This window comes from Bradyrhizobium australafricanum (genome assembly GCF_020329495.1).
Classification (GTDB): domain Bacteria; phylum Pseudomonadota; class Alphaproteobacteria; order Rhizobiales; family Xanthobacteraceae; genus Bradyrhizobium; species Bradyrhizobium australafricanum.
Genome location: NZ_JAGKJL010000002.1, coordinates 230,686 through 288,356, shown reverse-complemented (window position 1 = coordinate 288,356; position 57,671 = coordinate 230,686). Strand labels below are relative to the sequence as shown.

Here is a 57,671-nt window from a genome sequence, read left to right as displayed (position 1 = left end):
GATGATCTGGATGGCAGACATCGCATCTTTCCCTTTCAAGACCGATCGGTCCATATATCGGCGCGCCGATCCCGCGGACGTACAGTGGACATCAAAGGTCATTCCAACAGTTGCTTATTTGATGAAGCGAGCGAGGAGCGCGTCAGCGGTGGCCTGCGACGTGGTACGTGCCGGAGCCGTCTTGGCGACCACGCGCAGCCCCCAAAGGAAACAGATCAGAATTCGGGCGGCACTCGAAGGCTCGACGCCATCGGCCAATCTGCCCGCGGTCTCCGCACGGGAAAATGCGTCCGCCACCCTGGTCTCCATGGTTTTGAAGAAGCTCGCGAAGCGGCGGCCAACCTCGGCATCCTGGCCAGCCAGCTCCATCGCCGTCGCCACCAACAGGCAGCCGCGCCGGCCATTGGCACCGCACGCGCGTTCAACGTAACCGGCAAGGTAGGCCCGCAGGCCATCGACCGGATCTCTGCAGGGATCGAGTTCGTCATCCATCCGGGTCAGGGCATCGGCAATGTAGCGATCGAGTGCGCGCAGGAACAGCGAGTGCTTGTCGCCGAAAGCGGCGTAAAGGCTGCCGCGCGACAGTTTTGTCGCACGCAGCAGGTCCGGGAGTGCCGTGGCGTGATAGCCGCGCGACCAGAACACATTCATCGCGCGTTCGATGGCGGCGTCCACGTCGAAACTTCGCGGGCGGCCACGGGGCGCCTGCATGGTGGTTTGGCGGCTCATTGTCGATATATAGACCAATCGGTCCTTAAATGTCAAGGGCCGCTTTGGATCATTAGCTCGGGTAGAGCGCAACGAAACCCATCGATTGCATCCGCACGCCGAGATGATGGGTTTCGCTGCGCTCTACCTATCCTACGTTACGCGTCGAGATGGCGGCATGAGTTACCCATTCGACACGACGGGCGGTGCAGCGCGCACCCGGCATTCCCTGCGCCCTCTTGTGTCGTGGCGAAACGATTTTGCAAAGCTCGGGCGAAACGCGCCGCGAGAACGCAGATGTTCGGTTGACACGTCGCGCAACACATCCAGCGTCGTCCTGGCGGAAGCCAGGACCCATTACCCCGAATGCGAGTCATGACGCGATGCGGTTGCCACAGCTCACCTCAACCACACAACCCTGTGGTCATGGGTCCTGGCTTCCGCCGGGACGACCGCGTGATTTTGGCGCAAGGATGCAATTGCAACTGAGTGGCGATTGCGCGTGGCGAACGACACTTGATGTTCACAGTTGGCCTGCTAAACCGCCGCCCATGAGCTCTTCAAACACCAGCGCCCCCTCCACAAAGACATCCGTCGCCGCGATCTCGATCCTCGCCAGCGGCAGCATGGCGGTGGCGAAGTTCGTGGTCGGCATCGCGATCGGATCGCTGGCGCTGATCTCGGAGGCGCTGCACTCGTCGATCGACCTGGTCGCCACCATCATCACCTGGGCGGTGGTGCGGGTGTCGGACCAGCCGGCCGACGCCGAGCATCATTACGGACACGGCAAGTTCGAGAGCGTCTCGGCGCTCGGCATCATCGCCCTGCTCTATGTGCTGGCCGGCGGCATCCTGGTGCAGGCCTACAGCCATCTGCGCGAGGGCGCGCCGCCGCCGTCGATCTCGGCCATTCCCTTTGTCGTTCTGGTCATCGATATCGGCGTCAATCTGTGGCGGGCCCGCGCGCTGCACCGCGCCGCGCGCGACACCAAGAGCCAGGCGCTGGCCGCCGATGCGCTGCATTTCGCCTCCGACGTGATGGGCTCGACCGCCGTCATCGTCGGCCTGGTGCTGGCCGGCTTCGGCTTCTGGTGGGGCGACGCCGCGGCGGCGATCGCGGTCGCGGTGATGATCGCCCTGCTTGGCCTGCGCATGGCGCGGGAGACGGTCGAGACCCTGCTCGACCGCGCGCCCGAAGGCGCGCTGGAAAAGGCCACCACCGCCATCAAGGCCGTGCCGGGAGTGGTCGATGTCGACCGGTTGCGCGTCCGCATGGTCGGCGCGACGCATTTCATCGATGCCATCGCCAAGGTGCCGCGCACCTACCCGATCGACCGCGTCGAGGACATCAAGCGCCGGGCGCAGGCGGCGGTGACCAAGACGTTCGGCGACGCCGACCTCACCTTCACCGCGGTGCCGGTGGCGCGCGACAATGAGAGCGTGCGCGAGCGCATCATGGTGATCGCGCGCAATTCCGGCCTCGCCATCCACCACGTCACGGTGCACGACATCGGCGGCAAGCTGATCGTCGGCATCGACCTCGAGGTCGACAGCGACATGGCGCTGCACGCAGCGCACGACATCGCCCACGGGCTCGAGCGCGCGATCCGCGAGGATTTCGGCGAGGACGTCGAGGTCGACACCCATATCGAGCCGCTCGAGCCGGAACTGCCGTGGGGAACCGACGCCGCGCCGGACCGCGTCGAAGCCATCAAGGCGGCGCTGACCGGCTTTGCCGATGGCGGCGCGATCCATGACATCCACAATGTGCGGGTCCGCAACACCGACGCCGGCGAGGTCGTCAACTTCCATTGCCGCGCGCAGCCTTCGATGAGTGTGATCAAGGTGCACGAAAGCGTCGACGAGATCGAACGCAAACTGCGTCGTGCGTTCCCCACCGTGAAGCGTGTGATCAGTCACGCAGAGCCGACGCGCGGGTAGTTCTACGGAGCCGTTCCTGTTTCGGACTCACTTTGCGCCGCATGATTCTTCCCGGGACAAGAATTTTTTCGCATTAACGAATCGTTGACTCTCGACAGTCCCGGAAATCTGGATTCAAATGATCATGATTCGGATGCATCGTGGGGAGCATCCGAACCGGGTAAAAAATCAGCTTAGAGCGGGGGTCTCAGGCATGGCGCGCGCGCATGCAGCGAACGCGTGCGTCCAATCCGATTCGATCAAGGGATTGGCGCAGTCGATCGCGAAACCGGCCTATCACAGGCTCCTGACGGCCGAGCCTGCACTGCGCCGCGCTGTCCCTACCCTCATCATCGCCTTCCTCATCACGATCTGCCTCGGCGCCTTCGTCCAGGTGATCGACCAGAACCGGCAGAAGCGCGGCGCGATGAAGCGCGACCTCGCCGCGCTGTCCGACATCCTCGCCGAACGTCTCGATCGCCTGACCTCGGTGCGGCGCGACCGGCTCGCCAACATCGAGCGGATGCAGGAACTGCTGCCGGACCTGATCCCGTCCTGGGGCATCGCCTACGGCCGCCACGTCATCATCACCAGCGCCGATCACCGCGTGCTGGCGCGCGTGCCGGTCGATGGCGCCGGCGAGAACGACCGCATCCTCGACATCGTCTCCACCGCGCAGCTGCTCGTCGCGCCCGGCCAGCAGGGCACGGTCAGCGACATGACACTGCCCGGCGGCACCGGCGCGCTGGCGATCTCGCAGCTCGTCAAGTCGCTGCCCGGCCAGGTCGTCGTCATCCAGGAGATGAACGAGCCAATCTGGGGATCGGACGCGGCGCTCTCGGTGACGCTGTCGGCGACCACGAGCTTCGTGGTGCTGATCCTCGGCTTCGCGTTCCACTGGCAATCGACCCGCGCCCGCGAGGGCGACCTGATCAACGACGCCGTGCGCGGCCGGATCGACACCGCGCTCAACCGCGGCCGCTGCGGATTGTGGGACTGGGACCTGTCGCGCGGCCGGATCTTCTGGTCGCAGTCGATGTTCACCCTGCTCGGCCTCGACACCCGCAACGACCTCCTCACCTTCGGCGAGGTCAACGCGCTGGTGAATTCGGACGACATCAACCTGTTCGACATCGCCGACCAGCTGATCTCGGGCAAGATCGATCACATCGACCAGAGCTTCCGCATGCGCCATGTGGGCGGCCACTGGATCTGGCTGCGGGTGCGCTGCGAGCTCAGCCATGCTGCCGCCGACGGCGGCCTGCACCTGATCGGCATCGCGGTCGACATCACCGAGCAGAAAAGCCTCGCCGAGAAGTCTGTGGAAGCCGATCTCAGACTGCGCGACGCGATCGAGACCATTCCCGAGGCTTTCGTGCTCTGGGATGCCGACGACCGCCTCGTGCTCTGCAACTCGCACTTCCAGCGGCTGCACAAGCTGCCCGATTCCGCCGTCAGCCCCGGCACCTCCTACGAGACCGTGATCGAGGTCGGCAGCATGCCGGAAGTGCGCACCCGCCTGCACGAGAGCGGCGTCCCGGCGCCCGGCGCCCGCACCTTCGAGGCCCAGCTTGACGACGGCAGCTGGCTGCACATCAGCGAGCGCCGCACCAAGGACGGCGGCTACGTCTCCGTCGGCACCGACATCACCCGCATCAAGGCGCACGAGCAGAAGCTGGTCGACAACGACCTGCGCCTGCGCGCCACCGTGATCGACCTGCAGCGCTCGCAAGCCGAGCTGGAACGGCAGGCCGTCGAGCTCGCCGACCTCGCCGAAAAATACTCGCAGGAAAAAACCCGCGCCGAGGACGCCAACGCGGCGAAGTCGAAATTCCTCGCCAATATGAGCCATGAGCTGCGCACCCCGCTCAACGCCATCATCGGCTTCTCCGAGATCATGGGCAGCGGCCTGTTCGGCACGCTCGGCTCGGACAAATACGCAGAGTACTGCCACGACATCCTGACGTCGGGGAAATACCTGCTCGAGGTCATCAACGACATCCTCGATATGTCGAAGATCGAGGCCGGCCGCATGAAGTTCGACATGGAGCCGCTCGATCTCTCCGGCATCCTCGCGGAGTCGCTGCGGGTGGTCTCCGGCCGCGCCGAGCACAAGGGATTGTCGCTGGAGTCGAATATCGAAAGCACGATCTCGGTCGTCGCCGACCGCCGCGCGGTCAAGCAGATCATCGTCAACCTGCTCTCCAATGCGGTGAAGTTCACGCCCGACCACGGCCGCGTGCTGGTGCGCGGCCAGATGCTGGATGACTCGATCGTGCTGTTGATCGCCGACAGCGGCATCGGCATCGCGCCGGAATCGTTGCGCCGGCTCGGCAAGCCGTTCGAGCAGGTCGAGAGCCAGCTCACCAAGAGCTACCAGGGCTCCGGTCTCGGACTTGCGATCGCGCGCTCGCTCACCAATCTGCACGGCGGCTCGATGCGGCTGCGCTCCAAGCTCGGCGTCGGCACCGTCGTGCGCGTCACGCTGCCGCGCGATCCGCGGTCCCTGCAGACGAAGCTGCCGGAAGCGGCCTGAGCCCTCACACTACTTCGCAAGCACCCCTTCCAGCAGCGCGGAATCACCGAGCACGGCCAGCGTCTCGCGAGGCGTGAGATGGCGGACTGCCTGGTCGAAGCTGTCGCTTGCCTCGATCCGCGCCCGCGCCACTGCGAGGTGAAGATCGATCTCGCCCGGACCGCCGCGCCACGCCGGCGGCAGCGACGAGAGATGACGATACAGCAGCCCGGAATCCTGTCGCAACGTCGCGAGCGCGGGGGCCGATGCGTGTGCCGGCGACGATGCGAGCTCATTGGCTCGGACCAGCACGCGCGGCGGCTTAGCTTCCTCCGGCGTCACGAACAGCGCGCGCATCGCGGGCCTTGCGGTCCAGGCCCCGATCGGAATCGCAAACAAGAGGCCGACGATCACTGGCGACATCCACAGCAGCAGCGGCAACGACACCGCCCAGGCGCTCATCGCCATCGCGACACCGCAGGCGGTCGGAACGCCGTACTTGCGATAGAGCTCCCGCCGCTCGACCGCGCCGTCGTCGCGCCGCTGCGTCTGCCAGCCGGCATCCCGGCCGAGCAGGATCTCGACGACCGCGATCGACTGGAACACCATCATGACCGGCGCGATCATCGCCGAGATCAGCACCTCGGCGATCACGCCTGTCAGCGCCCGGAAACCGCCGCCGAATTGGCGACGCACGTCCGACCGCGTCAGCAACAGGATGAAGCCGAGCAGCTTCGGCACGATCAGCAGCGCCATGGTGAGGCCAAATACCCAGGCGGCGAGCACCGGGTCCTGCGCCGGCCAGTTCGGGAACAGCGAAAAACCCTTCGGAAAATATTCGGGCCGAATGAAGCGCGCCTGCAACGAGATCAGGATTCCGAGCAGCAGGAACGACAGCCAGAGTGGCGCGGTGATGTAGGAGCCGATCCCGGTCATGAAATGCAGCCGCGAGATCCAGTGCAGCCGGCGCGTCCTCAGCACGGCGAGATGCTGCAGATTGCCCTGGCACCAGCGCCGGTCGCGCGCGGCAAAATCCAAGAGCGACGGCGGCACCTCCTCAAAACTGCCGCCGAGCATCGGCGCCATGTAGATGCCCCAGCCGGCGCGCCGCATCAGCGCCGCCTCGACAAAGTCGTGGCTCAGGATATGTCCGCCGAACGGCTTGCGTCCGGAGAGCTCGGGCAGCCCCGCCTGCTGTGCAAATGCCTCGATCCTGATGATGGCATTGTGTCCCCAGTAATTGCCCTCGGAGCCGTGCCACCACGCAACGCCGGCGGCGACCATCGGCCCATAGAGCCGGCCGGCAAACTGCTGCAGACGGCTGAACAGGCTGCGCGCGTTGACGATGACCGGCAGCGTCTGCAGCAGCGCCGCCTGCGGGTTGGTCTCCATCGCGTGCGCCATCCGCACCATGGTTTCGCCCGACATCAGGCTGTCGGCGTCGAGCACGATCATGAACCGATAGGCGCCGCCAAACCGCGTGATCCACTCGCCGACATTGCCGGACTTGCGCGCCGTATTGTCGGCGCGATGCCGGTAGAACAGCCGCTGCGCGCCGCAGGCCTCGCACAGTTCGACGAACGCCCGTTCCTCGGCGATCCAGATATCGGGATCGCGGGTGTCGCTGAGCACGAACCAGTCGAAGCTCTCGCCCTGCCCGGTCGCCGCGACGGACTCGTAGATGGCGCGCAGGCGCGCCATCAATTGATGCGGATTCTCGTTGTAGGTCGGGAGCAGGACCGCGGTCCGGCTCGCGAGTTGCGGCAAGGGACCATCGTCGCGGATCGGCAGGGCGTTGCCGTTGCGCCGAAGCAGGGCGAAGAAGCCGGCGAGCGCCGAAGCGAACGAAAACGCGATCCAGGCGAGCAGCGCGACGAACAGCACCAGCACCATGCCTTCCATGATCGTCACGCCGCCGACCTGGACCACCATGTACATCTCGTAGGCGCCGGCACCGGTCAGCGCCGCCGTCAGCATCAGGACGAACGCGCGACGCATCAACATGCCCGCACCGACCGACACCGGCTTGCTCACCGCATGCGGCGGCCGGCCGAGATCGGCCGCCGACATCGCAAGCGGGCTCTCTTGTGGCAGGAAGCCGTCGGCCGCCGCGGCGACGTCGGGATGAGGTGACGTGACTATGGCGCCCATCGATAGACCCAGATCTCGGAGAGCGGCTTGTCATCCTGCGCCAGATGCGCACGCAGCTCGACCGGGTCCTTCTTGACGGCGCATTGGAAGCTGAGCCGCCATCCGCCGGTATTCGGATTTGGCTGCGTGACGACATTCGTGATCTCGGACTTCTCGGCCGTCACGACGCCCTTGACGCTATTGGGATCGATCCCCTTCAGATTGTCCCCGAACAGGTCGAGCACGAACAGCTTGCTGTTCTCGCCATGGGCGCCGATGCCGCTGCGCGTGAAGCGCGCGAGCGAATGCGGCTTCGGCGCATCCGGCCCCCAATGCAGGCGATAGGTGAAATTGGTCTCGCTCTTGGCCTTGAGCGGCGCCTTCGGCCGCCAGAACGCGGCGATGTTGTCGTGGATCTCTTCCTTGGTCGGGATCTCGAACAGGATGACCGCGCCCTCGCCCCAGTCGCCGATCGGCTCGACCCACAAGCTCGGACGCTTCTCGAAGCGCGATTCGATGTCCTGATAGGCGAAGAAATTCTTCTCGCGCTGCATCAGACCGAAGCCATGCGGATTGACGTCCTGGAACGTGCTGATCTGGAGGTCGCGCGGATTGCTCAGCGGGCGCCACAGGCTCTCGCCCTTGCCGTTGTAGATCGCAAGCCCGTCCGAATCGTGCACGGACGGCCTAAAGTCGTCGACCTCGTTGCGATCGTTGGGCCCGAAGAAGAACATGCTCGTCATCGGCGCAAGGCCCACGTGCTCAAGATCGGCACGCGGATAGAGCGATGCCTCGACATCGAACACCGTGGTCGCTCCAGGCCTGATCGTGAAGCGGTAGCTTGCCGCGCAGCTCTTGCTGTCGAGCAAGGCGTGAATGACCAGCGAAGTTGCGTTGGGCACAGGACGCTCGAGCCAGAACGCCTTGAAGAACGGAAACTCCTCGCCCTTGGCTTCGCCGGTATCGATCGACAGGCCGCGCGCCGACAGGCCGTAGGTCTCGTCCTTGGCGACCGCGCGGAAATAGCTCGCGCCGAGGAAGACGCAGACCTCGTCATAGTAGTTCGGCTTGTTGATCGGCGCGTGGATGCGAAATCCGGCAAAGCCGAGGTCGGTCTCGGTGAAGTCAGGCACGGTCTCGCCGAACGAGAACATGTCCTTGCTGTACTTGACTTCGCTGACCTTGCCGTCGGCGACCTCGAAGATCTTGACCTTGTTCTTGTAGAAGAAGCCGCGGTGGAAGAACTGCGCTTCGAACGGCAGCTTCGCGCCGCGCCACAGCGCGCGCTCGGGCGTGAAGCGGATCGAGCGGTACTGGTCGTAGTTCAGGTCCGTCAGACCGTTCGGCAACTTCTCGTCCGGCGCCTCGAACGACTTGCCGGCGAGATTGCGCGCAAGCTCCCTGACCATGCCTGGGTTGAAGGGTGCGTCCGTCGCGCTCCCTGCGGCGGCGGCCTGGCGCTGTGGCAAGAACATGAGTGTCGGCAACACGGCCGATCCGTGGAGTAACTGGCGACGATTCAAAGCAGCTCCTGCTCGCTGACCGGGACGCCGCAATGCAACCGCCGAGCCGGCGCTGAGTTCCATCTTTGCTGCGAGCAAGCGAAGATTGTTCGCCGGCTGAACACCAGGACTTGCTTCAACGCAAGCACACAACGCGTGGTCGGTTGCTGCTGTGCCGGAACCGTGGCGAAAAGGCTGCGAGAGAATGCCGGGAGCTACGCGCTCTCGAGCGTCGGCGCGACCTCGCGTGCGACCTGCACCAGGGCTGCGATCAACGGCGTCATCGGATCGCGCTGCGGGATCACGAGGCCAATGCTGTAGTCCACGACCGGATCGACGATCGGAATGCTGCGCACGGCATCCGCAAGGCCGAGCGTCTCGGCGAGCTTGGCCGGCATCACGCTGGCCCAGCGGCCGGTCTTCACATGGGTGTAGAGCACGAGCAGTGAGTTCGACGTCAGCGTCGGCGTCGCCTCCGCGCCGACCGAGGTCAGCGCGCGATCGATGATGCGGCGGTTCTGCATGTCGGGCGTGAGCAGACAGAGCGGCACGGTGCCGACTTCCTTCCACGTCACCTGCTTGCGGTCGCCGAACATCGCATCCGGCGCCGTCAGCAAGCGATAGCTCTCGTTATAGAGCGGGATGGTGCGGACCTTGCCGATCGGCTCGTTCTCGATATAGGTCAGCCCGGCATCGACCTCGAGATTCTCGAGCAGGCCGAGCACATCGGCCGACGTGCACGACTGGATGCGGAACCGCACATCGGGATGGCGCGCCCGGAACGGCGTGGTCAGCGAGGCCACCATGCCGAGCGCGGTCGGGATCGCCGCGATCCGGATCTCGCCCGACAGCTTGTCCTTGAGGCTGTTGATCTCCTGCTTCATCGCGCGCGCATCGCCGACGATGCGCCGCGCCCAGTCCAGCGTCCGCTCCCCTTCCGGCGTGAAGCCCTGGAAGCGGGATCCGCGCTGCACCAGCATGACGCCGAGGATTTCCTCGAGCTGCTTGAGGCTGGTCGACATCGTCGGCTGGGTGACGCCGCAGGCCTCCGCAGCCCGGCCGAAATGCCGTTCCTTGGCCAGCGCCAGCAGAAGTTCCAGCTTGTCGATCAAGGTTCAGATCCCTTCGGAAAACGGCGCCCCAAGCGGCAGCCCGACACGTCCATAGGTAGCACGATCGGGGTGCGATCCCGAAATCCAAAGCGCCGCGGAAGTGCGTGATTCCAGAACATTATTACGAAACCGCATCGATCCATTCGGCGACGCTATTAATCGCGTTTCGCAATCGCCGCATGAGACAGCTTTATTGATGTTTCGAAGGATTCCAACTCTCATGTGCGAAGCAAAAAACTGATCGTGAGAAGCGCTGATGACGGTGGGATACGAACCTTGGGACAAGGCGCGCGGCGCTGAAATCATCGCCGAGCATGCCGGGCTCGAAGGCGCCACGCTGGTGATCCTGCACGCGCTGCAGGAGGCCTTCGGCTACGTGCCGGAGCCTGCGATCCCGATGGTGGCGGAGGCGCTCAACCTGTCGCGCGCCGAGGTGCACGGCGTCTTCACCTTCTACCATGATTTCCGGAAGCAACCTGCGGGCCGCCACGTCCTCAAGCTGTGCCGCGCCGAGGCCTGCCAGGCCGCCGGCGGCGATGCGCTGGCGGCGCGCGCGGAAGCCAAGCTCGGCGTTGCCCTGGGCAACACCACGGCGGATGACCGCGTGACGCTGGAGCCGATCTACTGCCTCGGGCTGTGCGCCACCGCGCCCTCGGCGATGCTCGATGGCCGCGTGGTCGGCCGGCTCGATGAAGCGCGCATCGACGCGCTGGTCGCGGAGGCACAGCGATGACGATGCGAATCTACGTCCCCCGCGATGCCGCGGCCGTCGCCGTCGGCGCCGACGATGTCGCCCTCGCCTTCGAGCGGGCCGCAGCGGCGCGTGGCGCAGCGATCGAGATCGTCAGGAACGGCTCGCGCGGGCTGTGCTGGCTGGAGCCGATGGTCGAGCTTGTGACCGCCCAGGGCCGCATCGGATTCGGCCCGGTGACGGCGGCAGACGTGCCATCACTGCTCGACGAGATGGCCGGCAGCGGCCAGCACGCGCTGCGGCTTGGTATCACGGACGAGATTCCCTGGCTGAAGCGCCAGACCCGGCTGACCTTCGCCCGCTGCGGCGTGATCGATCCGCGCTCGGTCGACGACTACCGCGCCCATCGCGGCTACAAGGGCCTGGAGCGGGCGCTGACGCTGACCTCCGACCAGATCCTCGCCGACGTCACGACGTCCGGTCTGCGCGGCCGCGGCGGCGCCGGCTTCCCGACTGGCATCAAGTGGAAGACCGTGGCGCAGGCCAGCGCCGACCGCAAATACATCGTCTGCAACGCCGACGAAGGCGACAGCGGCACCTTCGCCGACCGCATGATCATGGAAGGCGACCCCTTCGTCGTGATCGAGGGCATGACGATCGCAGGTGTCACGGTAGGCGCCACCAAGGGCTACATCTACATCCGCTCGGAATATCCGCACGCGGTCGAGGCGATGAACGCGGCGATCGTGGCCGCCCGCCGCGCCGGCTTGCTCGGCAAGCGCATCGGCGGCTCCGCCCATGAGTTCGATCTCGAGGTGCGGGTCGGCGCCGGCGCCTATGTCTGCGGCGAAGAGACCTCGTTGCTGGAAAGCCTCGAGGGCCGCCGCGGCATCGTGCGGGCCAAGCCGCCGCTGCCGGCGCATAAGGGGCTGTTCGGCCGCCCGAGCGTGATCAACAACGTGCTGTCGTTCGCGGCGATTCCCTTCATCCTCGACAACGGCGCCAAGGCCTACGCCGATTTCGGCATGGGCCGCTCGCGCGGAACGATGCCGATCCAGCTCGCCGGCAACATCAAATACGGCGGGCTGTTCGAGACCGCCTTCGGCGTCACGCTCGGCGAACTCGTCGACGAGATCGGCGGCGGCACCTTCACCGGGCGCGAGGTGCGCGCGGTTCAAGTCGGCGGCCCGCTCGGGGCCTACTTCCCGCGCGCGCTGTTCGACACGCCGTTCGACTATGAAGCGTTCGCCGCGCGCGACGGCCTGATCGGCCATGGCGGGATCGTGGTGTTCGACGACAGCGTCGACATGGCGAAGCAGGCCCGCTTTGCGATGGAATTCTGCGCCGTCGAATCCTGCGGCAAGTGCACGCCGTGCCGGATCGGCTCGACCCGCGGCGTCGAGACCATCAACAAGATCATCAATGGCGAGCGCGTGGCGGAAAACCTCGCTGTTGTCGAAGACCTCTGCAACACCATGAAATTCGGCTCGCTGTGCGCACTCGGCGGCTTCACGCCCTACCCCGTGATGAGCGCACTGAAACACTTCCGGGAAGATTTCGGCGGAGATCTAGGTCCCGCACCGGCCCACCTGCAGGCCGCGGAATAGCAAGGAAATCACGATGTCGCTGATCCAGGAAACCGATTTCGGCACGCCCAAATCCAAATCCGAGACGATGGTCACGCTGACCATCGACGGCAATCAGATCACGGTGCCCGAGGGCACCTCGATCATGCGCGCAGCGATGGAAGCCGGCACCCAGATTCCAAAGCTCTGCGCGACCGACATGGTCGACGCCTTCGGCTCCTGCCGGCTCTGCCTCGTCGAGATCGAGGGCCGCGCCGGCACGCCCGCCTCCTGCACGACGCCGGTCATGCCCGGCCTCGTCGTGCACACCCAGAGCGAGCGGCTGAAGAAGCTGCGCAAGGGCGTGATGGAGCTCTACATCTCCGACCACCCGCTGGACTGCCTGACCTGCGCCGCGAACGGCGACTGCGAATTGCAGGACATGGCGGGCGCCGTCGGCTTGCGTGACGTGCGCTACGGCTATGAAGGTCAGAACCACGTCTTCGCCGAATCGCACGGCTGCGAAAACGACAACTGGATGCCGAAGGACGAGTCCAATCCGTACTTCACCTACGATCCCTCGAAGTGCATCGTCTGCTCGCGCTGCGTCCGCGCCTGCGAGGAAGTACAAGGCACCTTCGCGCTGACGATCTCCGGCCGCGGCTTCGACAGCCGCGTCTCGCCCGGCATGAACGAGAGCTTCCTCGGCTCCGAATGCGTATCCTGCGGCGCCTGCGTGCAGGCCTGCCCGACCGCGACGCTGACCGAGAAATCCGTGATCGAGATCGGCCAGCCCGAGCACTCGGTCGTCACCACCTGCGCCTATTGCGGCGTCGGCTGCGCCTTCAAGGCCGAGATGCGCGGCGAGGAAGTGGTGCGCATGGTGCCGTGGAAGGACGGCAAGGCCAATCGCGGCCATTCCTGCGTGAAGGGCCGCTTCGCCTGGGGTTACACCACCCACAAGGAGCGCATCCTGAAGCCGATGATCCGCGAGCGGATCGAGGACCCCTGGCAGGAAGTGTCGTGGGACGAGGCCTTGAATTTCGCCGCCGCAAAATTCAAGGGCATCCAGCAGAAATACGGCCGCGACGCGGTCGGCGGCATCACCTCGTCACGCTGCACCAATGAAGAAACCTATCTGGTGCAGAAGCTGATCCGCGCCGGCTTCGGCAACAACAATGTCGACACCTGCGCCCGCGTCTGCCACTCGCCGACCGGCTACGGCCTGTCGCAAACTTTCGGGACTTCGGCCGGCACGCAGGACTTCGATTCGGTGGAGGACACCGACGTCGTGCTGATCATCGGCGCCAATCCGGCTTCCGCCCATCCGGTGTTCGCCTCGCGGCTGAAGAAGCGGCTGCGCCAGGGCGCCAGGCTGATCGTGATCGATCCGCGCCGCACCGAGATGGTGGAATCGCCGCATGTGAAGGCGCTGCATCTGCCGCTGATGCCCGGCACCAACGTCGCCGTGCTGACCGCGCTCGCCCATGTCATCGTCACCGAAGGGCTCGTCGATGAGGCCTTCGTACGCGAGCGCTGCGACTGGAGCGAGTTCGAGGACTGGGCCACCTTCGTCGCCCAGGAGAAGCACAGTCCGGAAGCCACCGCGATCATGACCGGCGTCGATCCGAAGGCGTTGCGCGAGGCGGCCCGAATCTATGCCACCGGCGGCAACGGCGCGATCTATTACGGGCTCGGCGTCACCGAGCACAGCCAGGGCTCGACCACGGTGATCGCGATCGCCAACCTCGCGATGGCGACCGGCAATATCGGCCGGCCCGGCGTCGGCGTGAATCCGCTGCGCGGCCAGAACAACGTGCAGGGCTCCTGCGACATGGGCTCGTTCCCGCACGAGCTGCCGGGCTACCGCCACATCGCCGGCGACACGGTGCGCGAGCAGTTCGAGGCGATGTGGAACGTCAAGCTCAACAACGAGCCGGGCCTGCGCATCCCGAACATGTTCGACGCCGCCATCGAAGGCAGCTTCATGGGGCTCTACGTGCAGGGCGAGGACATCCTGCAGTCCGACCCCAACACCAAGCATGTGGTGGCGGCGCTGTCGGCGATGGAATGCGTCATCGTCCACGATCTCTTCCTGAACGAGACCGCGAACTACGCTCACGTCTTCCTGCCCGGCTCGACCTTCCTCGAGAAGGACGGCACCTTCACCAATGCCGAACGCCGCATCCAGCGCGTCCGCAAGGTGATGACGCCGCTCAACGGCTATGCCGACTGGGAAGTGACGATCATGCTCGGCAAGGCGATGGGCTTCGAGATGAACTACGCCCATCCATCCGAGATCATGGACGAGATCGCCGCGCTGACGCCGACCTTCGCGGGCGTCTCCTATGCCAGGCTCGACGAGCTCGGCTCGGTGCAGTGGCCCTGCAACGAAAAGGCGCCGGAAGGCACCCCGGTGATGCATATCGGCGGCTTCGTGCGCGGCAAGGGCAAGTTCATCCTCACCGAATACATCGCGACCGACGAACGCACCGGCCCGCGCTATCCGCTGCTGCTCACGACGGGGCGCATCCTCAGCCAGTACAATGTCGGCGCGCAGACCCGCCGCACCGAGAACGTGGTGTGGCACGCCGAGGACCGGCTGGAGATCCATCCGCACGACGCCGAGCAGCGCGGCGTGCGCGACGGCGACTGGGTGCGGCTGGCGAGCCGCGCCGGCGAGACCACGCTGCGTGCCGAGATCACCGACCGCGTGGCGCCGGGCGTGGTCTACACCACGTTCCACCACCCTGACACCCAGGCCAACGTCATCACGACCGATTTCTCGGACTGGGCCACCAACTGTCCGGAGTACAAGGTCACCGCCGTGCAGATCTCGCCGTCGAACGGTCCGTCCGACTGGCAGAAGGCCTATGACGAGCAGGCGCGCCACTCCCGCCGCATTGCGCCGGTGGTGGAAGCCGCGGAGTAACGATGCGCGAGCCCGTCCACCAATCGAGGCGGAAAGTCTGGCGCGACGGCGTCTTCAGCGACGGCGCGCGCCTGATCCCGGAGGAGACGCCGCTCGCGCTGACCTACAATGGCGGTACCTACGCCGTGATGATGGGCTCGCCCGAGGACCTCGGCGATTTCGCCGTGGGCTTCAGCCTCAGCGAACGCATCGTGCAAGCAGCCGACGAGATCGAGACCCTCGACATCGTCGAGCTCGATGACGGCATCGAGCTTCGGATGTGGCTCAGGCCCGACAGGGCCGAGCGGATCGCGGAGCGGCGGCGCAACATCGCCGGACCGACCGGCTGCGGCCTGTGCGGGCTCGATTCCATCAGCGAGGCGGTTCGGCCGGCCGCGGTGGTGCGCGTGGGCCGCACCTTCTCGCCGCGCGAGATCATGGCGGCGGTGGCGGCGGTTGCGCCGCTGCAGGAGATCAACCACCAGACCCGCGCCGTGCACGCCGCGGCGTTCTGGACGGGCGCGCGCGGCATCGTGGCGCTGCGCGAGGATGTCGGCCGCCACAATGCGCTCGACAAGCTCGCCGGCGCGCTGGCTCGAGACAAGGTCGCCGCCAACGAAGGCATGGTGCTGCTCACCAGCCGCGTTTCGGTCGAAATGGTGCAGAAGACCGCCGCGATCGGCGCGCCGCTGATCGCTGCGGTGTCGGCGCCGACCGCGCTTGCGGTGCGGATGGCGGATGCCGCCGGCATCACGCTGGCCGCGATCGCTCGCGCCGATGGATTTGAAATCTTTACGCATCCGGAACGCGTCACAGGCGCGATGGCCGGCAAGGAGCCCGCTTATGTCGTCGTCGCCTGACAAACTGGTCTATATGGCGAACCAGATCGGAAAATTCTTCCAGAGCCAGGGGCGCGAGCGTGCCGTGCAGGGCATTTCCGAGCACATCTGGAAGTTCTGGGATCCGCGGATGCGCAAGCAGATCTTCGCCCATCTCGACGCCGGCGGCGCCGGCCTCGATGCCGACGTCCGCGATGCCTTGCAGAAGCTGAAGCAGCAGGCGTAGCTTTCTGGACCATCATTCCTAGAGGCTGTGAGCGCTCCGCACCGCCGTCATTGCGAGGAGCGATAGCGACGAAGCAATCCACCTCTCCGCTTGCGGAACCGTGGATTGCTTCGCTTCGCTCGCAATGACGTGGATCGAGCGGTGATTGTAGGCGCTACCGCCTCTACCCCACGATCGTGTTGAAGACGCGGCGCACCTCGCTCTGGGTCTCGCGCAGGCGGGCTTCCAGCGCGGAGAAATCGGGCGTGTCCCCGGCCCTCGCCATCACGCGCAGCAGGTCTTCGCCCGCGGTCTCCGGATTGAACTTGCCGGTGACGCAGAGCCGCAGGATCTGCGTCAGGTCATGATAGAGCCGCGCCGCGGAGCGCAGGATCTCGGCCTCGGACTGGCCGAGCAGGCCGAGCTTGGCGGCATTGTCGAGCACCTGCAGCGTGGAGACGCTGAGGATTTCCGGCTTCACCGCGGCATGCGCGAGCTGGAGATATTGCGCGATGAAATCGATGTCGACGAGCCCGCCGGCGGCGAGCTTGAGGTCCCAGACGTCGTCCTCGCCCTTCTCCAGCGCGATCGCGCGCCGCATGTCGGCAACGTCGGCCGCGGTCGACGCCGCATCGCGCGGCCGGGTCAGCACGCTGCGGATGATCGCCTCGATCTTCTCGCGGAACTCAGGCGACGACGAGATCACGCGGGCGCGCGTCAACGCCATGTGCTCCCAGGTCCAGGCCTCGCGCTCCTGGTAGTCGGAGAATGAATCGATCCGCGAGGCGACCGGGCCGGCGCGCCCCGACGGGCGCAGCCGCATGTCGACCTCATAGAGCACGCCGTAATTGGTCCGGGTCGTGAAGGCGCTGATCAGGCGCTGGGTGAAGCGGGCAAAATACTGCGCGCCATGCAGCGAGCGCTCGCCGTCGGAGTCCGGCGCCTCGCTGTCGAAATCGTACAGCAGGATCAAATCGAGGTCGGAGGACGCCGTCATCTCGCGGCTGCCGAGCCGGCCCATCGCGATGATCGCGGTCTCCTGCCCCTTGATCCGGCCATATTGCGCAGCGAACTGGTCGGTGACGAGGCCGTGCACGGTGTGAACGATACCCTCGGCCACATCGGCAAAGGCGGTGCTGGCGTGCTGCGCCGACACCGTGCCGGACAGGATCCGCGTGCCGATCAGGAACAGGCTCTCCTGGCCGAACAATCTCAGACGATCGAGGAAATCCTCATAGGACGAGGCATCCTGCAGCGTGGCGGCGAGCCGCTCCGACAGTTCCTTCTTGTCCGGCATCGCGCCGAAGAAGCGCGGATCGACCAGGCCGTCCATGATCTGCGGCTGCCGCGCCAGCATGTCGCCGAGCCGCGGCGCGGCGCCGAGGATCAGCGCCACCAGCGCGACGAAATCGCGGTTCTGGCTGAGCAGCGAGATCAGCCGCCCGCCCCGCTGCAGCGCGCCGAGGAAACGGTCAAACGCCGCCACCGCATCGTCAGGCTCCTCGGCATGCGCGAGGCCGTCGATCAGGCCGGGGATGAATTCCAGGAACGCAGCGCGCGTCGCCTCGACGCGCAGCGCGCGATAGTCGCCCTCGATCCATTGCTGCACGGTGCCGGCAACTGCAATGGGCTTCTTGAAGCCGAGATTGGCGAGATGTTCGATCAGGCGGGCGTCCTCAGGCCCGGCGCCGTAGTCGATATCCGGCAGCTTTGCGGTGCCGGTCGGATCGTCGCCCTCGAACAGCTTGCCATAGTGGTTCTGCACGATCTTGAGCTGGCCGAGCAGGTTTCTGGCGAAGGCCTCGCGATTTTCGTAGCCGAAGAAATGCGCAAAGCGCTCGACATCCTCAGGCGCTTCGGGCAGCGAATGGGTCTGCTCGTCGGCGATCATCTGCAGCCGGTGCTCGACCCGGCGCAGGAATTCATAGGCCGTCGTCAATTCGTCGCGCGCTTCAAAGGTGATCCAGTTGCTGTTGGCGAGCACATTGAGCGCCTCCAGCGTCGGCCGCACCCGCAACTCCGGATGGCGGCCGCCGGCGATCAGCTGCTGGGTCTGGGCGAAGAACTCGATCTCGCGGATGCCGCCGCGGCCGACCTTGACGTTATGGCCCTCGACCGAGATCTCGCTCTGGCCGCGATAGGTCTGCATCTGCCGCTTCATGTCGTGGACATCGGCAAGCGCGGCAAAATCCAGATGCTTGCGCCAGACGAACGGCGCGAGCTCGGCGATCAGCGCCTCGCCGGCCTTCGGATCGCCGGCGCAGGGCCGCGCCTTGATCATCGCGGCGCGCTCCCAGGTACGTCCCTCGCGCTCGTAATAATGCAAAGCCGCGTCGGTCGAGATCGCGACCTGGGTAGAAGCCGGGTCCGGGCGCAGCCTGAGATCGACCCGGAACACATAGCCGTCGCCCGAGCGCTGCTGCAGCATCCGCGCCATCGCCTGGGTGACGCGCACGAAGAACGGCTGCGGCTCGATGTCCTCGGCGAGCGAGGTGGCCGCGCGATCGAAGAACACGATCAGGTCGATGTCGCTGGAATAGTTCAGCTCGCCGGCCCCCATCTTGCCCATCGCGAGCACGATCAGGCCCGAGCCTGCTTCTGGGTGATCGGGATCGGCGGCGGTCATCCGGCCGCGGGCAACTTCCTGCCGGAACAAATATCGCAGCGCCGATTGCACCGAATTCACCGCGATGTCGGTCAGGGCCGTCGTCACCCGCATCACCGGCCAGACGCCGCCGATGTCGCACAGCGCGATCATCAGCGCGGCCTCCGCCTTCATGCGGCGAAGCAGAACCATCACGTCGGCCTCGCTGCCGGCGGCGAGCACCTCGCGCGACGTCGCCTCGATCAGGTTGGCCAGATGCGACTCCGGGTCGCATGACAGGATCCGGATCAGCCGCGCGGCGTCGGCACGCGCGAGCTCGAACAAATAGGGCGAGAACTCGGCGATGCCGCGCAGGATGTCGCGTGCGAACGGATGTTCAAGCAGCGCATTGAGCGCGGCCAATTGCGCCGGCTCGAGTTCGGCGAACCAGTCGGTCAGGCGCTGATCGGCGGATGTGGGCGCGGCGACACGCGGTCCGTCCGCGAACCGCGCGGCCAGACCATGTCGATCCGCGTTTCCCGGCGCGGCGGCATTCATGCCGCCTTCTGTGGCACATCCTGCGTTTGAGCCGCAAGCCTGTCACTGCCGCCCGCCCGCGCGGGCAGCACCAGGGTGGCGACCAGCCCCGGATGGGCATCGCCGAGCCTGAGCTCGCCGCCATGAAGCGTGGCGACCGCCGAGGCCAAGCTGAGGCCGAGACCGGAACCGGGTAAGGTCCGGCTCGCCTCGAGCCGGACGAACCGCTCGACCGCGTGCTTGCGGTCGGCCTCGGGAATGCCCGGACCGTGGTCGGTGACGCTGAGCAGGACCTGGTCGCCCTCGCGCCGCGCCTCGATCAGGATCTCCCGCGCATCCGCATTGAGCGGCTGCACGCTGACGTCGGGCTTGCCGTATTTGATGGCATTCTCGACCAGGTTGGCGACGGCCTGGCTGATCAATTCGCGGTTGCCGTGAATCGGCGCCGGCACGGTCTTCACCTGCAGCGTCATGCCGTCGTCCTCGGCCAGCGGCTCGTACAGTTCGTGGATGCCGTTGGCGACATCGGCACCGTCGAAATCGTCCATGTTGCCGCGCGCCTGGCCGGACTCGGCACGCGCAATCATCAACAGGGCGTTGAAGGTGCGGATCAGCCCGTCGGATTCCTCGATGGTCCGCTCCAGCGCCGCGCGATAGTCGGCCTCGCAGCCCGACCGCGCCAGCGCCTCCTCGGCGCGGTTGCGCAGCCGCGTCAGCGGCGTCTTGAGGTCATGGGCGATGTTGTCGGAGACCTCCTTCAGCCCCGTCATCAGCGCCTCGATGCGCTCGAGCATGGCATTGAGATTTTCCGCCAGGCGATCGAGCTCGTCGCCGCTGCGGCCGACCGGCAGCCGGCCGGACAGATCGCCCGCCATGATGCGCTTGGTGGTGCCGGTCATGGCGTCGATCCGGTGCAGCACGCGTCGGGCGACGAAGATGCCGCCGCCGATGCCGAGCACGACGACGACGAGGATCGACCATTGCGCGGCCTTGGCGACGATGCCGAACAGCCGCCGCCGCTCCTCGAGGTCACGCCCGACCAGCAGGCGGAAGCCGTTCTCCATCTCGGTGACCCGCACCAGCGCGCGGTGATCGGTCTTGTCCTGGTCGTCGAGCCGGCGATAGGCGGTCTCGGTCCAGCCCTGCACGCTCATCACGCCCGGTGCCAGCGCGCCGACATTGCCGGCGAGCATCTGCCCGTTCGGCGCCGTCACCAGATAGAGGTTGGCGCCCGGCCGCAGCGCGCGGTTGCCCATGGTGCCCAGCAGGCCGCGCAGGCCGCGGCGGTTGTAGATGTCGGTGATCTCGCTGATCTCGACGTTGACCGTCGTCGTGATCTGCTCGGTGATCAGCCGCCGCGTGTTCCAGGCGAAGTAAGCCAGCAGCGAGGCGGCGAACAGCGCGAACAGGAACAGGTAGACCAGCGTTAGCCGAAACGCCGTGGTCCGGATCAGTTTACCGAATGCCGTCACGGATCATATACCCCGCGCCGCGGATGGTATGCAGCAGCGGCCGCTCAAAACCCTTGTCGATCTTGGAGCGCAGCCGCGAGATGTGGACGTCGATGACGTTGGTCTGCGGATCGAAATGATAATCCCAGACATTCTCGAGCAGCATGGTGCGCGTCACCACCTGCCCGGCATGCTTCATGAGATATTCGAGCAGGCGGAACTCGCGCGGCTGCAAGGTCAGCTCGTCCTTGCCGCGGGCGACACGATGCGACAGCCGATCGAGCTCGAGGTCCCCGACCCGGTAGGTCGTCTCCTCGGCCGGGCCGACATTGCGCCGCGACAGCACCTCGACGCGCGCGAGCAGCTCGGCGAAGGAATAGGGTTTCGGCAGGTAGTCGTCGCCGCCGGCACGCAGGCCCTTGATGCGGTCATCGACCTGGCCGAGCGCCGAGAGGATCAGCACCGGCGTCCGGTTGCCCTTGTCGCGCAGGCTGCCGATCAGCGACAGGCCGTCACGCTTCGGCAGCATGCGATCCACAACCAGCACGTCGTAGTCGCCGGTCTCGGCCATCGACAGCCCTTCCTCGCCATCGGAGGCGAGATCGGCGATATAGCCGACTTCGCGGAATGCCTTGACCAGATAGTCGGCTGACTCACGGTCGTCTTCGATGATCAGGATGCGCATTTGCGGAGCGATTGCGGTCACGGGAATTGGCCCTCTGTCAGCATGACGCGGCCGGCCTGCACATGCAAGACGACCGCGTATATTCTCGATTGCTTGAAAAAAGTGGGCGGTGAAGCTGGGGGACCTCACCGCCCTGAGACCTTCCGACAGAGGGGGGCATATTCCATCGAAAGGCAACGTAGGGAGCGAGCAAGGGGCCCGCCCCCCGGAAAGCGCCGTCGGCGGGGGCGACTGATGCCGGCGACGCCTTCCAACTCATAGATAGTTATCCCTTCGCCAGCGGCACTGCCACAAAGCGCGACGAACCGCCGCTCTTCACGCGCATGAGAACGCTGTTCTTGCTGTCATTGCGCGCCGCGGTGATCGCATCCCGCACTTCACCGGCGGTGCCGACGGACTTGCCGGCGACCTCGAGGATCACGTCGCCTTCCTTGAAGCCCCGCTCGGCGGCAGCACTCTTGGGGTCGACTTCGGTCACGACCACGCCATCCTTGCCGGCGCCGGCCACGCTGTTGGCGGGCGCGACGGTGAGGCCGAGCTTCGGCACGTCGGTGCCGCGGGACGAATTGCCCTTGTCGCTCTTGTCGGTGTCAGCCTTGGCCTCCAGGTTGTTCGGCAGCTGGCCGAGCGTGAGGTTGACGGTCTTGTCCTGACCCTTGTGCAGCACGTTCAGCTTCACGGCGTTGCCGGGCGCGAGGCCACCGATGGTGCGGGCGAGCTCGCGCGCATCCTTCACCGGCTCGCCATTGACGGCGGTGATGACGTCACCGGACTCGATGCCGGCCTTGGCCGCGGGGCCGTTGGCCTGCGGTTCGGCAACCAGCGCGCCTTCGGCCTTCTTCATGCCGAGGCTGTCGGCGATGTCGGAGGTCACCGGCTGGATCTGGACGCCGATCCAGCCACGGCTGACCGCGCCCTTGTCCTTCAGCTGGGCGACGACGCTCTTGACGGTCTGGGCCGGGATCGAGAACGCGATGCCGACGCTGCCGCCGGACGGCGAGTAGATCGCCGTGTTGACGCCCATCACCTCACCGGACACGTCGAACGCCGGGCCACCCGAATTGCCCTTGTTCACGGGCGCATCGATCTGGATGAAATCGTCATACGGGCCGTTGCCGATGTCGCGGCCGGAGGCCGAGACGATGCCCGCGGTCACGGTGCCGCCGAGGCCGAACGGATTGCCGACCGCCAGCACCCAGTCGCCGATGCGCGGCTTGGTTTCGGAAAGCTTGGCAAACTGGAAGTTGGAGCCGCCCTCGACCTTGATCAGCGCGAGGTCGGTGCGCGGATCGGTGCCGATCACCTTGGCGGAATAGGTCTTGCCGTCGTCGGTGGTGACTTCGACCTTGTCGGCGCCGTCGACGACGTGATTGTTGGTCACGGCAAAGCCGTCTGCCGAGATGAAGAAGCCGGAGCCCTGGCCCGTCACCACGCCACCGCCACGCGGTCCACCGCGCAGGCCCGGGGGCAAGCCATCCGGACCGCCGAAGCGGCGGAAGAAGCGCTCCATCGGCGAACCCGGCTGGAACGGCGAATCGTCATTGTTGTTGCTGTCATCCTTCGCGACCTTCTCGCGAATGTTGACCTTGACCGAGATCACCGACGGTTTCACGCGCTCGACGATGTCGGCAAATCCGACCGGCTGCTGAACCTTCTTGACCTCGTTGTTGACCTGCGCATGCGCGGGCGTCGTGAACAGGTCGGCGGGGTTGTGCGAGGGGCTGAAGCCATAGGTGGCGGCACCGAGGCCGGCCACGACCGACGCCATCAGCGCGAGTTTGCGGGCAGAGAACAGCGAGCGCTTCGGCGCCTTGTAGGACGGAAGGGTCGAGAGGTCGGGACGGTCGGTCATGTCTTGAAATCTCCAGGGCCAGAATCATTGGTGCCGGGGGGGAGCACCTGATGGGTCTGAACATGGGGTCATCAGCCTTACGGCGCGCTGGCTGCGGAATTAAACTTTTGTAATCGAGGCGGCCGCCGCTGCGGCAGAATAGCGCAGGTAAATAAAGGACTTAAGAGGGAACTAAAGCGGCTTGTCCGGCGCGGATTCCGCCGCCAGCAGCCGTTCCAGGCGCGCCTGCTCGTCGGACGTCAGTCCAGGGGCGGAATCGCCCCCGCCCGCGGCCGGATTTGCCTTGCGCCGGCCGAGCCGCCAGAGCGCCAAACCGCCCAGCAGCAGCGCCAGCGGCGGGGTCAGCCACAGCAGCAGCGTGTGCTCGTTGAGGCGGGGCTTCAGCAGCACGAATTCGCCGTAGCGGGCCACCAGGAAATCGATCACCTGGGCGTCGCTGTCGCCGGCCGAGATGCGTTCACGCACCAAAAGACGGAGGTCGCGCGCCAGCGGCGCCTCCGAATCGTCGATCGACTGGTTCTGGCAGACCATGCAGCGCAGCTCTTTGGAGAGCTCGCGCGCCCTCGCCTCCTTGGCCGGATCCGCCATGACCTCGTCGGGCAGCACCGCCCGGGCTGGCATCGCGCCGAGCATCAGGGCCGTCGCAAGCACGGCGGCTGCAAGCGCGCGCGACCGCATCACTCGGCCGCCTGCAATGCGCGCGCCGCTTTCGCCGGCTTCGGCGCGCCGACCCGCAAGCGGCGGTCGGACAGCGACAGCAGGCCGCCGAACGCCATCAGCACCGGTCCCCACCAGATCATCAGCACCAGCGGCTTGTGATAGATGCGCACCGCGATCGCGCCGTCGGCCGAGGTATCGCCGAGCGAGATGTAGAGCTGGCTGGCGCCGCGCGTCATCAGCGCGGCCTCGGTCGTCGAGGCGCCGCGGGTCGTGAAGTTGCGCTTCGACGGCGTCATCACGCTGACCTTCTCGCCGTCACGCGTCACGGTGAATTGCGCGACCATCTCGCGGAAGTTCGGACCCTGCCGCGGGTTCAGGCCGTCGAGCCGCAGTTGGTAGCCGGCGACGCGAGCGACGTCGTCGGGCTTCATCGCGCCGATATATTCGCTGTTCCAGGTGGTCTCGCAGACGATCCCGATCAGCGCGACGCCGAGACCGGCATGCGCAAACGCAGTCCCCCAGGTGGCGCGCGGCAAGCCGCGCGCGCGGCGCAGCGAGAGCGACAGCGGAATCCGGAACAGCGCGATGCGCTCGGCGAGATCGCACAGCGCGCCCATGATGACGAACACCGCCAGCCCGATCGCGAGCGGCGCCAAGGTCGCGCCGCCATAGGTCCACGCCAACACCAGCGCCATCGCAACCAGCGCGACGATGCCGGCCACCATCAGCCGCTGCGCCGCGCCGAGCAGATCGCCGCGCTTCCAGGCCAGCAGCGGCCCGAACGGCACCGCGAGCAGCAGCGGCACGAACAGCGGCGCGAAGGTGAAATTGAAGAACGGCGCGCCGACCGAGATCTTCTCGCCGGTCAGAACCTCGAGCGCCAGCGGATACAGCGTGCCGATGAACACGGTCGCGCAGGCGGTGGTGAGCAGCAAATTGTTGAGCACCAGCGCGCCCTCGCGCGAGATCGGCGCGAACAGCCCGCCCTGCTTCAGCGCCGGCGCGCGCCAGGCGTAGAGCGACAGGCTGCCGCCGATGAAGACGAACAGGATCAGCAGGATGAACACGCCGCGTGTCGGATCGGTCGCGAAGGCATGGACCGAGGTGAGAACGCCGGAGCGCACCAGGAAGGTGCCGAGCAGCGACAGCGAGAAGGTCAGGATCGACAGCAGCACGGTCCATACCTTCAGCGCGTTGCGCTTCTCCATCACCAGCGCCGAATGCAACAGCGCGGTGCCGGCAAGCCACGGCATCAGCGAGGCGTTCTCGACCGGATCCCAGAACCACCAGCCGCCCCAGCCGAGCTCGTAATAGGCCCAGTACGAGCCCATGGCGATGCCGAGCGTCAGGAAAATCCACGCCATCAGCGTCCACGGCCGCACCCAGCGCGCCCAGGCGGCGTCGATCCGTCCCTCGAGCAGCGCCGCCACCGCGAACGAGAACGAGATCGAGAAGCCGACATAGCCGAGATAGAGCATCGGCGGATGCACCGCGAGGCCGATGTCCTGCAGCACCGGATTGAGGTCGCGTCCCTCCAGCGGCGGATTGGCGATGCGCAGGAACGGGTTCGAAGTGATCAGGATGAACAGATAGAAGGCGCTGGCGACCCACGCCTGCACCGCCAGCACATACGCACGCAGCGACAGCGGCAGATTGTTGCCGAAGGCCGCGACGAGGCCGCCGAACAGCGCCAGGATCGATACCCACAGCAGCATCGATCCTTCATGGTTTCCCCACACGCCGGTGATCTTGTAGAGCAGCGGCTTCAGCGAATGCGAATTCTCGTAGACATTGGCGACCGAGAAATCCGAGGTGACGTGCAGCGTCACCAGTGCCGCGAACGACGCCGCGACGAACAGCAACTGGGCGAGCGCGGTCGAGCGCGCGACGTTCATCAGCGCCGCATCGCGCCAGCGCGCGCCGACGATCGGCACGATGGACTGGATCAGCGCCAGCCCGAGCGCGAGCACCAGGGCGTAATGTCCACTTTCTGCAATCACCGCACGGCTCCCTGGGTCGGCGCCGCGGAGGCGCTCGGCGTATTGCTTGATTTGGCGCCGTAATCGTCCTTCCAGTGGCCCTGCTTCTTCAAGGCGTCGGCGACGTCCTTCGGCATGTAGGTCTCGTCATGCTTGGCGAGCACGGTGTCGGCGCGGAACACGCCGCTGGCGTCGAGCGCACCTTCGGCAACCACGCCCTGCCCCTCGCGAAACAAATCCGGCAGGATGCCCTTGTAGGCGACCGGCAGCGTCGCGCCGCCGTCGCCGACGGTGAAGGTCACGGCGAGATTGTCGCCGCGCTTGAGCGAGCCCTGCTCCACCAGGCCGCCGAGGCGGAAACGCTTGCCCGGACCAAGATGCTTTTCGGCGACCATCGACGGCGTCGAGAAGAACACGATGGAATCGCGCAGCGCGTTCAGCACCAGGCCCGCGGCGATCGCGAGCACGACGAGCGCGCAGCCGATCAGTGTCAAACGCCGTTGCTTCCTGGTCATGTTCCATCCTTGCGCATGACATCCTCCGAAAACCGCCGCGCACTTTTCGGCGTCATGCTCTATCCATCCAGCCCGAGATTCTTCAGCCCCTCATTGAGCTGACGCAACCGGTCCGCATCGTTGGCGACCGCCTGACGGGCATCCGCGAGCGCGCTCATCGCCTTGTCGCGCTCGCCCATCACGAGATAGGCGCGGACCAGCCGCAGCCAGCCCTCGACGTCGTCGCCATTGGTCTTCAGCCGCGTCGCCAGCCGATCGACCATGCCTTTGATCATGGTGCCGCGATCGGCCTCGCTCATGTCCTTGGCCGCGGCCACCGCGCCATCGGGCAGCGCCGGCGCGCTCACGCCGCCGGGCACGCTTCCGCCGACCCGCACCAGCGCGGCCTGCACCAGCGGCCGCCACGGCGCGTCCGCCGGCGCCTTCGCCAGCATCTTCTGCCAGAGCGCCGCGGCATCGGCCTTGCGGCCGTCCTGCTCGGCGGCGAGGCCGAGGAAATAGTTCGCCTTGGCATCGTCGCCATTCAGCGCGACGGAGCGCTCGAATTCCGCCTTGGCGTCCGCGGTGACGACGCCGCCGGCAGTCCCCATCAAGGCCTCGCCGAGATCGGCGCGGCGATCGGCGCTGTCGCCGGCATAGGTGATGGCGTTGCGATAGGCGCGGACGGCGTCATCGTAGCGGCCGAGGCGCGACAGCACCGGGGCCAGCACCGTCCAGCCGCGGCCGTCGGTCGGGTTCTTTTCGAGATGCGCCTCGACCTGCGCGACCAGATTGGTGAGCGGCTGGTTGGCGTCGGCCACCCGGCCGCGCTCGGCGAGCGGAAAGTCACCAAGGCGCGGCGAGCCGAGCGCGAGATAGAAGCTCGAGGCAATCACCGGCAATCCGACCAGGCCGACGATCGCGGCAGTGCGCCGCAGATTGAGGCTGCCCTGCACCGGGACCTCACGTCCGCCCCGATCGGCGGCGGCCAGCAGCCGCCTGCTGATCTCGACCCGCGCGGCATCGGCCTCGGCGGCACCGATGATGCCGGCGGCCATGTCGCGGTCGATTTCGGCGAGTTGGTCGTGGTAGACTACGACCTCGCTGCCGCCAGTATCCGCGCGCCCGCGGCGGCTGAGCGGCCACAGCACGGCAAAGATCGCCGCGACCGTCATCAGCGCGAACACAAACCACAGCGTCATCAAGCGGTTCCCGGATGGAACGGCGGCTTCCGGCAAGCCGCCTTAGAATCGCTTTACACTACCGGCGGCGAGCCCGGCAATTGACAATTGCTGGATCGACCGAAGGTCGAAATCAGGCGGTTTCCGGCGCCGTTCCGCCGGTATCGCAACGGTGTTACCTAGCCAAGGCGCGCCCGACCAAAATATCGAAAACAACCCCATGCACAGTAGCCGGCTTCCGCCGGTACTCGATCGACGCTTGACACGTCGGGCAACTCAGTGCCACACTTCCATTATTCCGAAATTGCGCAAATGCTTGTCATCCCGACCTGCCAGGCTCGTCGGTTTCCCGCCCGCTTTCAGGGCAAAGTGGACACGCGACCCGACCCCGGCAATATCGTCCTGCGACCCTTCTGCGACATCCAGGGATGTTCGCATTAGCGCGACGCGGCGACGGGCGGCGGATGAACGCGTCACGCCGTCACCGAGGATCATTGTTATGCAGCGTGGCATTTGAGCACCCAGGCCGGCTGCCGCGCGGGATGGTAGGTCGCTTCGAGCTGCTATTCGACGGAAACTGGGAGCAGAGGCCGGGCGAAACTGAGTTCGTGGCCATCGGGATCAATCAGGTGGAAGTAGCGCTCACCCCATTCGGCGTCGCGGGGGACAGTAGCCGGCTGGTATCCGGCTGCAAGCGAACGGTCGTAGAGTTTGTCAACATCGGCAACATAAAAGATGATGCGTCCCCACCAGGACCAGCACCGATCGGCAGGCTGGGCGATGAGGTTGAGATAACTCGCACCAGCCCGAAAGCTGGTGAATGACGACTGTTCGCCGCCATGCAGGACCTCAAATCCCAAGGCGCGGTAAAATCGGACAGCCCGTGGCATTTCGTGGGTGCCAAGCGTGACCGCGCTGATCCCCTCGATCATGGAAACAACTCTCCTGCACTATTTCCTGCGTCGTTTGTAGGTAAGACTTCTCTCGCGGTCAGAGTGCGACTGTTTCCTCGACAACATGTTTCAGCGGCGTCCCCTCAGCGGACAGGGTCATTCGCAGTTTGAGCTCGCCACCTTTCACCGCCCCGCTACGCACCAGGTTCTCGATTTCACGCTGCGATGTAACTCCGACATGCTTCAGAAATTTACGGATAGCCATATTGAAGCGGTCTTCATCGAACTCGGCGGTCATGGCTGTTCTCCCTGATCGGGTAGCCAAAGTCTAGCACGAGGTGAGCAAACCCCAAACATCGAGGCCGCGCTCGCGTCGCCGCCGACTTCCTCCTTACCTGGATCGCCTACCAACCTCGGCCCGGATCTGAAGACTACACCTGACGCTGCAATGTCGGCACGCTGAGGTGGACCGGACACGGCTGAGCGCGGTCCTCGACCGCTGCTTGTGACCCATCTGCGACATTACCCTTCCGGTACTCCTGCCAATCGCATGCCTTCATAAATGCGCTCACGTTTGGCGAGATAAGCTGGATTATCGCTCGACGGGCTGGCGCGGAAGCGGCGGATGCTGAAATTAGGTTGAAGCGCGAGCCCTGCTTGCGCCGCGGCCCGCGCGTCATCGAGTGCTCCAAGCAGTGCTAGGGCAGCGGCGAGCCCAAGATGCGCAAACGGATAATTTCGGTTGGCGTCGATGCTCCTGCGGAGCCAACAGACGGCTTCCCTATCGGCACTAAGTTGCAACTTAGCGAAACCGACATACTGCATCCACATGAAGGCATGAATGTCGCGGGGAGACAGGCGGAGTGCCTCTAAGACATGCGCCTCAGTGTCCCCGCCGCGACCGAGGAAAATCTTGGCTTGACCGATTAACCCGTGCGCATGGGCCAGATTTCGGTCCAACGCCAAAGCGTGTTGTAGTTCGTCAATGCCCTCGGACACGCGGTTCGTGAAAATTTTTGCTGTTCCCAAATGTAAGTGAGCCAAGGCGTGGTTCGGCGCGAGGGTCAGGACATGCATGACGGCCACTTCTGCTACGGTAAGGTACTTTATCCGATTGTCGGTCATGTAGCCGGCACCAACAATGCCATCAACATGCGCTAAGCCCAGACACGCTTCGATATTGCCGGGATCAAGCGTCAGGGCACGCTCGAAAAAGTGGCGCGCCTGCAAGATATATTCGGAAGTCAACCCCATATTGAGCTTAGCTCTGCCCTGGAAGTACAACTCCATTGAATTGGGATGCGCCGAACGTTGTGCTCTCACGGCCTCGGCTGCGACGAGCTGCGCGTCTAAGGAGTTAGCTAGCCTAGATATGATCTCGTCCTGCATATCGAACAGATCGGCGACGGGTTTGTCAAAGCGGTCCGCCCATAAGTGCGCGCTGGTTTCAGCGTCTACCAGCTGCACGTTGACGCGAAGTCGGCTTTCGTGACGCTGCACGGAGCCTTCTAGCACATACCGGATGTTCAACTCGCGACCGATTTGCTTGAGGTCAACTGCTTTGCCCTTGTAGGTGAATGCGGTGTGTCGCCCGATCACCAATGAGCCGCTGATCCGCGACAAGTCCGTAGTGAGGCTTTCCGTTACACCATCGACGAAATAGTCGTGCTCTGGGTCGCCGTTGAGGTTGGCGAAGGGCAACACAACGATGGAGAGGTGAGGCGATGAAAGCGACATTTGTGCCGTGCCGTCGTTCTGCGCCGCCGAACTAGCCGCCGCAGTTTCGGGCGTCTGCCCTTCGTGCACCACGCCAACGAAGCGAAAGCCTTTGCGCGGCAACGTTTTGATTAGGCGCTGCTTGTCACCATCGTCACCGATTGCGGCGCGAGCGGCATTCAAGCGGGTCGTCAACGCGGCATCTGAGACTATGCGTCCGTTCCAAATTGCGCTGATGAGATCGTCCTTGCTGACGACGCGCTCCCTGTGCCGGATCAAATGGTCTAGTAGATCGAAGACCTGCGGCGTGATGGGAACAGGGATGGTCCCGCGATGTAGCTCGCGACGGTCAGTATCGAATGCGTACTCCTCGAAGAAATAGCGCATCTGGCGATCCCTTAAAGGGCGTTCGATTTTCAGGCTTTAACGCCCTCGAACGCAAAGAATAAGCCGCTGGTAAGGAAAATGTAAGCCGGATGTCAGGCGCGGTGGCTCGTCGTACAGCATGTTCGTCCTCCGAAAAGTAGACAGGACACACGGCAATGAGCACAGTCCAAGAGATCACCAAGTTGCAGCACAGAGTAACTGCCGACCGGCCGGTCTATAGTCCGCTCGAAGCATATTGGAAGGCATTTCAGGAGTGGCGCAAACGCCGGAGGCTGCAAACGGAATTATGCCGCCTGACGGACCGCGAGCTGATGGATATTGGCACGACGCGAGGCGAGATTGACTACGTCGTGTCGAACAGAGATGTCGACCCGCGAGGCATACGAGCCGAATGGGTCCAATACCTGCCAACAGTGGACGGCCAAATCCACCCACATTGGGACAAGCACCTCTCAGAAACACGCGTCAAACCTCGCTAGTGCAATGCGCGGAAACCATCGCGGTCTGCTACGCAAGCCGTTATGGCTGCTTCTGGCCCCTTAGCCGACATGACCAAGCGCGCCTGTTTTGTCAGCTTACCGTTGGCAATGCGGACGTTCGTACGGCGGACGGATTTACAAGTACACGCCCTGGTAAGTGGGATTTGGAGCGATTCGAACCGTACCTAGGCTATCGCTACCCCGCGCGCGACGACTTCCGTTCGCCGGTCACGGCGTTTTCGGCGGCCCGGTTCATCAGCGAGGCGTAGTCGTGGCCGAACAGCACCTCGCAGAACCGGATCGCGGCCTTGACCTGCTGCTGGCGGAAGGCCCGGACCCGGGCGTCGCCGCCGCGCAGCGACTGCACCAGCCCCTCGGTGGATTGCTCGACATAATGTTGCAGGTCCGAGAAGGTCCGCAGCGTCACCTCGTTGATGGCGAGCTCGCTGGCATAGGTGCGGCACACCGCGACGAAATCGATCAAAGCGGCGGCGTCCTCGACCTCGGTCGCATCGATCTTGGCGCCGGCCGTAATGTCCTTGTCGGCGCGCTGGCGCAGGATGCGGCGGACCCGGCCCGGCACGCTGTCGATCTCCGATTGCAGCGCGTTGGAAGTATCGGCGCGGACCGAGGTGAGCTGGCGGCCCCAGGTGGAATCGTTGCGCAGGTCGAGCTCGGTGCGCAGGCCGCGGACGCCGTCATGCAGGGTCTTGAGCTGCTCGCCGACATAGTCGAAATGCCCGCGCCTGATGTCGGTGCGCAGGCAGGCCGCGACGAACGACAAGTCATGCAGCGCGATGGTGACCGCGACGCCGTACGGCGTTGCCGCGACGCGGAGCTCGTCGTCCGAGGCCGCCATCTTGATGGCAAGGCGGACGATCTGCCATGGCGCGGCGAGCCGCTGCGCAATCAGTGACAGCGCGAACGGCAATAGCTGCGGCGTCTGCAGCGACGGCAGCTTGAGCGCTTCGGTGGCGGACGCGATCTGGGAATCGGCAAACACCCGGATCTGGCTCGGCAGCCGGCTTCCCAGGGTTTCCAGCGCTTCGCGGGCCTGCAGAACGAGGCCGATCGGCAGCAGGTCCTCGACCACGTTTGGCGGGCCGACGCGCGACAGCGCGCGCTGGCGGTCGTCCTGACTTGGCGCCGCGATCTTGAGGATGGCGTCCGCGGCGGCAAGCTGGAACTTGCGCGCGGCGGTCTCCATCGGACCGCTCTCCGTGGCTGCGGCGAGCGCCGCCTCGAACGCGCGAGCCGCTTCGGGCGCGCCCTCGCGGGCCAGCCATTGCCAGATCGGCAGCAGCGAGGCGCGTCGGATCTGGCCCGCTCGCGTCGGGAAATTGGTCTCGGCGAGGAACGGCTCGAGCGGCCGGAACAGGAGCCGTGCCGGGTCGTCGCTGCGCGGCTGGATCTGCTCGTCCTCCTCGGCCCCACGCACGATCTTGCGCAGCTGCTCGAGGACCAGATTGGCGACGGCGACGTCATCGCCGCGTTCAACGGCGCGCTCCAGCTCCCGCATCAGCAGCGCCTGCGATTGCGGCGGAAGCTGCGCGAGATAATCCCTCAGCCGCTCGGTCGATTTCTGGCTCATGCCCGGTCGTGAAAGCTTGGTGCCCGGCAAGCGCCGCAGCCCGTCCGCCCGCAATGATAGCGGCGGGCCCGTTAAGAAGCCGTTTAGGAATAATAGCGGCGTCGATCCTCCCAAGGTAGACTAGAGCGAGATGGGTTTAGGTCGGATGGCGACCGCGGCGGCGCTGCGCTCCCTCGCCCCGTTCTTACGGGGAGAGGGTTGGGGTGAGGGGCCGCCTCCGCGTATCGGGTGATAGCTGCGTTTACGGAGACTCCCCCTCACCCGGAACGCATCTAACGATGCGTTCCGACCTCTCCCCGCGCGCGGGGCGAGGTGAAGCGGAATCCGCCGCTCGATTCAGAGTAAAGTCATCTTGTGCTACACCGCCGGCAACACGAGCTCGGCACGCAGGCCGCCGATCGGCGCGTTGTTCAGGGTGAGATTGCCGCCGTAGAGGCCGGCGAGATCGGTCACGATCGACAGGCCGAGACCGGAGCCTGGTTTTGACTCGTCGAGCCGCTGGCCGCGCCGCGACACCTGGGCACGCTCGGCTTCCGACAGGCCGCGCCCGTCGTCGTCGACCACAATGCGCAGCCTCGGCCCGGCGCCCGAGGCCTCGGGCGATACCACGGTTACCTCGACGAACACCTGCGAAGCCGCCCATTTGCAGGCGTTGTCGACGAGATTGCCGACCATCTCCTCCAGATCCTGCCGCTCGCCGCGAAACCGTGCCGTCGGATCGGCGTTCGCCTCGATCGAGAGGTCGCGATCGCGATGGATCTTCTCCATGGTCCGGCGCAGCGCCTCGATCACAGGTGCGACGTCGGTGATGGTGCTGACGATGGTGGCACGGGCGGCGATCCGCGCGCGCTCGAGATGGTGCGCGACCTGGTCCCGCATCAGATCGGCCTGCTCCAGCACCTTGCTGGCGAAAGGATCGGCGGTATGCGCGGCCGCCTCGTTCACGATCACTGAGAGCGGCGTCTTGATCGCATGGGCGAGATTGCCGACATGGGTGCGCGAGCGCTCGACGATCTCCCGGTTGGCATCGATCAGCGCATTGGTCTCGCGCGCCAGCGGTGCGATCTCGACCGGAAACCGGCCCTCCAGCCGCTCGGCGCGGCCGGAGCGGATATCGGCGATCGCATCCGAAATGCGCTTGAGCGGCGCGAGACCGTAGCGCACCTGGAAGATCGTGGTCAGCAGCAGCACGATGCCGAGCGCGGCGAAGGTGCCGCCGAGATAATAGTCGAAGCTGCGCGTCTCATCGAAGATCTCGGTGGCATCACCGGCGACGCTGACCAGGAACTTGCCGTCGGCGCCGAGATCGACCGGCCGCTCCACCACGCGCAGGCTCTGGCCTTCGGGCCCGTCGACATAGCCGAGCCGGACCCCGGCAGCGGTCAGCTCGGCGCCGTGCTCCTCGAGCTTGGGCAGCTTCTTGTCCCACAGCGAGCGCGAGGCGCGGGTCTCGCCCTTTTCGGTATCGGTCCGGGTGATCTGCCAGTACCAGCCCGACAATGGCAGGTCGAACAGCGGCTCGCCGAGCGACTGGAACTGGCGGTCCGCCGGCTCGTCCGGCGTCGCCACCTCGGCGATCAGGGTGCGCAGATAGAGATTGAGCCGCCGGTCGAAGGCGCGCTCGGTCGCGTCGCGATAGACCGACGACAGGATGACACCCGTGATCGCCAGGATCACCACCACCCAGGCGGTCGCCGAGACGAACAGGCGTGTCGCGAGCGAGCTACCGCCCATCAGGACACGAGCTCGAACATCGCATCAGCGGGCCGCGACAAGGCGAGTTCAGACATGGCGAATCCAGTCCTCCTGGCGCGGATCATGCCAATGCCCGCATCGCGATCAAGCACCTTAAGAGCATGATCCGATTGAATAGGACACGCTCTTATCCCGTTGTTTGGTCCGCGCTTTCTTCACGCGAACGAACCGGCATCCACTTAGCTCGAAAATGCTTCAAGAGCATGATCTCCGCGCAAACGCTTCGCGTTTGTCGCAGGGAAAACCGCTGCGCACTTTTCCGGATCATGCTCTAGGTCGGCGGCGAAAGCATGTAGCCGAGGCCGCGCACGGTCTGGATGATATCGACTTCCAGCTTCTTGCGAATGCGCCCGACGAACACCTCGATCGTGTTGGAGTCGCGGTCGAAGTCCTGGTCGTAGAGATGCTCGACCAGTTCGGTGCGCGAGACCACCCGCCCGGTGTGGTGCATCAGATAGTCGAGCAGATTGTACTCGTGCGAGGTCAGCTTGATCGGATTGCCGTTGACGGTGACCCGCTTGGTCCGGGTGTTCAGCGCCACCGGCCCGCAGTTCAGTTCGACCTGGGCATGCCCGGTCGCGCGGCGCAGCAGCGCGCGGATCCGCGCCAGCACCTCCTCGAGGTGGAAGGGCTTGGCGACATAGTCGTCGGCGCCGGCGTCGAAGCCCTGAACCTTGTCGCTCCAGCGATCGCGTGCGGTGAGGATCAGCACCGGCATCACCCGCTTGTTCCGCCGCCAGGCCTCGAGCACCGAGATACCGTCCATTTTCGGCAGGCCGATATCCAGCACCACCGCATCGTACGGCTCGCTATCACCAAGGAAATGCCCCTCCTCGCCGTCGAACGCGCGATCGACCACATAGCCGGCGTCCGTCAGCGCGGTGGTGAGCTGGCGGTTCAGATCCGGATCATCCTCAACGACGAGCAGACGCACTTTGGCCTCCGAGAGTGAGCATTACGACATTCCGGCACCAAATGAGGCTTCCGGCCGTGAACGGCTTATGAATGGACCCGCAAGGCGCCGCTTATTTTTCGTCAGGTGCACCATCCCGGGAACCCGCGCAAGCACCCCTGGTTCCCTCCATGAGATGCGCGCGAAGTGAGATTCGGTTTCAGTTTAAGGTATTTTAATACCCTGAACTTGAAAGCGATTGCTGTTGGCAACCTTCCGGCGGACCGGAGCGCGGACAACATGTCGGCGTCATTTGCAGTCGACCGGCAAGTTAACCTTCGACGACCATTTTCATGTCGCCGACACCGGCGATGCGCTAATTCAACCGCGGTGCGCCCAGCGCATATGGACCGGGAAGAACGCGTTGCTTGTTTCAAAGATACGGAGGTTCGGCGTGATTGCGGGCTGGCTTGCGCTTGCGTTCATCGCCTTCGTGACACTGTCCCCGATCCAGGACCGTCCCTCGCTATTTCATCCGCAGATCGAGCATTTCGCTGCGTTCGCCGTGATGGCGCTGGCCTTCGTGCTGGGCTATCCGCGGCGCACCGCGCTGATCGTGCTCCTTGTCATCTTCAGCGCGTTCACGCTCGAAGCGATGCAATTCCTGACACCGGACCGTCACGGCCGCCTGATCGACGCGATCGTCAAGGTGGCGGGAGGTCTCGTCGGCATCGGCGTCGGTCGCTTCATGCTGCTCGTGCTGCGCAACCAGCTCGGCCGGCTGAGGTCGGGCGTGGAGCAGTCCGCGAACTGAGCGGCCGGCGCATTGCGCTCAATCGCGCTTCGGCGCTTCCGCCGACTTCGTGTCGTCTCGCGCCATGCATTGCTGAAAGAAATGCAGCCGGTCGCCATTCATCGGCACGGCCCCCGGTCGCTTGTAGGGGTAGACCATGTAGGCCGCGCGCAGGCAGCGCTTTGCGGTCTCGGCAGCCGGTGCGGCGATGGCGGCACGCGATGCCAGCAGGAGCGCCAGCACGACACTGAACCGGACGGACACTCCGCTCACGGTTTCTCGCATTCCGAGTAGAACACGCCGTTCGCAGCCGCCAGCCGCTGCAGGCAATGCCGCCTGTCGGTGACCGCGCCCTCGACCGTGAAATCGTAGGCCTGCGCCTTCAGGATCAACGCGTAGCGTCCCGGCGGCAGCGGCGCGTCGTCGCGCGGCAGGACCTCGAACATCTGCGGATCGTCCTTGAGCGGCGCCGCGCGGAACGGGATCGAGATGTTGCGGATCACCCAGGTATCGTCGCCCGGCGAGACCACCGGCTTGCCGGTCGCGTCGAACGTGGTCTGCTGGCTCACATGCGCGATCAGACGCACATCGATCGGATCGGAGGCGCCGCCGGCACCCTCGCGCCGGAACACGATGAAGCGGAGATGTCCGTCCGGCAGCGTGGTCTCGCTCGGCCTGGTGATCGCCGCCGAGATCGCCACCCGCGGATCCGGCGCACGCCCCTGGATCAGCTGCAGCTCGTAGAGCTTGCCGCCGCTCTCGGCGTAGACGCCGTAGGCAGTCGGCAATGGCCGTCTCGGCACCGGCGGTTCGGCCGCAGCGGCCGGCGCCGGCACGGCCGCGACCACCGCCGGCCTTTGGGTTTCAGGCGGCGCCGATGCCAGCGTGCCGGCAATCATCGCGCGGGCCGCAGCCAATGACACGCCGCGTTGCTGCAGCAGGACAACGGCCGCGATCAGCCCGAAGAACGCCAGCATGACAACGTAACGCAGCGGCGCCGACGACGACCATCGCGGTCCGCGCGCCACCGCGGCAGGCTCGACGCGATCGAGGGTCGTGACAAAGGCCGCCTCGGCATCGATCCGGGGCGGTGCCTCGATCCGCCGCGCAGCGCCCGCCGCCTCGAGGAATGCGGGCAGCGCCCGCGCCGGCGGCACCTCGAATTTCTCGATCACATTGCTCTTGGTGTGCGCTTCGACGCCTTCGATCGCCACTTCCAGCGCCTGCATCAGACGCTGCTTTTCCGCCGGATCCTCGTGCGCGAGCTGCTGCAGCTTCTGCCGCGCGAGCTCGTAGACCGCGCTGCGCAGCTGCTGCGGGTCGGCGCTCACGGAATCGATGGTTCGCGCCAGCACCAGCGCGAACTCCACCTCGGGGTGCGCAGGACCGATGTCCCTGACCGTTCTCTGGGCCGGCGTCGGCGTCATAAATGTTAGTCTGGTTTGCCCATAATGTTACAACATTCTATGTGGATTTTACTGTTAACACAAACCACCAGGCCGGCAGATGACGCCCCGGTTTGACCGTCCTGATCCGAGCAGCAGCAGGATTCATTGACCCGTTCTCTGCCCATCCTGGACCAGTGGTTGTTCGCGCCCAAGCGCTACCGCCGATCCTGGCCGGACGTCCTGCTCCTCGCGGGATGGGTCGCGCTGGTCGGCTTCCAGATCGGCCGTCACGTGATGTGGCGCGATGAGGTCCGCGCGCTCACCATAGCCCTGAACGGCGACGATCTGGTCGCCATGCTGAGAGGGTTGCATGGCGAGGGCCACCCTGCCCTCTGGTACCTTCTGCTGCGCGGCGCGCATGCCGTATTCGATCGGGTCGAGGTGCTGCCCGCCGTCGCCTTCGTGGTCGGGCTCATCACGGTCGCACTGCTGATCTTCCGGTCACCATTCCCACGACCGTTGGTCCTGCTGCTGATCACGGGCCATGCGCTGCTGTTTGAATATGTCGTGATGGCCAGGAATTACGGCATCTCGGCCCTGTTCCTGTTCGCGATCGCGGCCTGCTATCGGGCCCACCGCGACCGTGGTTTGCTGCTCGGCGCGCTGCTATTCCTGCTCGCCAACACCAACGTCGTCGGCGCGATCATGGCCGGCGCATTCCTGCTGTTCTGGCTGCTCGACCTGCTCGAGACCGATGGCTGGCGCTGGTCGCCGCAACTCACCAATTTCGCGATCAATGCAACGATCGCGACGATTGGCGTCGTGATCTGCGCGGTGACGATGCTGCCGACCTATAATGACGCCGCGGCCCGGGACTGGTCGCACGAGTCAGCGCTGGCGGCGGCAATCCTGTCCCTCGTGAACCCCGGCGCGACGTCGCTGGGCGCGCTGTTTGCCAATCTGCTGCCGGGGATCGCGGGATCGGTGCTGCTGTTCGGCGCGACGCTCGGGCTCTTGCCGCGGCGGCCGGCCTTCCTCGCCGCCATCGCCGCCCTGCTGCTGACGTCGTTGTTCTTCGCCGTCGCCGCCAACGGCGCCTACCGCCATGCCGCGGTCTGGCTGAGCTTCCTGATCGCGCTTTACTGGATCGGCTGGAGCCGGGTCACTGCGCCATCCGTCTCCCCAACGTGGCTCGACCGGCGCTTGCCGGCGATCGGACGCGTGTCGCTCCTGCTGGTGCTCGCGATTCAGGCCGCCGCCGGCATCAACGATCTGCGCAACGCAGTGACCGGCGTGGTCGCGAGCCGCAGCGCCGATCTCGGCCGCCTGATCGCCTCGCGCGCCGATCTCACCAATGCAGTGATCCTCAGCGAGCCGGAATGGCTGGTCGAGGCGCTGCCCTACTACGTCAAGAACCGGACCTATCTCACGCGCGACCACAAATTCGGCAGCGTCGTGATCTTCTCACGCAAGGGCAAGATGGACAGCGATCTCGGCGAGACCCTGCGCCTTGCCCGCGAGCTTCGCGACACAAGCCGCACACCCGTCATCATCCTGCTGGCCTACCGGCTCGACGAGATTACGCCCGACCGGACCTACGACGAAGGCAAGGACTGGCGGACGTTCCGCGCCTCAGCGGCGCAGATCCGCGATTTCCGCGAAGCGACCACGATGCTCCGCCACTTCGGCCCCGCCAAGACCGACGAGAGTTTCGACGTCTACCTCCTCAACTAGGCGATCGATCGACGACAACAGAAGAAGGACCGCGCGATGGCGCTGATGGACAGCAAGGTCGAAGCCGGCAAGCCGCCGGCCGCAAGCATCCGGCAGTATCTCGCCATCCTGAGGCTCGATCACAGCACCAAGCACATCTTCATCGTTCCCGGGATTGTCCTCGCCTGGCTGTTGCGCGGCCCGAGAGGCGAGCATATCGCAAGCGCGATCGTCCTCGGCCTCGTGGCCGCGATCTGCATCGCGTCGGCCAATTATGTGATCAATGAATGGTTCGACCGCGACTTCGACCGGCATCACCCGACCAAGTCGCAGCGCTCCGCGGTGCAGAGCGCGATGGACGGCAAGATCATCGGAATCGAGTGGCTGCTGCTGGTCGCACTCGGCCTCGTCTGCGCATCTGCGAGCAGCCGCCTGATGCTGTTCGCAACCGGCATCTTCGCCTTGCAGGGCATCGTCTACAATGTCCCGCCGCTCCGGAGCAAGGACAAGGCCTATTTCGACGTCATCTCGGAATCCGTCAACAATCCGCTGCGGCTGTTGATCGGCTGGGCGATGATCGACCCGACCTCGCTGCCGCCGGGCTCGGTGATCCTGTGCTACTGGTTTGGCGGCGCGTTCCTGATGGCGGCCAAGCGGCTGTCCGAATATCGCGAGATTGCCGCGTCCCATGGCAAGGAGCTTCTGGCGCGCTACCGCGCTAGCTTCGCGCACTATACCGAGGTGTCGCTGACGGCCTCGTGCCTCAGCTATTCGCTGTTCTCGGTGTTCTTCCTCTCGGTGTTCCTGGTGAAGTACCGTATCGAGTATGTCCTTGCGATGCCGCTGGTGGTGATGCTGTTCACCACCTACTTCTCGATGTCGACGTCGCCGGGCTCGTCGGCGCAGAAGCCCGAGAAGCTCTATGGCGAGCGCGGCCTGATGCTGCTCGTGCTGGCGCTGGTCGCCGTCTTCCTGGTGGCAAGCCTTGTCGACATGCCGTTCCTCGCGCGATTGGCCGAACAGCACTACATCACATTGAACTGAGCCTCTCGCGGCGGGCTACCGCCGGCGCGGATGCGCCTTCTGATGCCAGGCCCAGGCCGAGCGTATGATGTAGCCGAGATCGGACCGGCTGGCCCTGAAGCCGAGGCCGCGCTCCGACCTGGAGGGATCGGCCACCAGGATCGGCGGATCGCCGGCCCGGCGCTCGCGCACCACGCTCGGCACCGCTTCACCGGTCTCGGCGCGGATCGCGTCGAGCACCTGGCGCACCGAATAGCCGGTGCCGGTGCCGAGATTGAACACGCCGCCGGCGTCGCCCTTCAGCAGCAGTTCGAGCGCCGCGATATGGGCGCTCGCGAGGTCATCGACATGGATGTAGTCGCGCACCGCGGTGCCATCAGGCGTGTCATAGTCTTCGCCGAAGATCGCAAAGTCCGGCACGTGCCCCAGCAGCGCCATCAGCGCGCGCGGAATCAGATGCGTCTCGGGATCGCGGAGCTCGCCGATGGTGACGGAGGCATCGGCGCCGCAGGCATTGAAATAGCGCAGGCAGACCGAGTTGAACCGATAGGCCGTGCGGTAGTCGGCCAGGATCTGCTCGATCATGAATTTGGAGCGGCCGTAGGGATTGACGGTCGGACCTGCGGCACTCTCGGGAATTGGATCGCGTCCGGCGTTGCCGTAGACCGCGCCGGTGCTGGAAAACACCAGGCGGTCGCAGCCCGCCTCCCGCATGCCGCGCAGCAGGCCGAGCGTGCCGGCAATGTTGTTGGTGAAATACTTCTGCGGATTCGCCACGGACTCGCCGACCGCGCTGAACGCAGCGAAATGCATCGCGGCGAGCGCATTGTGCTCGCGGACGGCGGCGGCGATCATGTCGTGGTCGGCGACGTCGCCGATCACGAGCGGTCCCCATCGCACGAAATCACGGTGACCGGTGGACAAATTGTCGTAGACGACCGGCAGAAATCCGGCCTCGGCAACCGCCTTGGCGCAATGGGATCCGATGTATCCCGCGCCGCCCGTGATCAGGATCGAACCCCTGCTCGCCATTGAAAGTGTCGTCCCTGCGCGAACCAATCCCGCGCCTCAACAGGCGCAGTGATCGCATCGGTACGACATTCCGTCCGAGGCGGCAAAATGACGATGGGAATAGCGTTAAGACCGAACGGATTTGCAGCCGAAGCGACGGTTAGCGCGACCCGAGCGGCACGTTGGTCCGTTGACCGACCGGCGGCCCGTGCCGCGACGGTCTGTCATAGGGGTAAGCCGGTGTTGCCGGCGGGACCGGCCGGGTCGCCTGCGGCCGCGATGTCGGAACACCACCGCCCGGTCCATCGATCGAATAGCGCGTTATGCCCTGCGTGGTCTGCCCGGTGCCCTGTGCAAGCACCGGGGCGGTGGCGACGACCAGCGCCGCTGTTGTGACAAGGCCGGCCAGCTTCATGTCGATGCCTCGATGGGTTGGATCAGGATCAACCGTTGATGCCTCCAATCGTTCCGGCAATGTCGTCGCAGCGCGCTGGCGATCGTCGCCGATGCAAAAAATGGCGCGGCGAAATGTCTCGCCGCGCCATTTTCGATCGATGGGGCTCGTTCAGAAATTCAGGCGCCGGCCTGCGCGACGCCAGCCCAGTGGTCGGGGTTCGCGGGGGTCTGCATCCTGACCCAACGATAACGCGCCTGCGACCAGCTGCGGATCTGCGCATTCAGATTGTCGAGCACGATGTCTCCACCCTTGGCGCGGACCACCAACACGAGATGATGCTCGCCGGAGGAGGTCACAACCTCGCTCAGCAGAAGGTCGCGCATCGGCCAGCCGCGAGCCAGGAGCTCGTGGCGCTTGCTGACCGCGTAGTCGTTGCAATCGCCGCGCGCCGGATTGATCATCCATTCCTCGCCGGCGAGACCGCGTTCGTTGCGCTGGGGCACGATGCTGCGATTGACCGAAGCGTTGACCTCGATCAGGTCGGCGATGCGCTGCTTGGTCAGGCGTGTGGCGCCGCCGCGGAACACCATCCGGGCGCGGGCTTTCGGCTTGCACTCGTCGGCATAGCGCATGCAGAACATGGTGTAGGCCATCGGCGCCAGCGTCGGCTCGCTGAAGCGGATCTTCTCGATCACGCCGCGCAGCGGCAGCGGGAAGCCGACCATTCCAGCCTGGGTGTTCTGTGCGCTTGTCCCGAGCGCAAGGACGGCCAGAACCAGGGCCATCACTCTCTTGACGTTGTACATTCTTCACTCCCCACAGTGACGGGAAGCATGTACGGGAAATGTCTTGAGCTTGGGCTCAAGCGCGCGGCGGCATTTGTTTCAAATGCGAGGGTGTGCGCGAGCAATCCGTTAACCAAGCCTGCGGGGCGCCGCCGTCAGGTCAAGGGCCGGTTGCGGCCCGAACTCTTTCGTTCCCATGCCGGCATGGTTGGCCTGTCGTGAAGCCGCCGGCGCGCTTTGTTAAATCGCCACCCGCTGCCTGGGCGCGATCCCGCACCAGCTCATCACGAGATCGGCGAGCATCTTGATCTCGAGATCCGCGGGCGTCCCGCCGGCGAAATCGGCGACCGATTGCCCCAAGGCGACGGCGCGAACATAGGCCGAGCGACTGCCGATCATCGGCCCGATCTCCTCGTCGAGCGTATCGAGCTCCTCGATGAGCTGCTGGCCTTCGAGCGTGCGCTGGTCGACGCGGTTCGGCACGATCATGGCACGGAGCGCCGTTCGCCGCGTGGCACGCACTTCCCGTACGATGTCGAGCGTCCGCGCGGTGGCCTCGATGTCAAGGCCGGACGGCGTGCACGGCATCAGCACGATATTGGCGACCGCGAGCACGGCTCCCAGCACCCGATCGTTCGGCGCGGAGTCCACGACGATGATCTGATGCGGGATCTGGCGCATCAGCTTGGCCCATTCGGCGACCGGCCGGGTTTCCGGATCAAGCTGGTAGACGGGGAACGACAGATTGCCGGGCTCGGCCCAGTGACACGCGGACGCCTGCGAGTCGGCGTCGACTAGTCCGACCACGCCCGTGCGCCGATCCAGTTCTGCGGCGAGCAAGACCGCAAGGGTCGTCTTTCCGACCCCGCCCTTGCGCTGGGCAACCGAGATGACAAGCGGCATCGCAAACTCCTGGCGTTATCCCCCGTACGTGCGCGGGAGGACACCTTCATCAACGAGCGTCAGCATCCGGGGCAGACAGACCCGCCTTGCGTCGTAATTGTCCCGCACGAAGCTGCGCGCCTTCATCCGCATCTTCTTGAACGCCTTGGGCCGTGACAGCACCGAGACTACCTGATCCGACAGCGCATCAATATCAAAAAACGGCACCAGCAGGCCGTTGCCGTCCGAGATGATATCGCGCAGCGGGGCGGTGTCGGATGCCACCACCGCACATCCCGCGCTCATGGCCTCCAGCAGCGACCACGACAGCACGAAGGGATAGGTCAGATAAACGTGTACCGAGGAAATCTGCAGCAGCTCGAGATACGGTTCCCGAGGAATCCGGCCGAGGAAATGCACCCGGCGCAGGTCGATGTCCGACTTGATTTCGTCGAGGAACATCGACTTCCAGCTCGAGCCCTTGGGTGGGTTCGCGCCGTAGGAGGTCCCGCTGCCGCCGACGATCACAACCTGCGCATTCGGCCGCGCGGCGAGGATCCGCGGCAGGGACCGCATGAAGATATGGAATCCGCGCACCGGCTCGAGATTGCGCGAGACGTAGGTGATCACCTCGTCGTCCGCCGACAGCGTCGCGCCGTTCGGAAGCTGAAACCGCGCGACGGGATTGGGCTTCACCTCGTCGGTGTCGACGCCCTCGTGGATCACCTCGATCTTGCTCTGAAACTCGGCGGGAAAGGTCGACCTCTGCCATGGCGTCGGCGAAACGCCCGTGTCGCATTCCGTGAGCGCCAGCAGCGTGGTCGCATTCTTCAGATGGAGTGCGACATTGCCATCAAGGCCCGTCATGGGAAACTCGGGATCGAAGCCGACGTCCCTGCCCTCGGCGCCGTAGTAGAATTCGCAATAGAGGATGATCCGCGCGCGCGGAAACATCGTGCGCAATGGCAGCGTCTCGCCCCAACCGGGATGGGCGAAGATCAGGTCAGGCACGAAGCCCTGCCCCGACAGCGACGACAGCGCGTATAGAACCTCTTCGGCACGCCGCGATTCGACATCGAAGCGCCGGGCAAACGGATGGACGACCGCGGAATCCGTCTTGGTCGTCGAATATTTGAGCAGCCGGATATCCGGCGTCGTGCTGGCGGTCGATGAACCGACGGCAACGACCCTGTTGCCCGGCTGCTCCGCGAGCGCGCGCGCAATGTGGCGGTACTGGGCCGGAAAGTTATTGTGGACGAACAGGACGTTCATTGGCGGGCGAGCGCGCCCCCCGGCCGCGCGGTCTTCGATTGGGGTCAGGGTCTGCATCATCACCGGCGGTATGTCATCGATTGGCGAGCGAAACTATCTTACCGGATTAACATTAAGACCCCTTCTATCACACAGATTTTTGGGGCACACTGCGCGAGACTTACCAATCCATTCCGTTAGGCTCGCAGGCGACAATGAACGAACAGATTCAGCAGAAAACCATTGATCTGGCACGGGGTCTCTTCCTGGTTCGATACAATGGCGCAGATGATAAGGTGTCACCTCCGGTGGTGCGCGTATACGCGGATCGCGCCAGTCTTAACAATTGTAATATCATTACCGGACCGGACGTGGTCAATGGAACCCTGTTCGCGCCCGAGACCGCGCTGGTCGTGTCGGTCGCCCGGCCGAGCCGCCTAATCGTCGAGGTCACGGCAGGGCGCGTCGGCGGGTCGACCGCCGCCAATATCAAGATCGAGCCGCTGACCCAGGGACAGGCGGCTGAGCAGCAGCCGGCCAGCCAGCCATTCGACATGTTCGAGCCGGAGGCCGGCCCCGGCGAGTTGAGCGACCTCAAGCTGCTCGCCCATGTCGCGGGCCTGGGCGACGTGACCGTCGGCTCGAATGTCTGGATTGCCGGACCGTCCGCGCCGGCCCGGATCGAGGGAATTTCCCTCGAATGGCCCAACAAGCCGCGGGATCTCCAGCTGCAATATGCCGTCAAGTTTGCCAGGCCGCAGCGCGGCGACAACCAGTTCGTTCCTCTCGGAACTTTTGCCGGAACCCGGGGACGCGCATTGGCTATCACGGGGTTCTCGCTGGAGGCCTCGGGTCCCGGCGCGGATCGCTACGCCATCGCGGCTGAAACCATCTTCCTGGGGGCTCCGACCCTGCGGGTCACCGGGAACCGGATTGTGGTGTCGGGTCCTTCCGGACGGGAACCGCTGGTGGGCCTCAAGCTCAATCTCGAGGAGCGCCGGGTCCAGGCAGCCCCTCTCGCGCCCCAGCAGCCGCGGCGCGTCGAACCCGCCACTCCAATGCCGCACCAGGACGGACCCCGCCTCGAGGGACGGGTGCGCGTGTTCCGGAGCCGGCAGGGCGCCGTCAAGACGGCAGGCTGACCATGCGGACAGATAAGGGCGCCATTTGACCGCCGCCGCGCGCAGGATCGCCTTTACGTCCAAAACGCTCCACCACGTCGATCTCGAGCGGGCCGCTGTCGGGGCGCTCGAGGCGCGTGATTTTCGCCTGGCGTTCGCGCTCGCCGACCGGCGCTGCCGGATCCTGCCGCATCCGGGCGCCCGCGCCCATCTGCTGCGCGCAGAAGCGTTGTTTCATCTCGATCTCAGGGATGCGGCCATCGCCAGCGTTGCGAGGGCGCTCGAGCTCGAGCCGGACGATCTGGTCGCTGCCCGGCGAATGATGGCCTGGGGCGACGACATTCAGCAGATCGAGGCGGCGCGAAGCGTCACTAGGCGTGATGACGATCCGGATTCGGTCAGGGGCGCCCTCCTTCTGCTCGAACAGAGCGGCCAGGACAGCTGCGCCCGCATCGACTTTCTCGATGAAGAGGTGAAGGGATGGGTGACGTGGCGCGGGCCGGACGACCCGCACCTTTCGCTGGCGCAGGCGGATCAATCCAGCACGATCCAGCTTCCCGCCGATCCACGCCACAGATTCGCGCGTGACGGGCGACAGGCTGCGAGCTTCCGTCTGATCCGGCCCGCATCCGCGACCTCGCAGCGCCTGCAGATCACGCAGGCGGACCGGGTGATCGCAAGTGTTCAACTCCCGGCCAACCGCGTTCCGGATCACCGGGCCGCACCGCGCCGGCCGGCTCGCCTTCGAAACGGCGAACCTCCTCCGCTCACCATCATCATCCCCGTATACCGGGATCTGGCCGCGACGCGAGCCTGCATCGACAGCGCGTTGAACGCGCTCGCCTGCACGCCGGGCTCGACCATCGTCGTTGTGGATGATGCATCGCCCGAGCCCGACATCAAGCGTCTGCTCAACGAGCTCGCCGCCGAATTCCGCATCCGTCTCCTGACCAACGAGCACAATCTCGGCTTTGTCGGCGCGGTCAACCGGGCGCTCGGCGAGACCGGCGCCGGCGACGTCGTGCTGCTGAACTCGGACACGATCGTGCCGAAATACGCACTGCAACGCCTACGAAGCGCCGTGCAATCGACGCCGCGGGTGGGCACGGCGACCCCACTGTCGAACAACGGCGAATACACCAGCTTTCCAATCCCGAACCGGTCAAATCCCCTGCCCGCGGCCGGCGAAATCGAATTGCTGGACGAACTTGCTGGCAGCGCAAATTCCGGGATTGCGATCGACATCCCCAACGGCATCGGGTTCTGCCTCTACATTACCCGCGAATGCCTCGACGCCGTGTGCGAGCTCTCCGACGACTTCTATCGCGGCTATCTCGAAGACGTCGACTTCTGCCTGCGCGCGGCGGAGGCCGGCTTCCGCAACGTGTGCATTCCCTCGGTTTTTGTCGGACACGAGGGCTCGCGCTCGTTTCTTGGCGAGAAGCGCTCGCTCGTGATGCGCAATCTTCGCGTTCTCGAACACCGTTACCGGCGCTATGCGACCGAATGCGCCGCATTTCTGCTTGCCGATCCGCTCCGCGATTGCCGCGCCGCGCTTGAGCTCAAGCTGCTCACGAACCAGCAGGTCGCCGCCGGTCCATCAGTCATCCTCTGCGGCTCGTCCGCCGGCCGCGCAATTGCCATCAGGCGCTGCCGGCAGCTGGTGGCAGAGGGTCAGCACGGTCTGGTCGTGCAGATCCGCTCGGAGGGACAACGCCAGCTGGCTGCGATGTTCGATCCGGATGGCGGAGCGCCGCAGTCGATCGCGCTCGACGTTGCGACGCCTGAGGGCCGCGAAGCTCTTCTGAAGTCTCTCGCCGATCTCGGAATCCGATCGCTCGAGATCGCAGAGCCGAACCGCATTCCCGGCGCATGTCTGGCGCAGCTCACGCAACACTTTGCCTACGACCTCCTGATCACCGACACCGCGCTTGCAACGCGCGCGGCGGTTGGATCAGGCGTTCATCCGGATTGGACGAGCCTGGTCGCCGGGGCGCGGCGCGTGACTGCGATCGGTGACGACGGCGCAGCCTTTTCGGAAGCCGTTCTCGGCCTGCAAGCCGTGAGGCTGAGCGACCCGCCCGCGCCGCCGGCGCTGTATGCCGCCGTGAGCGGCCCCGCGCGTCTCGGCCTGCCGTTCCTGCACGCCAGCGCCGCGGAATTTCGCTTCATACGAGCGTTGAGCGATCAACTGGCCGACGCCGACGAAGACGTCGAGATCATCGTGCTGGGAAGTACCCTCGACGATCTCAAGCTGATGCAGCGCACGAATGTCATCGTCACCGGCGATATTGTCGTCGACGACGTCGCCACGCTCATCGAAGGTCACGGCATCACCAAATTGGTTCTCGACATCGGCGAACCATCGTTTGGCCATCCGCTGGTGGACGCGCTGCTGGCAACCGGCCTGCCGATCGCCGCGACGGAATGGAGCCCGACGCCTCCGGGGCGCGGCCGAAGCACGGACCTGCAGCTGCAGCCGGGCCTTGATGCCGATGCAACGATTGCTGCCGTACGCGACTGGGCGGTCGATGACGTCCTGCTACAACCCGATCGGAGGAGCGGTCGACACCGGCGGCAGGTTGGCACGCGGCTTCCATGATCGCGGCGGCCATGCAAGCGAGGAGAACGGCGTCGAATCCAGCCCCAGCAGTGGGCTGTAATAGGGATCGTCGAGCAGCACCTCTCCCCATTTCGCGCGCAGGATCGACAACTCGCGCCTGAAGCGTGCCCTGCGATCCGGCGCGGAATCGCGACCGCGGCTTGCCGACTCCAGATGAACGAGTTTCGCGTCCGGCGTGAACACGATCCGCTTTCCGAGCTGGCGCAGCTTCAGGCACAGATCGATATCGTTGAAGCTGATCGGAAAGCGGATCTCGTCCATGCCGCCGACGGCCACGAAATCGCGCTTGCGCATCAAGAGGCACGCCCCCGTCACCGCCGAACATTCGTGCGCCACCTGAAGCAGATCGCCATAACCGGGATCACCATCCATCCGGTCGTTGAAGGCGTGCGCGGCCGAGAAATTGGCCCCCAGCACCACTCCACCGTGCTGCACGACGCTGCTCGGCCATAGCAGCTTTGCGCCGACGGCTCCGACATCGGGAGCGGCGAGCCGCCACAGCATCTCCGCCAGCCAGGTGTCGTCGAGCGCCTCGACGTCATTGTTGAGAAAGCAGATGTTCTCCGTATCGACGCAAGCGACGGCGGCGTTGTTGATGAATGCGAAGTTGAAGGGCCCCTCGACCGAGATGACGTCGATTTCCTGCGCGGACAGGCTGTCCAGATAGTCCAGCGTTTCCGGCTCGGTCGAGCTGTTGTCGACGACAAGGATCCGGGCGTTCGTCTCATTTGCCGCCGGCATAACCGTCTCGATGCATCGCTTGAGCAGCTCGGCGCGATTTCTGGTCGGGATGATGATGGTGGTGCGCTCGCTCCAATCGACGGCGCGTTTGACCTGAACAGCCGGAAGAAGACCCGCTTTCCGCGGCTCGACATTGGCCTCGATGCCGGCCCTGGCAAAATACGCCTTGCTCGCGGCGACCAGTTCGGATGTTGCGGCCGATGCATCAATCCGCGGCAATGCCGCAACCGATCCCGGAAGATGATAGGTTCGATCCGGCTCCGCGCAGCAAAGGAAGATGTCGTAGAGCGACGTCGCCGATCGCAGCGCTTCCACGGCAGGCTCCCGACGCACCGCAAAACAATACGCCCCATAGCCCTGCTCGAGCGCGCGTTCGAGATCGAATGCGGAGAACGCCAGCGGCCAGACAGCGCCGGCGCCCGCAGCGACCTCGACGTCGCCATAGACCATATCGCAGCCGGGCTCGGACGCGAAGAGATCGGCGAAGCGCTGCAAGGCGTCTTCCGCGAGGATCGTTCCGCTCAGACAAAACACAAAGAACGCACTGCCGGCGGCATCGCCCTCGACAAACTCGCGCGCTGCTTTTGGATCGAATTGACTGAACGCCCGCGCCGGCAGGGACACCGCCGACCAGGCGGAGTGCCGCTGGGCTTCGAGGCTTTCGATGCTCTCGTCCACCCTGGCATCGCCGATCAGGACGACTGCCGCCTCGGATGCAACATCAGACTGTTCAGATTGTGTCGTCGGCGAGAAGCGCTCTTTCCAGCCGCGATAGGCGTGAAACGGCATCGAGGCCGGCAGCACCCGGTCGAACAGCTCTCCACGAAGCCGCTCGCTATCCCAGCGCCCAAGATCCGCCAGCGTTTGCTCCAATCCGCGATCGAAAGCGACAAAGGAAATCGGCTCCGAGATCAGGCTCCGTCCTGAAATCGTCCGCGCGGATAGTCCGCGCATGCGGCCGTCCGCAAAATGCTCGGGCAGATGAAAATCGATCCGGCGGCCGACGCCGAACTCGCCGCCCCGCGCAACGTTGGTCCACCCGGTCGGCTTCACGGTCATCACCGGCCGTTGCGCGATCAGAATTTCGATGTCCTCGTCGATGTCCTGAGCAAGCCAGCCTTCGAAGCGCAGACCTCCGACCCACTCGATATCGCCGATCCGGTGCCATCGCGCTTCCGGCGCAGCGACATCGCAGCGAATCGGAGCACCGACGGGAGTGCCGATATTCGCCAGCCTTGCCTCAATGATCGTGGCGTTCGCGCTGACCTGATCCTGCACGTTGAAGGTAAAGCCAAATCGAGCGTCGCCGATCCCGGCGTCGGCAAGCTCTGTTACGAATTCGTCACACAATGATGACATGTATGGCTCGCCGTCGACGAGCAGGTCGACAGTGTAACGCCGGCCGAGATCGGCGCGATCATAGACAAACCCGGAAAACGTCGTGCGATCGGATCTGGAGAACTGCGTTTGCAACGACGCGTATTCGGCTCCTGAGGGCTTCTGCTTGCTAATCGTCTTCATGCTCATGTCCACCCTCAAACGGCAGCTCGATTGTCGGTCGATTTCAAGTTGAGAATGTGTCCATGGTGCGCCCGAGGTGACTAGCGGGCGCTCAGCTGCACCGAGGCGATCACCGTTTGCACAAAAAGCCGCCGACCTCCAACACAAACTATGCGCTATAAAACTTGGCGTTGTCGGCGCCAATTGTGCTAGTGCTAGCTCCTCCTCTCCACACTGATCGACGAGCGGATTCATGAAGATTGCAATGGTTGGAACGGGATATGTAGGTCTCGTGTCCGGAGCGTGTTTTGCCGATTTCGGCCATCAGGTCGTTTGCGTCGACAAGGACGCCGGCAAGATCGAAGCCCTGAAGCACGGCAAGATCCCGATCTACGAAACTGACCTCGATAAGCTCGTCGAGACCAACGCCGCGGCCGGACGGCTGACCTTCACGACGGAGCTCGCGGGCGCCGTCGCGGACGCCGATGCCGTGTTCATCGCGGTCGGAACGCCCTCGCGGCGCGGCGACGGCCATGCGGACCTGAGCTACGTCTATGCTGCGGCCAGGGAGATCGGCGCGGCGCTCAAGAAGTTCACCGTGGTGGTGACCAAGTCGACCGTGCCCGTGGGCACCGGCGACGAGGTTGAACGCCTGATCCGCGAAACCAATCCCGACGCCGATTTCGCCGTTGCGTCGAACCCCGAATTCCTGCGCGAAGGCGCCGCAATCCAGGATTTTCGCCACCCCGACCGCATCGTCGTCGGCACCGAGGACGATCGGGCCAAGAGGGTGATGGGCGAAGTCTATCGTCCGCTCTATCTGAACCAGGCGCCGATCCTCTATACCGCGCGACGCACGGCTGAATTGATCAAATACGCCGCGAATGCCTTCCTCGCCACCAAGATCACCTTCATCAACGAGATCGCCGATCTCTCCGAGAGGGTCGGGGCGAACGTGCAGGAGGTCGCGCGCGGCATCGGGCTCGACAACCGGATTGGAACCAAGTTCCTGCATGCCGGCGCCGGCTATGGCGGCTCCTGCTTCCCGAAGGACACCCGCGCGCTGTTCAAGACCGCGCTCGACCACGACGTCCAGCTGAAAATCGTCGAGGCCACGCTGACCGCGAACGACAACCGCAAGCGCGCGATGGCGCGCAAGGTCGCCAACGTGCTCGGCGGCGAGCTGCGCGGCAAGACCATCGGCGTGCTCGGCCTGACCTTCAAGCCCGACACGGACGACATGCGCGAGGCGCCCTCGATCCCGCTGATCAACGGCCTGATCGACTTCGGCGCCAAGGTTCGTGCCTACGATCCCATTGGCATGGAGCAGGCGCGCAAGGAATTGCCTGAGATCGAGTACTGCAAGGATGCCTATGAATGCGCGCGCCGCGCCGATGCGCTGGTGATCGTGACCGAGTGGCGCCAGTTCCGCGCGCTCGATCTCAAGCGCATCAAGCAGGAGATGAAGCATCCGGTCGTCGTCGACCTGCGCAACATCTACCGTCCGGACGAGATGGCCGCGCACGGCTTCACCTACGACAGCATCGGTCGGCCGCGCTGAGCGCTCGCGCCCGGCGACGATAGCCGCCGGTCGGTTCAATCCTTGAGCCTTGGTTCTGATCAAATCAGAACCAAGGCTCTTTTCTTGTCTGACGCGTTTTCTTCACGCGCACCGGCATTCCACTTCCGAAGCCGTCCTAAGCGTGGGCCGGCGCGCCGAGCTGGACAAACGCATCCAGTTCGCGCGCCAGCGCTTCCTGCCAGGTCGGCATCGCCACGCCGAACTGCGCCTTCAGCCGCGACAGATCCAGCCGCGAATTGCCCGGACGCACCGCCTTGGTCGGAAAATCGGCCGCTGCGATCGGAGCGATGTTCTCGACCGCCAGCGTGACGCCGCGAGACCTCAGCCCGCCGACAATGGCGGTTGCGAAGCCGTGCCAGCTGGTTTCGCCGGCGCAAACGAGATTGACGACACCTCCCCGGCGCACGAGCTGATCGTGCAACGTGGTGAGGTTCGGCAGGACGATGCCGGCGACCGCACCGGCGATCGCTGATGCCGTGGTCGGCGCACCGATCTGATCGGCCACGATCCGCAGCTCCTTACGCTCACCGGCGAGCCGCGCAATGGTGCGCAGGAAATTCGTGCCCTTTGCGGCATAAACCCATGAGGTGCGCGCGATCAGATGCGCCCCGCCCGCCGCCTGGATCGCGACATCGCCGGCAAGCTTGCTGGCGCCGTAGACCGACAGCGGTTCGGTCGGGCTGTCCTCGCGCCACGGCCTGTCGCCCGAACCATTGAAGACGTAGTCCGTGGAGAAATGCACCAGCGGCACGCCGTTCGCTGCAGCCCATTTGGCGATCGCTTCAGGTCCCTTCGCGTTAACCAGGAACGCCAGCTCACGCTCGTCCTCGGCGCGATCGACGGCGGTATAGGCCGCCGGATTGATGATGAGATCGGGCTTCAGACTCTCAAGCTGGCTCGTCAGCATCTCCGACTTCGACAGATCGAACTCCGCGGTGGGCGGCGCGATGATCGTGCCGTGGCTCTCCAGCAAAGGCTTGAGCGCACTGCCAACCTGGCCGCGTGTTCCCGTCAACAAGATCCGCATCAGATTTGTCCATAGGTCGGAAGGTTGCTGGCGTCGGCAAGGAGCGGCGCGTCCGCATCCTTGGCCGACAGCTGTGGCTTGTCGACGCCCCACTTGATCCCGATCGCTGGATCATTCCACCGGATCGAGAGCTCGTCCTTGGGGCTGTAGAAATCATCGCACTTGTAGAAGAAGTCGGCGGTCTCCGAGAGCACCACGAAGCCGTGGGCGAAGCCGCGCGGCACCCATAATTGCCGGCGGTTCTCCTCGCTCAATTCGACCGCGACATGCTTGCCGAAATTCGGACTGCCGACGCGCACGTCGACGGCAACGTCCAGCACCTTGCCGCGCAGCACGGAGACGAGTTTGCCCTGGGTGACCGGGTTTTGCAGATGCAGCCCGCGCAGCACGCCATAGGCCGAGCGGGACATGTTGTCCTGCACGAACGGACGCGTGATGCCGTGCTCGACATAACGCGGAGCCTGGTAGGTCTCAAGGAAGAAGCCGCGCTGGTCGCCGAACAGCTTCGGCTCGACGATCAGGACTTCAGGAAGCTCGGTCTTGATGACGTTCATCTAACATTTGTTCCAGTTTGACGCGCTTGAAATGTTAATTCCCTTCTCATAACAAACTTGTGCAGCGCACGCTATATGTTATGTTCTGATAGTCAAATTGTGAGGGACCATGAAAGGCATTATCCTTGCCGGTGGCACCGGCTCGCGCCTCTACCCGGTGACGACAGTCGTCTCCAAGCAACTGCTGCCCGTCTTCGACAAGCCGATGATCTACTATCCGCTGTCGACGCTGATGCTGGGCGGAATCCGCGATATCCTGATCATTTCCACGCCGCAGGACAAGCCGCTGTTCCAGCGCTTGCTCGGCGATGGCAGCGAGATGGGTGTCCGGTTCGCCTATGCGACGCAGGAGACCCCGCGGGGTCTTGCCGACGCCTTCATCGTCGGACGCGACTTCATAGGCGATGACTCTGTTGCCCTTGTGTTAGGGGATAACATTTTCTACGGCCACGGCCTGCCGAGCATGCTGTCGTCCGCCTCGATCCGCAAGAAAGGCGCCACCGTGTTCGGCTACGTCGTGAACGCGCCTGAACAGTACGGCGTGATCGAGCTCGACGGCACCGGCCGGGCATTGTCGATCGAAGAGAAGCCGAAACGGCCGAAATCCAACGTCGCGGTCACCGGCCTCTACTTCTACGACAACGATGTGGTCGACATCGCGGCCGGCATCAGGCCATCCCCGCGCGGCGAGATCGAGATCACCGACGTCAACAAGGCCTATCTCGAACGCGGCGACCTCTATGTCGAGGTGCTCGGCCGCGGCTTTGCCTGGCTCGACACCGGCACCCATTCCTCGCTGGTCGAGGCCAGCCATTTCGTCCAGATCCTGGAGCAGCGCCAGGGCCTGCGCATCGCCTGCCCCGAGGAGATCGCGCTGCGCCAGGGCTACATCTCGCTCGAGGCGTTCGCGAGGGTCGCACAGAAGACCGCCAAGAGCAGCTACGGCGAGTACCTGCTGTCGGTCTACCGCTCATTCCACGGCGAGCCGCGCGCGGCGGAGGTATTCAAACATGCGGTTTAAGGGATCGACGATCTTCGTCACCGGCGGCGCCGGCTTCATCGGCTCCGCCGTGGTCCGCCACCTGCTGCGCGACACCCACGCCCGCGTCGTCAACATCGACAAGCTGACCTATGCGGCAAACCTGGCCTCGCTGCCCCGTGCCGCCGAAAGCCTGAACTACACCTTCGAGAAGGCCTGCATCTGCGAGGCGCAGAACCTGCGCCGGCTGTTCGAGAAATATCAGCCCGATGCGGTGATGAACCTTGCCGCGGAAAGCCATGTCGACCGCTCGATCGACGGCCCCGGCGAATTCATCCAGACCAACATCGTCGGCACCTTCACGATCCTGCAGGAGACGCTGCGCCACTGGCGTTCGCTCTCGCCCGAGAAGCGCGACCGGTTCCGCTTCCTGCATATCTCGACCGACGAGGTGTTCGGTTCGCTCGGCGACGAAGGGCTGTTCACCGAGACCACGGCGTATGCGCCGAACTCGCCCTATTCGGCCAGCAAGGCGTCGTCCGATCATTTGGTGCGGGCCTGGCGCGAGACCTACGAGCTGCCGACCCTGGTGACCAACTGCTCCAACAATTACGGCCCCTATCACTTCCCCGAAAAGCTGATCCCGCACATGATCATCAAGGGGCTCGCCGGCGAGCCGCTACCGGTCTATGGCGACGGCAAGAACATCCGCGACTGGCTGTTCGTCGAGGATCACGCCAAGGCGCTGACGCTGGTGCTGGAGCGCGGCGAGGTCGGCGAGACCTACAATGTCGGCGGCCGCAACGAGCGCACCAACCTGCACGTGGTCGAGAGCATCTGCGACCTGCTCGACGAGGTCGTGCCGGCCGCGGCAGGCCCGCGCCGCCACCTGATCAATTTCGTCGCCGACCGGCCCGGCCACGACCGCCGCTACGCCATCGACGCCACCAAACTCGAAACCGAGCTCGGCTGGCGCGCCGAGGAGAATTTCGAAACCGGCATCGCCAAGACCGTGCGCTGGTATGTCGACGAGCAACCCTGGTGGCGCGCCATCCTGGACGGCGGCTACAAGGTGGAACGCGTCGGCCTGAGCCAGTAGTCGCCGATCTTTCCAATCACCGGCGTGGATGGCCAACAGGACGTCGAGAAGCGCGATGACGACTCAACCAGATCTCATCGCTGCTTGACGAGCCGCGACCGCCTTCCGACGGTGGATTGGCAGCCACCCGCCAGACAACAACTCGAGAAACACGGAATCCCGTCATGAACATCGCAATGGACGGTCAGGAACTGACACTGTTCAAAAGTTTCGTGAACCTCTCGACGCGGTATCTGGAATTTGGCTCGGGAGGAAGCACTTGGCTGGCCTGTCAAACCAAGAAGGAGTGGGTCATTTCCATTGATTCTTCCGCGGAATGGCTCGCCAACGTTGCCGACGCCACGGGCGACGCGAGTACCAAGCCTTTGCTGCTGCACGTCGATATCGGCAAGCTGCGCGAGTGGGGTTATCCCGTGGAAAAGGACAAGGAGAGCTCGTGGCCCGAGTATCACGAACGTGTCTGGGAGCGCCCGGAAAGCAAGACCGCCGACCTGTATTTCGTTGACGGCCGGTTTCGCGTGGCTTGCTTCGTACAGTGCGTGCTTCACGCCGCACCGGGAGCCTTCATCGCAATTCACGACTTCGAGAATCGCCCCCACTACCATTCGGTGCGGACGGTCGCTCGCGAAATCGCGCGCGCCAACAACATGTCGATCTTCCAAAGGCCGGCAAGGATCGACGTCGATGCCGCACAAGCCCTGCTCGCGAAATACCGCCTGGAGCCGCTGTAGCTGACCAAGGCCTCTGTAGCCGGTCGCTACCGTCAACCATCACGTCAATGCATGAAATAAGAAGAAGGGCGCGCCGATTGGCGCGCCCTTCTCTATCGTTTCCGGGTTCAGCCCTGAACCAGTTTCTTCAGCTCCGGAAGAAACCTCTGGATCGTGGCGTCTTCGACATCGTTGCGATCGCGCAACGTGAAGAATTCCATTGCGCGGATCTTTTCAGGATCTCCATCGCCGAGCGGCCTGCCCCGCTCACGCTTCTTCAGCAATTGCTGCCGCGACTTCGTGTAGTAGTGATTGATCACGAGCTTGTTCCGCTTCGGAGCAGTGCAGCGCCCGCCGATCGGGAAGACAGGCGTGCCGTCCTCATGAACGTAGCAACCCAAGACAAGCGATTGATGGGGATGCAGATAGGACACGATGGTGTCAGGCCGCACGATTGACTTCATGATGAAATGATCCGGGAAATCGTCCGGAGCACGACGCGTGAAGGATTCGATGCACAGACCGGCCGGCCTCGCGTCGTGACCGTTCGACCCGAAGTTCAACCAATGCACCGCCACCGCCGGCGCCGGCCCGAGCTCGGTCAAGACGTCCTTGATGTTGCCGGCCTGCGTCGGAAACAGATACTCATCGGCATCGATGAAGGCGCACCATTCGGCACAATTGCGGTAGCTGTCGATCGCATGCGAGAACGCGCGCATCTGGCCGAATTCCCCTTCCACGAAATGATAGGTGATCATTTCGGGCCACGGGAAGGACTCGATCACGGCACGAGTATCATCAGTGCTGCCGTTGTCGTAGAGGTAGAAGTGATCAACGCCGACCAGTTTGTGGAAGTGTAGCCATTCCAGCAGATCGTCGCCTTCGTTCTTGATGGCGCACACCACCGCCAAGCCGTGCTTCTTGCGATCGACCCCGGCGTAGAGCTTCTTGGCCTCCATCACGCGCAGGAGGCCGGCAAACTCTCGCCGCAGATTTTCACTTTTCGGGGCCGCAATGAGCGCGGCAAGATAGACATCCTGCGCTTCATGGGCGGACCCCATATTGAGGGCCGCGATTGCCAGGCGATGCAACACCCGCGAGTCGGATGGCATCTGCTTGACGAGGTCGAGAAGGATTCCACGCGCTCCGGCGAAATCGCATGCCTGCACAAGCGCCGCCGCCTTTGCAAACTGGAATTCCTTGTAATCACCGAATTGCTGCTCCAACTGCTTGACCGATTGGATCAGCTCGTCGGGTTT

General features: G+C 64.8%; 48 protein-coding genes (2 of these 48 only partly in view). 17 read left to right on the top strand and 31 right to left on the bottom strand.

The annotated features are described in order from the left end of the window. Both J6525_RS03100 and J6525_RS03095 read right to left on the bottom strand, forming a co-directional pair. Positions 1 to 21: the 5' portion of a DMT family transporter gene (locus J6525_RS03100; protein WP_225641959.1), read on the bottom strand. 831 nt of this gene lie to the left of the window's left edge; only the first 21 of its 852 coding nucleotides appear in the window; its start codon is at positions 19 to 21; its stop codon lies beyond the left edge, outside the window. Positions 22 to 114: 93 nt separating this feature from the next. Then, the gene (locus J6525_RS03095) at positions 115 to 711 is read right to left on the bottom strand and encodes a TetR/AcrR family transcriptional regulator (protein WP_225642083.1); all 597 of its coding nucleotides are present in this window, start codon (positions 709 to 711) and stop codon (positions 115 to 117) included. A 548-nt stretch (positions 712 to 1,259) separates the two neighbouring features. Between J6525_RS03095 and J6525_RS03090 the strand changes: the two genes are divergently transcribed. Then, complete coding sequence (locus J6525_RS03090; RefSeq protein WP_225641958.1) at positions 1,260 to 2,648, top strand: cation-efflux pump; 1,389 nt, start codon at positions 1,260 to 1,262, stop codon at positions 2,646 to 2,648. 193 nt (positions 2,649 to 2,841) lie between these two features. Continuing rightward, entirely contained in the window at positions 2,842 to 5,163 is a 2,322-nt protein-coding gene (locus J6525_RS03085; RefSeq protein ID WP_225641956.1) for a sensor histidine kinase, read from the top strand. Positions 5,164 to 5,172: 9 nt separating this feature from the next. On the opposite strand, the gene mdoH is transcribed toward J6525_RS03085, so the two are convergent. The 3 genes from mdoH to J6525_RS03070 all read right to left on the bottom strand — a co-directional run bounded on the left by mdoH (position 5,173) and on the right by J6525_RS03070 (position 9,886). Beyond that, a complete protein-coding gene (gene mdoH / locus J6525_RS03080; RefSeq protein ID WP_225641947.1) occupies positions 5,173 to 7,293 on the bottom strand; it encodes a glucans biosynthesis glucosyltransferase MdoH in 2,121 nt (706 codons plus the stop codon). Then, on the bottom strand, positions 7,281 to 8,747 hold the full coding sequence (locus J6525_RS03075) for a glucan biosynthesis protein G (RefSeq protein ID WP_225641944.1): 1,467 nt from the start codon (positions 8,745 to 8,747) through the stop codon (positions 7,281 to 7,283). Before J6525_RS03075 ends, mdoH begins: the two co-directional genes overlap by 13 nt. Before the next feature lie 242 nt (positions 8,748 to 8,989). Next, on the bottom strand, positions 8,990 to 9,886 hold the full coding sequence (locus J6525_RS03070; protein WP_018270739.1) for a LysR family transcriptional regulator: 897 nt from the start codon (positions 9,884 to 9,886) through the stop codon (positions 8,990 to 8,992). A 256-nt stretch (positions 9,887 to 10,142) separates the two neighbouring features. Between J6525_RS03070 and J6525_RS03065 the strand changes: the two genes are divergently transcribed. From J6525_RS03065 to J6525_RS03045, 5 genes are read left to right on the top strand one after another with little or no spacing between them, the layout of a single operon-like run. Next, positions 10,143 to 10,619 carry a formate dehydrogenase subunit gamma gene (locus tag J6525_RS03065; protein ID WP_028331545.1) on the top strand — a complete coding sequence of 159 codons (477 nt, stop codon included), beginning with the start codon at positions 10,143 to 10,145 and terminating at the stop codon, positions 10,617 to 10,619. Further along, a complete protein-coding gene (locus J6525_RS03060) occupies positions 10,616 to 12,184 on the top strand; it encodes an NADH-ubiquinone oxidoreductase-F iron-sulfur binding region domain-containing protein (RefSeq protein WP_225641942.1) in 1,569 nt (522 codons plus the stop codon). The genes J6525_RS03065 and J6525_RS03060 overlap by 4 nt, the downstream gene beginning before the upstream one ends. A gap of 13 nt (positions 12,185 to 12,197) precedes the next feature. Next, complete coding sequence (gene fdhF / locus J6525_RS03055; RefSeq protein ID WP_225641939.1) at positions 12,198 to 15,074, top strand: formate dehydrogenase subunit alpha; 2,877 nt, start codon at positions 12,198 to 12,200, stop codon at positions 15,072 to 15,074. Between the two features lie 2 nt (positions 15,075 to 15,076). After that, positions 15,077 to 15,913, top strand: coding sequence for a formate dehydrogenase accessory sulfurtransferase FdhD (gene fdhD / locus J6525_RS03050; protein ID WP_225641937.1), 837 nt, complete (start codon positions 15,077 to 15,079; stop codon positions 15,911 to 15,913). Further along, on the top strand, positions 15,897 to 16,118 hold the full coding sequence (locus J6525_RS03045; RefSeq protein ID WP_225641935.1) for a formate dehydrogenase subunit delta: 222 nt from the start codon (positions 15,897 to 15,899) through the stop codon (positions 16,116 to 16,118). Before fdhD ends, J6525_RS03045 begins: the two co-directional genes overlap by 17 nt. Positions 16,119 to 16,281: 163 nt before the next feature. Here the strand turns inward: J6525_RS03045 and J6525_RS03040 are convergent, their stop codons facing one another. The 11 genes from J6525_RS03040 to J6525_RS02990 all read right to left on the bottom strand — a co-directional run bounded on the left by J6525_RS03040 (position 16,282) and on the right by J6525_RS02990 (position 30,516). Next, a complete protein-coding gene (locus J6525_RS03040) occupies positions 16,282 to 19,239 on the bottom strand; it encodes a bifunctional [glutamine synthetase] adenylyltransferase/[glutamine synthetase]-adenylyl-L-tyrosine phosphorylase (RefSeq protein ID WP_225641933.1) in 2,958 nt (985 codons plus the stop codon). Beyond that, positions 19,236 to 20,690, bottom strand: coding sequence for a sensor histidine kinase (locus J6525_RS03035; RefSeq protein ID WP_092079699.1), 1,455 nt, complete (start codon positions 20,688 to 20,690; stop codon positions 19,236 to 19,238). The genes J6525_RS03040 and J6525_RS03035 overlap by 4 nt, the downstream gene beginning before the upstream one ends. Then, the gene (locus J6525_RS03030) at positions 20,674 to 21,354 is read right to left on the bottom strand and encodes a response regulator transcription factor (protein WP_016842329.1); all 681 of its coding nucleotides are present in this window, start codon (positions 21,352 to 21,354) and stop codon (positions 20,674 to 20,676) included. Before J6525_RS03030 ends, J6525_RS03035 begins: the two co-directional genes overlap by 17 nt. 265 nt (positions 21,355 to 21,619) lie before the next feature. Then, positions 21,620 to 23,206, bottom strand: a complete 1,587-nt coding sequence (locus tag J6525_RS03025; protein WP_057020253.1) for a Do family serine endopeptidase — start codon at positions 23,204 to 23,206, stop codon at positions 21,620 to 21,622. Between the two features lie 171 nt (positions 23,207 to 23,377). Then, positions 23,378 to 23,884, bottom strand: a complete 507-nt coding sequence (locus J6525_RS03020) for a cytochrome c-type biogenesis protein (RefSeq protein ID WP_141340771.1) — start codon at positions 23,882 to 23,884, stop codon at positions 23,378 to 23,380. Then, the gene (locus J6525_RS03015; protein ID WP_092079692.1) at positions 23,884 to 25,866 is read right to left on the bottom strand and encodes a heme lyase CcmF/NrfE family subunit; all 1,983 of its coding nucleotides are present in this window, start codon (positions 25,864 to 25,866) and stop codon (positions 23,884 to 23,886) included. The genes J6525_RS03020 and J6525_RS03015 overlap by 1 nt, the downstream gene beginning before the upstream one ends. Continuing rightward, positions 25,863 to 26,360: a cytochrome c maturation protein CcmE gene (gene ccmE / locus J6525_RS03010; RefSeq protein WP_225641925.1), complete on the bottom strand. Its 498-nt coding sequence runs from the start codon at positions 26,358 to 26,360 to the stop codon at positions 25,863 to 25,865. The genes J6525_RS03015 and ccmE overlap by 4 nt, the downstream gene beginning before the upstream one ends. Positions 26,361 to 26,419: 59 nt before the next feature. After that, positions 26,420 to 27,541, bottom strand: a complete 1,122-nt coding sequence (ccmI, locus tag J6525_RS03005; protein ID WP_225641922.1) for a c-type cytochrome biogenesis protein CcmI — start codon at positions 27,539 to 27,541, stop codon at positions 26,420 to 26,422. Between the two features lie 542 nt (positions 27,542 to 28,083). Next, the gene (locus J6525_RS03000) at positions 28,084 to 28,452 is read right to left on the bottom strand and encodes a VOC family protein (protein WP_028345268.1); all 369 of its coding nucleotides are present in this window, start codon (positions 28,450 to 28,452) and stop codon (positions 28,084 to 28,086) included. A 58-nt stretch (positions 28,453 to 28,510) separates the two neighbouring features. Then, the gene (locus J6525_RS02995) at positions 28,511 to 28,711 is read right to left on the bottom strand and encodes a DUF6494 family protein (protein WP_027547784.1); all 201 of its coding nucleotides are present in this window, start codon (positions 28,709 to 28,711) and stop codon (positions 28,511 to 28,513) included. Positions 28,712 to 28,935: 224 nt separating this feature from the next. Next, positions 28,936 to 30,516, bottom strand: a complete 1,581-nt coding sequence (locus J6525_RS02990; protein WP_225641920.1) for a winged helix-turn-helix domain-containing protein — start codon at positions 30,514 to 30,516, stop codon at positions 28,936 to 28,938. Positions 30,517 to 30,671: 155 nt separating this feature from the next. Between J6525_RS02990 and J6525_RS02985 the strand changes: the two genes are divergently transcribed. After that, the gene (locus J6525_RS02985) at positions 30,672 to 30,995 is read left to right on the top strand and encodes a DUF1127 domain-containing protein (RefSeq protein WP_225641918.1); all 324 of its coding nucleotides are present in this window, start codon (positions 30,672 to 30,674) and stop codon (positions 30,993 to 30,995) included. Between the two features lie 196 nt (positions 30,996 to 31,191). Here the strand turns inward: J6525_RS02985 and J6525_RS02980 are convergent, their stop codons facing one another. The 3 genes from J6525_RS02980 to J6525_RS02970 form a co-directional block, all read right to left on the bottom strand. Further along, complete coding sequence (locus J6525_RS02980) at positions 31,192 to 32,586, bottom strand: hypothetical protein (protein WP_225641916.1); 1,395 nt, start codon at positions 32,584 to 32,586, stop codon at positions 31,192 to 31,194. A 357-nt stretch (positions 32,587 to 32,943) separates the two neighbouring features. Further along, positions 32,944 to 34,320: an ATP-binding protein gene (locus J6525_RS02975; protein ID WP_225641915.1), complete on the bottom strand. Its 1,377-nt coding sequence runs from the start codon at positions 34,318 to 34,320 to the stop codon at positions 32,944 to 32,946. Positions 34,321 to 34,612: 292 nt separating this feature from the next. Beyond that, a complete protein-coding gene (locus tag J6525_RS02970) occupies positions 34,613 to 35,275 on the bottom strand; it encodes a response regulator transcription factor (protein ID WP_016841655.1) in 663 nt (220 codons plus the stop codon). 412 nt (positions 35,276 to 35,687) lie between these two features. On the opposite strand from J6525_RS02970, the gene J6525_RS02965 reads away from it, so the two are divergent. Continuing rightward, positions 35,688 to 36,047: a VanZ family protein gene (locus J6525_RS02965; protein ID WP_176936750.1), complete on the top strand. Its 360-nt coding sequence runs from the start codon at positions 35,688 to 35,690 to the stop codon at positions 36,045 to 36,047. An 18-nt stretch (positions 36,048 to 36,065) separates the two neighbouring features. Here J6525_RS02965 and J6525_RS02960 read toward each other — a convergent pair whose 3' ends face one another. Together J6525_RS02960 and J6525_RS02955 are read right to left on the bottom strand one after the other, a co-directional pair. Beyond that, a complete protein-coding gene (locus J6525_RS02960; RefSeq protein WP_225641913.1) occupies positions 36,066 to 36,299 on the bottom strand; it encodes a hypothetical protein in 234 nt (77 codons plus the stop codon). Then, positions 36,296 to 37,453 (bottom strand): hypothetical protein, encoded by a 1,158-nt coding sequence (locus J6525_RS02955; RefSeq protein ID WP_225641911.1) that lies wholly within the window; start codon positions 37,451 to 37,453, stop codon positions 36,296 to 36,298. The genes J6525_RS02960 and J6525_RS02955 overlap by 4 nt, the downstream gene beginning before the upstream one ends. Before the next feature lie 126 nt (positions 37,454 to 37,579). Here J6525_RS02955 and J6525_RS02950 point away from each other — a divergent pair, with 126 nt between their 5' ends. Together J6525_RS02950 and J6525_RS02945 are read left to right on the top strand one after the other, a co-directional pair. Next, positions 37,580 to 39,148 (top strand): hypothetical protein, encoded by a 1,569-nt coding sequence (locus J6525_RS02950; RefSeq protein ID WP_225641909.1) that lies wholly within the window; start codon positions 37,580 to 37,582, stop codon positions 39,146 to 39,148. 36 nt (positions 39,149 to 39,184) lie between these two features. After that, complete coding sequence (locus J6525_RS02945; protein WP_225641907.1) at positions 39,185 to 40,171, top strand: UbiA family prenyltransferase; 987 nt, start codon at positions 39,185 to 39,187, stop codon at positions 40,169 to 40,171. A 15-nt stretch (positions 40,172 to 40,186) separates the two neighbouring features. On the opposite strand, the gene galE is transcribed toward J6525_RS02945, so the two are convergent. From galE to J6525_RS02920, 5 genes are all read right to left on the bottom strand, one after another. Continuing rightward, on the bottom strand, positions 40,187 to 41,182 hold the full coding sequence (gene galE, locus J6525_RS02940) for a UDP-glucose 4-epimerase GalE (protein ID WP_225641905.1): 996 nt from the start codon (positions 41,180 to 41,182) through the stop codon (positions 40,187 to 40,189). A gap of 139 nt (positions 41,183 to 41,321) precedes the next feature. Then, on the bottom strand, positions 41,322 to 41,576 hold the full coding sequence (locus tag J6525_RS02935) for a hypothetical protein (protein ID WP_225641903.1): 255 nt from the start codon (positions 41,574 to 41,576) through the stop codon (positions 41,322 to 41,324). 158 nt (positions 41,577 to 41,734) lie between these two features. After that, positions 41,735 to 42,364 carry a transglutaminase-like cysteine peptidase gene (locus J6525_RS02930; RefSeq protein ID WP_225641901.1) on the bottom strand — a complete coding sequence of 210 codons (630 nt, stop codon included), beginning with the start codon at positions 42,362 to 42,364 and terminating at the stop codon, positions 41,735 to 41,737. Positions 42,365 to 42,583: 219 nt separating this feature from the next. Next, positions 42,584 to 43,246: a nucleotide-binding protein gene (locus J6525_RS02925; RefSeq protein ID WP_028345280.1), complete on the bottom strand. Its 663-nt coding sequence runs from the start codon at positions 43,244 to 43,246 to the stop codon at positions 42,584 to 42,586. 15 nt (positions 43,247 to 43,261) lie between these two features. Then, positions 43,262 to 44,497 (bottom strand): glycosyltransferase family 4 protein, encoded by a 1,236-nt coding sequence (locus tag J6525_RS02920; protein WP_225641899.1) that lies wholly within the window; start codon positions 44,495 to 44,497, stop codon positions 43,262 to 43,264. 194 nt (positions 44,498 to 44,691) lie between these two features. Here J6525_RS02920 and J6525_RS02915 point away from each other — a divergent pair, with 194 nt between their 5' ends. After that, positions 44,692 to 45,618: a hypothetical protein gene (locus tag J6525_RS02915; protein ID WP_225641897.1), complete on the top strand. Its 927-nt coding sequence runs from the start codon at positions 44,692 to 44,694 to the stop codon at positions 45,616 to 45,618. Here J6525_RS02915 and J6525_RS02910 read toward each other — a convergent pair. After that, on the bottom strand, positions 45,602 to 45,835 hold the full coding sequence (locus J6525_RS02910; RefSeq protein ID WP_143029478.1) for a hypothetical protein: 234 nt from the start codon (positions 45,833 to 45,835) through the stop codon (positions 45,602 to 45,604). The genes J6525_RS02915 and J6525_RS02910 overlap by 17 nt on opposite strands. Between J6525_RS02910 and J6525_RS02905 the strand changes: the two genes are divergently transcribed. After that, positions 45,827 to 48,199: a glycosyltransferase family 2 protein gene (locus J6525_RS02905; protein ID WP_225641896.1), complete on the top strand. Its 2,373-nt coding sequence runs from the start codon at positions 45,827 to 45,829 to the stop codon at positions 48,197 to 48,199. The genes J6525_RS02910 and J6525_RS02905 overlap by 9 nt on opposite strands. Here the strand turns inward: J6525_RS02905 and J6525_RS02900 are convergent. Then, on the bottom strand, positions 48,140 to 50,482 hold the full coding sequence (locus J6525_RS02900; RefSeq protein WP_225641894.1) for a glycosyltransferase family 2 protein: 2,343 nt from the start codon (positions 50,480 to 50,482) through the stop codon (positions 48,140 to 48,142). The genes J6525_RS02905 and J6525_RS02900 overlap by 60 nt on opposite strands. 232 nt (positions 50,483 to 50,714) lie before the next feature. Between J6525_RS02900 and J6525_RS02895 the strand changes: the two genes are divergently transcribed. Beyond that, positions 50,715 to 52,022, top strand: a complete 1,308-nt coding sequence (locus J6525_RS02895; RefSeq protein ID WP_225641892.1) for a UDP-glucose dehydrogenase family protein — start codon at positions 50,715 to 50,717, stop codon at positions 52,020 to 52,022. A gap of 136 nt (positions 52,023 to 52,158) precedes the next feature. Here the strand turns inward: J6525_RS02895 and rfbD are convergent, their stop codons facing one another. Continuing rightward, positions 52,159 to 53,070, bottom strand: coding sequence for a dTDP-4-dehydrorhamnose reductase (gene rfbD, locus J6525_RS02890; RefSeq protein ID WP_225641891.1), 912 nt, complete (start codon positions 53,068 to 53,070; stop codon positions 52,159 to 52,161). Continuing rightward, entirely contained in the window at positions 53,070 to 53,624 is a 555-nt protein-coding gene (gene rfbC / locus J6525_RS02885; RefSeq protein WP_225641889.1) for a dTDP-4-dehydrorhamnose 3,5-epimerase, read from the bottom strand. Before rfbC ends, rfbD begins: the two co-directional genes overlap by 1 nt. A 109-nt stretch (positions 53,625 to 53,733) precedes the next feature. On the opposite strand from rfbC, the gene rfbA reads away from it, so the two are divergent. The 3 genes from rfbA to J6525_RS02870 all read left to right on the top strand — a co-directional run bounded on the left by rfbA (position 53,734) and on the right by J6525_RS02870 (position 56,433). Further along, positions 53,734 to 54,645, top strand: a complete 912-nt coding sequence (gene rfbA / locus J6525_RS02880; RefSeq protein ID WP_018270712.1) for a glucose-1-phosphate thymidylyltransferase RfbA — start codon at positions 53,734 to 53,736, stop codon at positions 54,643 to 54,645. Further along, positions 54,635 to 55,702: a dTDP-glucose 4,6-dehydratase gene (rfbB, locus tag J6525_RS02875; RefSeq protein ID WP_225641887.1), complete on the top strand. Its 1,068-nt coding sequence runs from the start codon at positions 54,635 to 54,637 to the stop codon at positions 55,700 to 55,702. The genes rfbA and rfbB overlap by 11 nt, the downstream gene beginning before the upstream one ends. A 164-nt stretch (positions 55,703 to 55,866) precedes the next feature. Beyond that, entirely contained in the window at positions 55,867 to 56,433 is a 567-nt protein-coding gene (locus J6525_RS02870; RefSeq protein ID WP_225641885.1) for a hypothetical protein, read from the top strand. Positions 56,434 to 56,540: 107 nt separating this feature from the next. Here the strand turns inward: J6525_RS02870 and J6525_RS02865 are convergent, their stop codons facing one another. Further along, positions 56,541 to 57,671: the 3' portion of a glycosyltransferase family 92 protein gene (locus J6525_RS02865; RefSeq protein ID WP_092079625.1), read on the bottom strand. The gene runs 114 nt beyond the window's last position; 1,131 of the gene's 1,245 nt are visible here — the last part of the coding sequence; the start codon falls outside the window, past its right edge; it ends in the stop codon at positions 56,541 to 56,543.

Bases quoted from the DNA above. Each gene is read 5' to 3' on its own strand.
- J6525_RS03095 (WP_225642083.1), bottom strand. From the start codon at position 711: ATGCAGGCGCCCCGTGGCCGCCCGCGAAGTTTCGACGTGGACGCCGCC.
- J6525_RS03090 (WP_225641958.1), top strand. From the start codon at position 1,260: ATGAGCTCTTCAAACACCAGCGCCCCCTCCACAAAGACATCCGTCGCC.
- J6525_RS03085 (WP_225641956.1), top strand. From the start codon at position 2,842: ATGGCGCGCGCGCATGCAGCGAACGCGTGCGTCCAATCCGATTCGATC.
- mdoH (WP_225641947.1), bottom strand. From the start codon at position 7,293: ATGGGCGCCATAGTCACGTCACCTCATCCCGACGTCGCCGCGGCGGCC.
- J6525_RS03075 (WP_225641944.1), bottom strand. From the start codon at position 8,747: ATGTTCTTGCCACAGCGCCAGGCCGCCGCCGCAGGGAGCGCGACGGAC.
- J6525_RS03065 (WP_028331545.1), top strand. From the start codon at position 10,143: ATGACGGTGGGATACGAACCTTGGGACAAGGCGCGCGGCGCTGAAATC.
- J6525_RS03060 (WP_225641942.1), top strand. From the start codon at position 10,616: ATGACGATGCGAATCTACGTCCCCCGCGATGCCGCGGCCGTCGCCGTC.
- fdhF (WP_225641939.1), top strand. From the start codon at position 12,198: ATGTCGCTGATCCAGGAAACCGATTTCGGCACGCCCAAATCCAAATCC.
- fdhD (WP_225641937.1), top strand. From the start codon at position 15,077: ATGCGCGAGCCCGTCCACCAATCGAGGCGGAAAGTCTGGCGCGACGGC.
- J6525_RS03045 (WP_225641935.1), top strand. From the start codon at position 15,897: ATGTCGTCGTCGCCTGACAAACTGGTCTATATGGCGAACCAGATCGGA.
- J6525_RS03040 (WP_225641933.1), bottom strand. From the start codon at position 19,239: ATGAATGCCGCCGCGCCGGGAAACGCGGATCGACATGGTCTGGCCGCG.
- J6525_RS03030 (WP_016842329.1), bottom strand. From the start codon at position 21,354: ATGCGCATCCTGATCATCGAAGACGACCGTGAGTCAGCCGACTATCTG.
- J6525_RS03025 (WP_057020253.1), bottom strand. From the start codon at position 23,206: ATGACCGACCGTCCCGACCTCTCGACCCTTCCGTCCTACAAGGCGCCG.
- J6525_RS03020 (WP_141340771.1), bottom strand. From the start codon at position 23,884: ATGCGGTCGCGCGCGCTTGCAGCCGCCGTGCTTGCGACGGCCCTGATG.
- ccmE (WP_225641925.1), bottom strand. From the start codon at position 26,360: ATGACCAGGAAGCAACGGCGTTTGACACTGATCGGCTGCGCGCTCGTC.
- ccmI (WP_225641922.1), bottom strand. From the start codon at position 27,541: ATGACGCTGTGGTTTGTGTTCGCGCTGATGACGGTCGCGGCGATCTTT.
- J6525_RS03000 (WP_028345268.1), bottom strand. From the start codon at position 28,452: ATGATCGAGGGGATCAGCGCGGTCACGCTTGGCACCCACGAAATGCCA.
- J6525_RS02995 (WP_027547784.1), bottom strand. From the start codon at position 28,711: ATGACCGCCGAGTTCGATGAAGACCGCTTCAATATGGCTATCCGTAAA.
- J6525_RS02990 (WP_225641920.1), bottom strand. From the start codon at position 30,516: ATGCGCTATTTCTTCGAGGAGTACGCATTCGATACTGACCGTCGCGAG.
- J6525_RS02985 (WP_225641918.1), top strand. From the start codon at position 30,672: ATGAGCACAGTCCAAGAGATCACCAAGTTGCAGCACAGAGTAACTGCC.
- J6525_RS02980 (WP_225641916.1), bottom strand. From the start codon at position 32,586: ATGAGCCAGAAATCGACCGAGCGGCTGAGGGATTATCTCGCGCAGCTT.
- J6525_RS02975 (WP_225641915.1), bottom strand. From the start codon at position 34,320: ATGGGCGGTAGCTCGCTCGCGACACGCCTGTTCGTCTCGGCGACCGCC.
- J6525_RS02955 (WP_225641911.1), bottom strand. From the start codon at position 37,453: ATGACGCCGACGCCGGCCCAGAGAACGGTCAGGGACATCGGTCCTGCG.
- J6525_RS02945 (WP_225641907.1), top strand. From the start codon at position 39,185: ATGGCGCTGATGGACAGCAAGGTCGAAGCCGGCAAGCCGCCGGCCGCA.
- galE (WP_225641905.1), bottom strand. From the start codon at position 41,182: ATGGCGAGCAGGGGTTCGATCCTGATCACGGGCGGCGCGGGATACATC.
- J6525_RS02935 (WP_225641903.1), bottom strand. From the start codon at position 41,576: ATGAAGCTGGCCGGCCTTGTCACAACAGCGGCGCTGGTCGTCGCCACC.
- J6525_RS02930 (WP_225641901.1), bottom strand. From the start codon at position 42,364: ATGTACAACGTCAAGAGAGTGATGGCCCTGGTTCTGGCCGTCCTTGCG.
- J6525_RS02925 (WP_028345280.1), bottom strand. From the start codon at position 43,246: ATGCCGCTTGTCATCTCGGTTGCCCAGCGCAAGGGCGGGGTCGGAAAG.
- J6525_RS02920 (WP_225641899.1), bottom strand. From the start codon at position 44,497: ATGAACGTCCTGTTCGTCCACAATAACTTTCCGGCCCAGTACCGCCAC.
- J6525_RS02915 (WP_225641897.1), top strand. From the start codon at position 44,692: ATGAACGAACAGATTCAGCAGAAAACCATTGATCTGGCACGGGGTCTC.
- J6525_RS02910 (WP_143029478.1), bottom strand. From the start codon at position 45,835: ATGAAACAACGCTTCTGCGCGCAGCAGATGGGCGCGGGCGCCCGGATG.
- J6525_RS02900 (WP_225641894.1), bottom strand. From the start codon at position 50,482: ATGAAGACGATTAGCAAGCAGAAGCCCTCAGGAGCCGAATACGCGTCG.
- J6525_RS02895 (WP_225641892.1), top strand. From the start codon at position 50,715: ATGAAGATTGCAATGGTTGGAACGGGATATGTAGGTCTCGTGTCCGGA.
- rfbD (WP_225641891.1), bottom strand. From the start codon at position 53,070: ATGCGGATCTTGTTGACGGGAACACGCGGCCAGGTTGGCAGTGCGCTC.
- rfbC (WP_225641889.1), bottom strand. From the start codon at position 53,624: ATGAACGTCATCAAGACCGAGCTTCCTGAAGTCCTGATCGTCGAGCCG.
- rfbA (WP_018270712.1), top strand. From the start codon at position 53,734: ATGAAAGGCATTATCCTTGCCGGTGGCACCGGCTCGCGCCTCTACCCG.
- rfbB (WP_225641887.1), top strand. From the start codon at position 54,635: ATGCGGTTTAAGGGATCGACGATCTTCGTCACCGGCGGCGCCGGCTTC.
- J6525_RS02870 (WP_225641885.1), top strand. From the start codon at position 55,867: ATGAACATCGCAATGGACGGTCAGGAACTGACACTGTTCAAAAGTTTC.